The following is a 55,186-nucleotide window of genomic DNA, read 5'->3' as shown; positions in this document are numbered from 1 at the left end:
GGGCCAGCCCAACCGCCCCTTACTCCAACTCCAGCCAGGCCGCCGTTGCCCCCTGAGCGTACTCCCTTAGCAGCGCCAACCCCCAGAACTCACCCCAGCCCCTCTAGCAAAGTCACCCCCCTGCGCAGCCGCCGGGTCAGCCGCCTGCCAACGGCTGATTTTAGAGAGAGCGAGCGCCACCCCAACCGCCCCCGGCGCAAGCCGCGCAAGCCTCCTCTACCCATGCTGTACGCCATTCGGCTACTGATCTTGGGGATTGGGGTGGCTGCGATCGCAGGCACTCTGTTGTCTACCCTCAGCCCCACTCAGCTCAGTGCCTCTAATCAGGCCCCGTCTGCCCAGGAAACCGTTGCTGGCAGCGCAGGATTAGGTCTGCGCGGTCGGCCCGCCACGGCCTCAGTGCAAAATATTCGGTTGACTGACGAAATCACCCGCTTAAAAACTGAGCTAGAGCAGCTGACCACGCTCACGCCTGGCCTGACCCAAGGATCTTTTCTGCTAGACCTTGACTCTGGTCGCTATGCAGACGTGTCAGGATCTAAGGCGGTTGCTGCTGCTAGCACCATTAAAGTGCCGATTCTGGTGGCATTTCTACAGGCCGTTGATGCTGGCACCGTCACGCTAGATCAGGCGCTGACTCTGGAGAGCCAATACATTGTGGGGGGGTCGGGGGAGCTGCAAACCCAGCAGGTCGGCACTCAATACACCGCGCTAGATATTGCGACTTGGATGATTGTCACCAGTGACAACACGGCAACAAATATGATGATTGCCCTGCTGGGCGGCGCAGAAGCCCTCAACCAGCAGTTTCAAACCTGGGGCCTAGCCTCGACCGTAATTCGCAATGCGCTACCCGATCTGCAGGGTACCAACACGACCAGCCCTCGCGATTTGGCGCTGCTGATGGCCCTAGTCGATAGAGGCGATATGCTGAGCATGCGATCGCGCGATCGCATGCTCAGCATCATGCAGCGCACCCAAAACCGCTCCCTAATTCCCTCAGGCATTAGCGATGGTGGGGCGATTGTAGTCAACAAAACAGGAGATATTGCCACTGTTTTAGCTGATGTTGCCCTGATAGACACAGCCAACGGCAAACGATACGTATTAGCAACCCTGATTGAGCGGCCAGACAACGACGGTCGAGCCGGGGAGCTCATCCGTCGCATTGCTGACCGGGTAGATAAGGAACTCAACCAGCCGACAACGCCCGTAGGAGCTGCCGCACCTGCGCCAACAGTTCCTGGAGCCGATGGGTCGGCACCTCAGGAGGGCTTCACCACCTCCCCCAGTCGCCCAGCCCGGTATGACCCTAGAAATGTGTCCCCAGCTAGCCCCAATAGCTCTGAAGACAGCAGCGATATAGCTCCTATAGAGGACATATCGCCTGCTGAGCCCGAGTCTGTGCCCGGCGATCGCATGCCCCAGGGGTAGTTGAGGATTTCGCTACATCTTTATGTCTTTTTAAGAATTTTTCAGGGTAGAGCTTTCCTTCGGTAGCCTAGAGATAGTCTCCTAGGAAGCAACTGCCATGACTGGCACTGATGTGTTTCAGCGTGCCAATGACTTGTGTCGCCGACAGGCTTACCAGCAATGGCACCGTTTGAGGAGCAAGCAGCAGATTTTGCGATCGCAAGTTGGCTTTGCCGACACTCAGCCGTCTCGCCCTAGAGCCTGTGAAGGCTGCCTCAACTATCACGGCTTGAGCTACGGCACCGCCAAAAACTGTCGTACCTCCCTAGTCTGTGCCATTCATCCCTATGGCTGGCAGGAAGCGACCAGCTGCCCCGACTGGTGCAAGCAGCCGCAGACCTAAACACCTGCCTGCACAATTCTAAAACCAGGTTTGTTGTAGTAGAGATCCCTTTAATTGCAGCGGACCCAGCTCCTGATAACGCTAAGCCTGAGTGTTGATGTAGAGCCCTGATGACAATCTGCTGTGCAGATCGCTGATGTAGAACTTTAATGTGAATTTGCCGGGCAGATCGCTGATGTAGAGCCCCGATGGCAATCTGCTATCTAGAGTTTACGCAGCAACCGGTATCGCAGCTCGACCTTCGCAGCGACCGCTCAAGATGTAATGCTGGAAGCCGCTAGAAAATGCGCCTGCACTCACAGCCCCCGCCACATCTGAATTAGCTGCCAAGTAGGCGGCCTCATCAAAAATGCCGCTAGGATTACGCTGCTCGCCTTGTCCAAACAGAATATAGTGCTGAAAGCCACTGGTGATAACATCACTCGCCAGAGCACTGGCCACGTCACTGTACTGAGTGAGGTAGTAGTTCTCGTTAAACAAGATCAGGCTAGGCCCTCTGCCTTCCGATGCACCAAATTCAATGTAATGATCGAAGCCGCTTGTGAACAGCCCTTCACCCACAGCAGCTTGAACATCGCCATTAGCCGCTAGGTAAGCCCGCTCATTAAATAGAGCACTGGGATCGCGGCCCTCTACCTGACCAAACTGAATGTAGTGCTGGAAGCCGCTAACGACAACACCATCAACTTTGGCTTGGGCAACATCCGGATTCTGGTTCAAGTAGTAGGTTTCGCGGAACAAGATACTGGGACTACGCCCCTCAAGCAACCCGAAAGTAAGAAAGTGTTCATAGCCTGAGGTGAAAAAACCATTGGCGACGGCTACTGCAATATCCGGGTTTCGGCAGAGGTAATAGGTTTCATCGTAGAACAGGCTGGTGAAGAGCCCGTTCACCTCCAAATCCTGATAGGGAATATCGACTCCAAGCTCAAGCGCTGCCGCCTCAGTGAACTGCCTGAAGTTAAGATAGCCTGTGCCTACTGCTCCCTGTCGGGCAAAGCCCCAGCTTAAGATATCGTGACTGTTAAAGGCGTTACCTGAACCAGCAGTGAACCCTAGAAAAGCTTGAGACCCTAAAACAGATGACAGGTCTATTTCTTGAGAAACTAGGGGCTGAGCAGGTTTTGAAGCGCCCAAAGCAGTAGAAATCTGCAGCACGCCTGGCCCAGTCTCAGAGGCGGTGTAGTCAATCCAAGCTGTATAAACGTCGCCAGTATTGAAGACTACGTCAGGTTTTATCTGCTCAAGAATTTGCCCTGCGCCGCCAGCACTATAGCTAATGAGTTCAACCGCATTGTATTCAGAAAGATTTGCTGAAGTGGTCAGCAGGTTCGGGTTGTCGTTATTCTCAGGGTTAAAAAAGGTATCGAACTCTACCACGACAGCCGGGGTAATCAGCGGAACGGAGTCAGCTAAGTAGCCTAGGTTACCCCCATCATCTCCCAGCGCACTGGGGCCTAAGGGGCTACTCTGCAGCAAAAATGTGAGGCCATCAGCTCCTGTTGTGGCTGAAGTGCCATCAATTTGAAACCGAAAGGCGCTTTGAAACGACTGGGTAACGCTGACAGGTATGTTGTAGAACGCGCTGCCAGCCTGCAGGGGGGCATCTGGGGTCAGCTGTAGAACACCATTAACTGCCTCAGCTGTACCATTTCGGGTAGAGTTAGGGCCTAACAGGGCTTCAAGGGTCAGTGTTGACATAGGTTTTCCGTATCTAAGGGGGTTTAGAGACAGGTAGATCTATTGCAGATAAAGCGAATAAACGTGTTAGAGAAAAACAGATCTACTGAGCCGTACTACCTTCTCATGTAGCATTTGTATCTTCAACTGCTACATAGCGGAAATGTTAGAACAATCCTACGAGATTGTCATTCAGCAGAAATGTCGGAACATTCCCGCGAGATTGCCAGTCAAGAGACGCGCAGGCCCTAAAATAGTTCCGAGTTTTTACTGATTTGCTCTGTGCTTTAGATCGATTCAACCTTTACGTAAGCTGTTGCTAACGAGCTAAAGCCGTTTTCAGCTCGTGGCAAAATTGGCCAATGTCTTGAAGACCTTCAGCGGCAGGCCGCTCGCCTAACCGCTTTACAAATGCACTGCCGACAATGACAGCATCGGCTCCCCAATCTTTTAGCTGGCAGGCTTGATCTGCGCCTGACACTCCAAACCCGACCCCAATAGGCTTATCGGTAATCTGCTTGAGCCCGTCGATTAAGTCATGGACCCGAGTTTGTAGGTTTGTGCGCACGCCAGTGACTCCCGTAACGCTGACTAGATAAATGAAGCCTTGAGCCTGGGCTGCGATCGCACGAATTCGCTCCTCTGGAGAAGTTGGAGCCACCAGCAAGACTAGATCAATCCCTGCTGCCTGAGCCTCGCCTGAGAGGGTATTAACCTCTTCTAGCGGCAGGTCAGGTACTACCAGCCCTTTTGCCCCTGCCGCTGCAATATCTGCCAGAAACGTTTTAATGCCCCGGTTGAGGATCGGGTTGTAGTAGGTGAAGAGAATAATAGGTGCCTGCAGCTTGGGGGTAACTGCTTTGACCACCGCCAGCACATCGTCTAGCTTCACTCCCTTTTGCAAAGCCCGGGTAGCGGCTGCCTGAATTACCGGACCATCCGCCAGCGGATCAGAGTAGGGAATGCCCAACTCGATCAGGTCTGCTCCATTGCGATCCAGCACCTGCAGGGCTGCAGCTGTAACCTCAAGATCAGGATCGCCAGCGGTAATAAAGGGAATTAGCGCACACTCGTTGCGATCGCGCAGTCGCTTGAAGCATTCAGAAACAGTGGTCATGCGGCCTAAACAGGTAAACAGAGCTCCAATAGAGCACTCTAGACCAAGACCCGTTCCAAGTCTACGGTAAAGCTATTTCAGCCCACCAGAATTTTCTGAATCTACTTCGGCCTGCAGGGCTGCTAGTTCCTCTGGCGTCATCTCCTCTAGCCGTTTCTGCAAAACAGCATCCTCATAATCCCGCAGTTGCTGGTTGTAGGTCATATTTTGAGTCAAGGCCCGAGCTAGGTAGGTCGCTAGCCAGCCCACCAGCCCCCCGACCAGCACTACCTGACTCCAAATACCGGCAGAAAGGGCATCTAAGCCGAGGAAATTGAGAGCCAGGTAGACCAGTCCACCTGCCAGAAACACCCCAAATCCTACGCCAATGACATCAACTCGACGCATGCTGCTCCGTCATATACCCCATTCACCCTATGTATCTTTACCGCCCAAGCGCAGCTATCCCTTGATATCACGTGGTTGGGGCCGAAAATTGAGGAACGGGCTAAACACCAGCATCCCGGGGAAAAAAGCAAAGACCAGCGCATACAAAATCGTACGCTCTACAGAACCAGACGTATACCAGCGGTTCTTCAGGTAAAACAGCAAAAATAGGGGAATTACTACGAGGTAGGCCCCTGCCAGCCCCACGTAGAGAGCCCCGGCGAGAATCACATCATTGGAGAAAGGCATATTGATAAAAATCTATAGCACTGCTACAAAGCCTTCAACCTATCCAGGCTAATCGGCCCCGACACCATTTTAGAGCCACTAATCGACAATTTAGACCTGTCGCGGCAGACCCGCTCACTTTTTGAGCACCTGTCCTCAACCCATCATGTTCGAATCCGGCATCCTCAAACCACAGGGTCTATAACAATGCGCTACAAAATAGTTGCACAGATGCCCAGTTGGTGGTGGAATAGTACTCTGTGCTTTGGGGTTTCTTTACCCCAAGGGATAGAACAAATTGGGGGCGTGGCGGAATGGTAGACGCTACGGACTTAGAAAACTGAGCCTTGGCAGAGAAATGTGCCAAGTGGAAGCTCTCAAACTCAGGGAAACCTAACTTTGGTCAGACTACCTGCTTAGTCAGCTAGCTGCTCAGACACGGCAATCCTGAGCCAAGCCGTTCTTCTCCTTTGGAGTAGACGGAAGGTGCAGAGGCCCGACGGGAGCTACCCTAACGTCAAGTCGAGGGTAAAGGGAGGGTCCAATTCTCAAAGCCGCTCGGCTTAAAGCCGGTTTAGCTTGGCAGCAGCGAAAGCTGCGGGAGAATGAAAATCCGTTGACCTGAAACGGTCGTGAGGGTTCGAGCCCCTCCGCCCCCATCGCCACAACCTATCACTGCAACAATATTCCTTAACAGTCAAATTTTCGATTTGACAGGTTAATTGCGGAATTGGGGAACTTGGAACGGATTCCATACTCTGTAGGGTTAAGCCTGACAGCATTGCCTGAAGCAGGCGCTGTTAGCAGACAGTTGTAGGGTCTCACCATAGGAGAAAAGCAGACATGGATCACGGGCAGGTTTTTCCGCCACCCTTTTTTTCATCAGCGAGATGTCTGTCCTTAAGGAGCCATCAGCCGGCGCTTCGTTGTTGCCGTCGCCCCAAAGAACTGATCTTCGACCACCGCTCAGCTCCCTTGCTGACCCAAGCCAAGATTAAAGCCATTCCCTTAAAGGTCTAAAGACGAAGCCCCGCTGGAAAGTTGGGGTCACTTTTGGCTGCCTGCTCGGGCTTCGCGCCAGAAAAGTAAGCCAGGTGCTTGAAGTTTGACCGATAATAGAGGTATAAATCTATACCCATGTCGTCTCTTTCGTCCCGTAGTCACCTCTGCAGAGCCTGCGATGCAGGTTGGCTGTTTTCGACTAACCTTTGAGAATTCCTGAAAATTTCACTGGCATGATCAAGCAAACCGTGTCCAGCAACAGCCCTTCCAGCTTTGATAGCTCTGAACCCAAATCGGATCTAAGCGTTGCTCAAGCCCAGCAGATAATCTTTAGCTTTCTTCTAAGCATCGTTAACCGCTGGTCTCCGGAGGACGTCTTAGAAGCTTTTACCCAGCTTTTTATCAGTCATTCTGACTCAACTGACTCTGAGGTTGTTCCAGCCCTCTATGCCATCCTGTTTTCCAATAACCAGCAAGAGTTCAAAAACACGCTCAAGCGCTCCTGCTACATCTTGGTCAACAACTGGGAAATGGCACGACAGTTTGAGGCCATCCAGTCTCTGATTAACATTTTCCAAGACCCGACCTTGAAGCGGCGAACCCTATCGCCCACTCTAAAACGACTGCGCCAGTGGGTAAATAACTTTGCTGAGAGCTCTGACTTTAGAGAGCTGTCTCTTTTTACAGCCCGGTTTTTCGAAGAGAAAACCATAAATCGGCCAGGAGAATGGGTCAATCAATATAGCTCTTATCTGCTCGTTTCTCAATATATTAATGTCGAGAATCCGATAGAACAGCGAGAAGCAGCTCGAATTTTGTCGAAGCGGCTGAAGGACAAGTTTAAATTTGAGCTGGCCATGTATACGGCCCACTCCCAATCATCTCCATCAAAGCAGGCTTTAACCCGCAATCCAACTGCCTTGGGTGACGGAGCTCTGAGGCTGATCAAGGCCATCGTAGCCAAACGGGGGAAGTACAGCTACAAAAATCTGGCCCGGATTTTTCTCGACCAAACTCAAGACCTCAACTACGAAAACTTTAAGAGAAATCTGCCAGAGTATCTTTTCTTCACGGTCAAAAACTACCCCATTACCCACGATCTAAAAAAGCAGCTCCAGAGCCGGTTGATCCTCCTGTACTCTGAGCATAACTTTGAGCGGGTTGACTCCTCTCTGGTGCTTAGAAGCTGCAACCGAGTCATTGACTACTTTATGACTGAGGATCGCAACCAGCCCTCGGCTTTGTTTGTAATGATGTTGTCCCAAGGCAACTCGTTGACTCTGGCAATTATTCTGCTCAAGCTAATTCTAATTTCTCGGGGTTCGCTGCTGTATCTAGAGGCCCGAATTGCGGATTTGCTAGCGTACTATGAACAGTTCCCTAGAGATCAGTGTGGTTGGGTGATCAACTTTCTAGAGATTTTCCGGGTCACATTCGCTATTTACGCAGATAACGTTGAGTACAACCTGATCAAAGTTAAAAACAGCCCGCGCCCTGACAACCGTTTTCCAGAGCAGGTTGACTGGGAAGCTTTCCGCGTTTACTCACAGATGCTAGATTCCTCAGATGTGAACCTGGAAGATATTTGAGGCACTGTCTTGGTTCTCAACCTTCTGAAGTAGGAGTTTGTGCTCTCTATAATCAAAGCCCTACGGGGCGGTGCGTTACAGCTTCGCTTAACATACCTTGCAGCAGTTCATCTGCGGCTACCGACTTAACTTTGTCAAAGGATTTTTATAGTGCCGTCATCCCAGTTGCTCCCTCTGTCAGAAGTTTCGCCTGCTAGCGGCAGCGGGCGGCTAATCGGCATTGGCGTGGGGCCAGGCGATCCTGAACTGCTGACTGTTAAGGCGCTGCGGATTTTGCAGGCAGCTCCGGTGGTGGCTTTTCCGGCTGGGCGCAAAGGCCAGTCGGGGATGGCCGAGCAAATCATTGCCCCCTGGCTGCAGGCAGAACAGCTACGGCTGCCTCTGGAATTCTCTTTTGCTAGAGAACCAGAGCAGCTGTTGGCAGCCTGGGAAGCAGCAGCAGCAAAAGTTTGGCCCTATCTCGCTCAGGGGCACGATGTGGTCTTTGCCTCAGAGGGCGACATCAGCTTCTATAGCACCTTTGCCTATCTGGCCCAGACCCTACGGCAGCACCATCCTCAGATCTCAATTCAAGCGATTCCAGGAGTCTGTTCCCCCCTGGCAGCGGCGGCGGTGATGAACCATCCGCTGACGGTTCAGGGCGAAAAGCTCGCGATTCTACCGGCGCTGTATTCTCCCCAAGAACTAGAGGCAGTACTGGGGTGGGCCGAGGTTGTGGTGCTGATGAAGGTTAGCTCGGTCTACCGAGAGGTGTGGGAAATTTTGCGCCAGCGGAATCTGCTGCAGCAAAGCTATGTGATTACCCATATCAGCCAGCCCTACCAAGAGTGCTATCGAGATCTCAGCCATTACGCCGATCTGAAGCTGCCCTATTTTTCCCTTCTAGTCGTTCAGTCCACATCGAATCGGCTAGCCTAGAGGCAGGAACGTTTTGACCAGCTGCCGGTCTACAGTTCAAGGCAACAGCAAAGAAATTCAGACACTTGTCGAGGCAAATGGGGTTCAAAATTTCACCATCACGGTTCAAGTCTGGGCTAGCAGTTCTACGCCAGCCTGCCGCTCTGGCAGCTGTGCTCTCTGTAGGGGTTCATGGCGTGCTGTTTGGAGCAGCTCCTCGCTTTTCTTCCTTGGGTATGGCTGCTTTGGGCGGCACAGAGGAACTTAGTGAGCAGAGAAACGTTCCCCTGATTGAGCTAACCCCAGACGAGCAGAATCGACTGCCTGATTTCTCCAGTTCTGCTTACTCGCTGTTTCCCGGTTCGGGCAGTCCAGACTCCTTTGAGCTGTTGCCGGTACCGAGATCTACCACGCCGATCTCACCGATATCGCCCCCGCCAACGGGAGACAATTCTTTTTCAGCCCTGCCGCCTAATCCCTTTGCCATTGGTATGAGCCCCTACATACCACCGAGCCGTCCGTCCATTACTTCTTTGCCACCTGTGGTTCGGCAGCCCTCCCCCAGCAGACCTACCCCAGCGCCAGGAGTTGCCCAGCCTAAGCCTAGCGGGGCAACTCCTGATACGGCTCCCTCCACGCCTACAGATTCGACCCCGACAGCCCAGAGCCCGGGCCGCAATACTCCCACTGAACCGGGTGCTGAGGCGCTGCTGCCCCCACCTGAGTCAAACGGCAGTGCTAACAGCCCGACAGAGCCCTTAATTGCTGCTGGCCCCGAGGGTAGTGGGCAGGGTACGCCTGATCGCAGGGATCTGTCAGATCAGCTGCAGGCACTGGCCTACAACGCAACTGGTACAACCTCTGAAGAAGCGGCTGCGGCTCGGCAGGCATGGATCGCTAGTGCTCAAACCCAATCGGCGGTTCCCGATCTAGATATGACTGGATCAAGTGAGGTGGAGATCACATATGAGGGCCGAGTTTGCCTGTCACCGGAACCTGTCGACGGCCTAATTGGAGTTTTGGTGCAGCCCGATGGCACGCTAGGAGATGATCCAGCCCTACTCAAAAGTACTGGCTATCGTTTTTTGAATGAGCAGGCAGCAAGTGCGATCGCAGCCTCAGATTTTCCCGAGAGCGCGGCTCCGGTTGCCTATGAGATCACTGTCAAGGTTAACTACGACAGCGAGTCCTGCATCGACCGGGAACAAATTTTAAAGTCTAGAGGGGCTGCAGAATAAGCTGCTGGTAGACAGTGAGCCAACTGTCTACTAGTCAGACTGGCAGCTACGACATGAAACCCAGCGGACCAGCGAGTCAGATACCAGTGATAGGGACATCCTGCCAAAGTGTCTAGGGCTGAGGCTGCAACCTTGCTTTGGCAACCTATAGTCAGGCTAGCTCTTTAGATGAGAACCCTGACGATGGCTAATTTAAACCCTGGCCGGAGCCACAGTAATGCCTGGATTTTTCAGTCTTGGGCTACGTTTGTCCTGTCGATTGCGGGCCTGACGGTTGGCATTATTAACCTGCCGGTCGATAGCTGGATCAAAGGCTACATGGGCATTGGCACTGTGTTTGCGGTTGGCTCTACCCTAAGCTTGGCTAAGACCACCCGCGATCTGCATGAAGAGAAACATCTGACTGCACGCATTGACGAGGCCAAGGTTGAGCGGCTCTTGGCGGATCACCATCCCTTAAAGTGAGGCTCCTAAAGTGAGGGAGTCAATGCTCTGCAGCGAAATCTTCTAATCGATCGGAAACAGGAGTAGGGGGGTGACAGCGAGTAGACCCCTACAATCATTTACAATCCAGTAAGCCCTTTCGTTGCACTTTTTCATGCAGGGTACTGTTTCATCTTCTCGACGCCCCTCTTCCTGGCAAAGCCTGCTAGCTGATGTGGTCTTGCTAGGGCTAGTCAGTGGCCCACTAGCGGCTCCCTTTCTGGCAGCATCGGGGCTGCTGGGGCTGCCTCTCATTGCAGATATTATCTACGCGATGGGGCAACGGGTGTGCCCTCAGCCGGAGTTAGGGCTGGCTTTGGCTGAGCCCTATCAGATGGCGGTGTGTATGCGCTGCTATGGTACGGTGTTGGGCCTGGTGATAATGCGTTGGCTTTACCACAAAGACCAGGGCAAAAGCGCTTACTGGCTAGAGCAGTACGGTCTGAAAGGCTTTGTAGCGACTTTTGTGTTGTGCCTATTTTACCCTTTGGAACTGGCGCTGCAAGGCTTCTCTGGTTGGGGTATGCACCACTCGCTCATGATGTTGTTTGGACTGGTTGCAGGTCTGGGTTTGGGCGCGTACCTAATGCCGTCTTTACACAACCGATTAAAAGTCCTTTAAACGATCAAAAATTAGAGAAGCCTCCTAATTTAGAATGGGATGTTGGCCAGTTAGTCCAGATGTTGTTCTAGTAATGTACTCCTGCCCGTGAAGCTATCTGTTTTTCACACGCCCGAAGAAGTGCCCAGTGAAGGATCGCCGGATTGCGCGATCGCAATTGATGTTTTGAGGGCAACATCTACTATTGCGGCCGCCCTCTATGCTGGGGCCGAAGCGATTCAGGTCTTTAGCAACGTCGATGAGCTGATCCGGGTGAGCGAACACTGGCCAGCCGAAAAGCGCCTGCGGGCAGGTGAACGGGGTGGCGGCAAAGTCGAGGGCTGCGACCTGGGCAACTCTCCGCTAGACCACACGGCTGAACGCTCTCAAGGCCGACGGCTCTTTATGAGCACGACCAACGGCACTCGCTGCCTAGAGCGCATACGGGATGTGCCCACCGTGATTACAGGAGCCCTAACCACTCGCCAAGCCGTAGTGGATTTTCTGCTCAAGCAGCAGCCGGAGACAGTTTGGATTGTGGGCTCTGGTTGGGAAGGCAGCTATTCCCTCGAAGATACCGTCTGTGCGGGAGCCATCATTCATGGGGTGATTGTCGCTACCGGACAAACCTTTAAGGACCTGGCGGGTAACGATGCTGCGATCGCATCTGTCAGCCTTTACCTGCAGTGGCAGGACCAGCTGCTGGATCTGCTGCACTACGCCAGCCACGGCCAACGCCTGCTGCGGCTCGACAACTTCGAAGACCTGAAGTACTGCTCCCAGCTCGACACCCTCGACATTGTGCCAATTCAGCAGGAGCAGGGCGTACTGCGGCTAGCGTAGCCCCCTAAGCGTTTTCTCAATGGCCCTTCAGCCTGTTTTCCCCAACTCACGCCATGATGGAAGGGACGAATTGGGGATAAGCGCGTGGCCGTTGACTACGACTTAATTGTCATTGGCGGAGGTTCGGCGGGTCTGGTGGCCGCCAGTGCCGGAGCCCAGCTCAAGGCCAAAGTCGCCCTGATCGAGCGGGAAGGCAAGCTCGGTGGCGACTGCCTGCACTACGGCTGCGTGCCCAGCAAATCCCTTATCCACGCGGCGCGGGTGGCCCACACTGTGCGGCAGGGCTACCGTTTCGGCGTTCACACAGATCCACCCCAAATCAACCTGCGCGAAGCCTTGGGTCACGTCCATCGAGTAATCGACACCATCCAAGAACACGACTCCGTGGAGCGGTTTGAGTCCCTCGGGGTTGAGGTCATCTTTGGTGAGGGTCAATTTGTCGATGGTCGCACCTTTGCCGTCAATGGTCGCACCCTCAAAGCCCGCGCCTTTCTGATCGCCACTGGTTCGCGGCCTGCCACCCTGCCCATTCCCGGTCTGCAGGAAGCTGGTTATCTAACCAATCTCAACATATTTCAGCTGCAGACACAGCCCGCCTCCCTGGCTGTGATTGGGGCCGGTCCTATTGGGGTTGAACTGGGCCAGTCCTTTGCCCGATTGGGCACCGAGGTCACTCTGATCTGCAGCAGCGACATCATTTTGTCCAAAGAAGACCCAGAAGCCGCCCAAGTTGTTCAACGCCAGATGGAAGCTGATGGCGTTCGCATACTCACCGGCCACCGAGCCGAGAAGGTAGCTGTGATCGACGGCAAAAAGCACCTCTGGGCAGGTGATCAGGAACTCGTGGTCGATGAAATCTTGCTCTCTGCCGGACAGGTGCCCAACGTCGAAGCGCTCAACCTGCAGGCAGCTGGAGTTGAGGTCGGCAAAAAAGGCATTTGCGTCAACGCCAAGCTTCAGACCACCAACCCCCGCATCTACGCCGCTGGCGACGTGATCGGCGGCTACCAGTTTACCCACGTTGCCGGATCAGAAGCCGCTGTCGCCCTGCAAAATGCCCTGGTGTTTCCCTTCAAAAAGATGAACTACCGGGTCATTCCCTGGGCCACGTTTACCGATCCAGAACTGGCTCGCGTCGGCCTAAGCGAGGCTGAGGCTCGCCAGCAGTACAGCGATGTTCAGGTACTCAAGCAAGAATTTGCCGAGGTCGATCGAGCCTTAGCCGAAGCCGCTGGCTATGGCTTTGCTAAGATCATCACCCGCAGCAACGGAGAGATTTTAGGCGCTCACATTGTCGGCCCTACTGCCGGAGAAATCATTCACGAAGTCGTGCTAGCCATGACTCAAAAGCTCAAGGTCGATGCCCTAAAAAGCATGATCCACATCTACCCCACCTTGGCTGAGATCAACAGCAAGGCCGCCCTGCAGCTCACTAAGCAAAAATACGCCAAGAACACAAAGCTTCGGGGTTTGTTGCGGAAGATTTTTTCGTTGTTGCGATCGCTGGCATCGTGAAGGGCAGAAGGTAGAGGTAAGTCTCATAACTGCCCTAGACAGGTCTGGTGGACTTAGGAAATGAACGGAACTTCACTAGACCTTCCCAACTCCCCTAGATCCCTATCTGCTCAATCTCCCGCGTCCCCGCGTCTCCCCCTTCCCGAGCTTCCGTGATCCCCAATTTCTACCCTCCTACCCACACCTCCTACCCCCCCAGAGCGAGGAGGGAGCCGGACCTAGTTCGGTAAAACAATAAGGTGATTCGATCAACCAGCACTGCTGCCTTGAGCTGTTGTGCCGGGAGCAAGAGGGGAAACACATGGTCACAGACTACCGACAGGCGACAGATGTTGTCTCAGAGCAGAAAGCATTTGGCGTCTTCGAGAATCAGGTCAGTCTGGAAACAGCTCTAGACGAGCTAAGGCAGACTGGTTTTCCCCTACATCAAATTTCCATCCTGGTTAAAGAAAGCGATCCGCAAGGGCAGTCAAGCCCACTTGCTAATGGCGATAGCCGCAACTACGGCACCTTGACCAGTGGAGGTCATCCCCTAGAGGGAGCTATGTCAGCTCTAACCGGCTTGAATCGAGTCACTTTGCCTGAGCTTGGCCTTGCCTTAATCATAGGGCCAGAGGCTGAGACCCTAATCCAGGCTGTTCAAAGTCAGGCTGTTCTAAATGCTGTTGAAGTCTTGCAGCAAATGGGACTACCGGAAGCAGCTGCTCAGCAGTTGAGACAGCCTCTAATGGAGGGTGCCTATCTCATAGTCTTGCAGGGCAGTTCTGAGGAGATGAAGCAGGCCTCTGCAGCCCTGAAGCGGTACGGGCTGCTGCCGTAAGGCCTTTGCAAAGCTTCCGTAGAGGGCGATTTAGAGGGGCAATTTAACAGACTGGTTTTACACCTATTTGTACCTATTTGAAAATTTTGGGAGGTTTACGTGAAGATAACTCGATACCTACGGTCGGCCTTAGTGGCCCTCTTTCTGGTTCTGACGCTGGTAACAACCTCAGCCTGTAGTGCGGCTCCTAAAGCTGACCAGTCAGTGCTGTCACCTAGCAGTGCTTACAGTCAGCTAGAGCGGGGCGACACCGCAGCCGGACAGAACTTTGGAAATTGGGTGGTGCAAACCGCTAATGGCCTGATCCAAGACGCCTATGTGCGGGACAACGATAAGTTAGGCGTAGTGATTTCTCCAAAAGTGCGCCCTACTGAGGTTCGTCCTTTGGCCCGCTCTTTGGTGCAGGGTTTCCACCACAACTTCCCCAACCGAGACGTGTCTGTACTGGTCTATGCCCCAGACAAACAGCTGATTCTTACCGCTAATTACGACAAATCCACCCAACAGGTTGAGTATCAGTAACTCGATATTCACCCGCTGGTTTTTGCAAAAGCAGATAGTTTAGGAGTTTTCTCATGCCGAGTAGCGACGAATATAAACGGCAAATTATGCGAGACCTGGCTGGCGGCAACGTCGAGTCGATCGACCAAGGTGCCACCGATCCGTCTAAGGAATATGCCAATTTCGATGATTTTGCCAAGCGGTCCTCTCGCGATGAGCGCAAGCAGGCATTTGGCCGCGCCTTTCATCCCAACCAGATTCCGTCTAACCAGATGGAGCCAGATCTGCGGCAGGCTATCTCCCAGATCAAGCCCAATGAGCGCGATGATGTAGCCAAAGAGTTCCTCAAGCAGCTTGGTAAGCGGGGACTGAGCGAGCGCGATCTACAGTCTCAGCTGAGCCTTTCTAGCCATCATCACAATAAGATGAACGCCGACGACGTGTCGAAGCTAGCGGCTTTCACTTACCACAACCATCCTGACATCTTTCAAGATGTGCTAGCTGATCAGCCTGCTGTGCTCAAGTTTTTGAGTAACCCGCTGGTAGGTGCGGCATTAGGTGCGATCGCAGCCCGCTGGATGGGTCGTCGATAACTTCAAGACTCTCGCTGAGATGATGATTAAGACGTTGCTCCAGCAGCGTCTTTTTTGTTGACTGCGCCTGTCAGGTATGCAGTTCTCTGTAGAAACCACGGGATGCTGGGCCGGGACTTACCCCTGCGCCCCTACCAAATCTAGGTAAGGAATTGATTATGAACCGCTAAAGACCTTGCACCAGCGGCCAGGTGCTAAAGACAAAAATAGCTACGGCCAGAATCGCTAACAGCACTTCAATTAGGCTACCTACGAGCGATCCTACGACTGTTCCTAGGCTAGCTTTGAGGGCAATCTTGACGCGGGACTGACCTTCAACCGGGCTACGAGTCAAGTACTCACCGATAAAAGCACCAATGAAGGGACCAACCAGCGCGCCCACAATGGGCCCCCCTACAGCCACCGCTGGCAACAGCCCAAAAATTCCGGCCACCAACCCCAAGATTGCCCCTAACTGGCCCCACTTGCTAGCACCAAACTGCTTTGCCCCCCAGTAAGTCGCCAAAAAATCTACAGCGATACTCAAAATCAAAATAGCCACGACCACCAGCACCGGCCAGCCCACACCAGTAAATTGAGTCAAGACGGCCCATGCCAAAATAGCCGCCAAAATTAGGCCAGACCCAGGCAGACCCGGAACTAGCTCGCCAATTACGCCCAACCCCATCACAGCAACGACAACCCAGTAGAGCACTGTGTAGTCTATGGTTGTGGTCATTTTTCTGTCCTTGGCTTTGGCTACGTTCCTATTCTAGGAGGCGCAAGGTGGATGGATGGGTAGACGAGTGGATGGGTGGATGGGTGTACGATCTTCTCCCCATCCTCCCTGCATTCCCATCTCCGCGTCCTGGCGTCTTTCCTTTAAGCGGGCACCACAATTTTCTGCGAGCCAGCCAAGTCAAAGGCCGCGTGAACCGCCTGCAAAGCTCGCACGCCATCGGCTTCGCCAACAACGCAGCTGATCTTGATCTCAGAGGTGGCAATCATCTGGAGGTTAATGCCTTGGGCAGCCAGGGCTTTGAACATGCGGGCAGCCACACCAGGGGCTTGGATCATGCCGATGCCGACGACACTGACTTTTGCGATCGCATCATCCACCACAATTTCCCCACAGCCTAGCTGAGGCGCAACGGCATCTAGTGTTTCCTTGGCCAGTACGGCATCGGCCTGGGCTACGGTGAAGGCGATATCGCGGGTAGCGAGGCCATCGACCAGGCGGCAGCGCTGGGATTGAATAATCATGTCTACGCTGATGCCCCGGTCGGCCAATAGCTGAAAAACGTGGGCCGCCATTCCCGGACGGTCGGGCACGTGGCGAATTGCCAGTCGGGCCTGCTTGAGATCGAGAGCGGCTCCTCTAACGACTGGGACTGCGTCTTCGGCAGCGGCAGCCTTGGCGGCTGAAATGACAGGCGAGCTACTGACTTCAAAGGCTTCGCAGAGCACTGCAATGGCGCGATCGCAATCGGCTACATCCACAGTGCAGCTCACTTTAACTTCTGAGGTCGAGATCATCTGGATATTGATCCCGGCGGCGGCCAGGGTGGAAAACATGCGAGCAGCGACCCCCGGCCGACCGATCATGCCAGCCCCGGCAATGCTGACTTTAGCCATGCGGTTGTCTATCATGACTTCGGCCTGGCTGGTGTCGAGGGGGTTGTCGCGTAGGGCAGGTGCGATCGCAGCCGCCACCGCTTCAGCCTTGGTCAAGTTTTTCTGCACCACCGTAAAAGCAATGTCGTTGGTGTTGCCTTCATGAATTGATTGAATAATCAAATCGACATTGAGCGATTGATCTGCAATCTCGCCAAACAGCCGCCCCGCAATGCCCGGCCGATCGGGGATTCGCAGCAGCGCCACTTTGGCCTGATCAGTATCAAACTCAACCGCATCGACCGGTTGGGCAATCTCCAATCCAGTTAGAGGGCGAGGCTGGGGATTGGGGGCCACTACGCGAGTGCCCGGCTCGTCTGTCCAGCTAGATCGCACTACCAGCAGTACGCCGTAGTTCCGGGCAATTTCGACCGCGCGCGGGTGCAGCACCTTAGCTCCCAGGCTAGCCAGCTCCAGCATTTCATCGCAGGTAATCTCTGCCATCAGCTGGGCCTCGGGCACCAGCCGAGGATCGGTCGTAAGAATGCCGGGAACATCGGTGTAGATCTCGCAGCAGTCGGCCTGAAGCGCTGCCGCCAGAGCCACTGCCGAGGTGTCCGAGCCGCCCCGACCAAGGGTTGTAATCTCTAAATCTGAGGTCTGGCTGATCCCCTGAAATCCGGCCACGACCACGACTTTGCCCTCCTCTAGGTGGCGCTTCACCCGGTCGGGGGCAATTTCTAAAATTCGAGCACGGGTATGTTCAGCCTCGGTGACAATGCCGACCTGCGCTCCGGTTAGAGAAATGGCGTCTTGCCCCAGTTGATGCAGCGCCATGCTAAGCAGGGCAATCGAGATCTGCTCTCCGGTAGACAGCAGCATGTCCATCTCGCGGCGGCTAGGGCGATCGGTTAGCTCATTGGCCAGCTTCACTAGGCCATCGGTCGTTTTTCCCATCGCTGAAACGACCACCACCACCGAGTTACCTGCTTCGACTGTGGTTTTTACCCGCTGGGCAACGGCCTGAATCCGCTCTACCGTACCGACAGACGTGCCACCATATTTCTGGACAATCAGTGCCATGGCTTGTGCCTACCTGTGTTTCCTCACGTAGCGATCGATCCAGGCAGTCTAAACCAAATCTTTAAGATCGATCAGCAGAATTGCTTAATCACTTTAACAGAGCCCGGAACCCCAAAACCCCTGGGGAAGACGTTAACAGAAGACAGTAACCGTATAAGGGCGATTAAACCACTCCTTGCGAGGCCTTTGGTCTACCAGAATAGAGGTTTTGCCTGCTATTTTGTGCCGCAAGATATGGATGTAAGTCAGGGATTTGATTAAGGTTAGTTACAGAAATTCACTTGAGAAGGGGTTATGCACCAAGTTGTGATTGTCGGTGGCGGGTTTGGCGGTCTTTATGCGGCGCAGCAGCTGAGGCATGCGCCTGTCAAAGTCACCTTAATTGATCGGCGCAACTTCCACCTATTCCAGCCCCTGCTCTACCAGGTTGCGACGGGAGGCCTGTCACCAGGGGACATTGCTTCGCCCCTGCGGGCCATTTTGAGCCGTCAAAAAAATACCTCGGTGCTGCTGGGCGATGTCATCGACATTGAACCCGAAGCTAATCAGGTGCGGCTGAAGGATGGCTCAACGGTGCCCTACGACAGCCTGATTGTCGCTACTGGCGTTAGCCACCACTATTTTGGCAACGAAGCTTGGGCTCAGCAGGCTCCGGGAATTAAAACGGTAGAAGATGCTCTAGAGGTGCGCCGCCGCATCTTTTTGGCCTTTGAAGCGGCTGAAAAGGAAACCGATCCAGCCAAACGGGCTGCCCTGCTGACCTTTGTGGTTGTCGGCGGCGGCCCTACCGGCGTAGAGCTAGCCGGATCAATCGCGGACCTGGCCTACCTAACGTTGAAAGAAGAATTCCGCAATATCGATACTGGGGAAACCCGAATTTTGCTGCTAGAAGGCATGGACCGGGTGCTGCCGCCTTTTCCGCCAGAGCTCTCAGCAGCGGCAGAAGCTTCCCTCAAGAAAGCCGGGGTAATTGTGCAAACCCAAACCCTAGTCACCAAAATTGAGGGCAGCGAGGTGACCATGCGCCGGGGCGACTCGGTCGAAACCATCGAGGCTGGCACGATTCTCTGGGCTGCTGGGGTACGGGCCTCTAAGATGGGCTCTGTCTTGGCAGAAAAGGCTGGAGCCCCGCTCGATCGGGTCGGGCGAGTATTGGTAGAGTCTGACCTGAGTCTGCCCGACCATCCCAATATTTTTGTGGTGGGTGATTTGGCAAACTTTGCTCACCAGGGCGACAAGCCCCTGCCCGGAGTAGCCCCAGTCGCCATGCAGGAAGGTAAGTACGTGGCCAAGCTGATCAAGCAGCGGCTGGCCGACAAGCCAACTCAGTCCTTTCAGTATAAAGATGGCGGCAGTCTGGCTATTATTGGCCGCAACTCTGCTGTGGTCAATCTAGGCAAAATCAAGATGTCAGGCTTTCCCGCCTGGCTGCTTTGGGTCTTTGTCCATATCTATTACCTGATTGAGTTTGACAACAAGCTGGTGGTCATGACCCAATGGGGCTGGAACTACTTCACCCGCAATCAGGGATCACGGCTGATTACCGGACGCGATGTTGAGAAGACTCAGACGCCTGCGGCCTCGATTTCCTCTGTGCTGTAGCGATCTTGTTTAGAGCTGGTAGTAGCGTGTCTAGCTTTTTTGTAGGTTAGTGTCGAGCTTGTGAGGCCCAGCAACCGCCTAAAGCTGTTGAGTTTTCGCTTTGCTTGACCCAACCTACAAGACCCAATTTTTATAAGCTAGACACGCTACTACACAATTCTTCGGTGCCGAACCTAACGCAATCAAGATAGGCTGAGAAGCGGTAAGTCCTCCAGCCTCAACCATGTCAGATGCCGTAACCGTCATTGTCAAACTATTTGCTGCTTATCAGGAAGCTTATGGCCAGTCGGAGATTGAGCTGGCCTTTCCTGCCGGGACAACGGTGGTGGCGGTGTGCGATCGCATCCTCACCGACCACCCCGAGCTAGAGCAGTGGCGAGCGCTAACCCGCTTCGGCATCAACCTGCAGTTTGTCGAGCCCGACACCCCGCTACAAGATGGAGACGAAGTGGTGCTCATCCCGCCGGTCAGCGGCGGTTAAGCGTTCAGACTGCCTGCAGCCCATCAGATCTAGCTAAGGGCAAAGATCTCCTCCGCCGAGGTGGGATGGATGGCAATCGTCTCGGTCAACTCCGACAGGGTCAATCCCCGTCGCAAAGCCGGAATTAGGCCCTGGATGATTTCGGCTGAGGCATCATTCACCATGTGCAGGCCCAAAATTTCCTGGGACGCTTTGGCTATCACCACTTTGATCAGCGCTTCTGGCTTTTGGCTGGTCAGCTTGTAGTTCAGCGGCACAAACGTTTCACAGTGAACTTCGATAGTCTCATGCTCTTGCGCTTCGGCCTCGCTCCAGCCAACGCTGGCGATTTCTGGAAAACAAAAGACAGCCGAAGGCACCCAGCGATAAGACACCTCGGTAGGCTCTGGGCCAAATAGGGTTTTGGCAGCGGCAACGCCCTCAGCTTTGGCAACTGGGGTCAGGGGCTTGCGGTTGGTGCAGTCGCCCACCGCAAAAATTGAGGGCTGAGAAGTACGGCTGTGGGCATCAACTGCGATCGCACCCTTTTCCACCTCTACACCCGCCTTGTCCAAATCTAGCTGGCTCAGATCCGGCTTGCGGCCCAGCGCCAGCAAAACCGCATCAGCCGTAATCGCCTCCGAAGAAGCTCCAGATAGGCGCACCTTCTTCTCCTGCCCCTGCGGCTCAATGGCGCTGAGAGCTGTTTCGGGCAGCAAGTTCAGGCCCTGGTCGATTAAGCTTTGATGGACCCGCTGCCGCAAGGTATCATCAAATCCTTCTAGCACCAGAGGATGCTTGTCGGCCAGACTCACCTGACAGCCTAGCAGGTTAAACAGGCAGCCGAACTCGACACCAATGTAGCCGCCCCCAATCACCATAAGGTGCTGAGGCAGTTCCGGTAGCTGAAAGATATCCCTTGAAGTTAGGCCATTTTCAATTCCCGGCAGATCGGGCAAAACAGGCTTGGCCCCTACTGCCACAATGACCTTATCTGCGGTTACTGTTTGATCTCCAACAGACAGGCAATGCTCGTCTACAAACCGCGCATGATGGGGCAAAACAGTAACTCCGGCTTTCTCCAGTCCCTTTGCGTGAGACTGCTGTAGCTGTTCTAGTTCTCCGTGAATAGCGGTTCTCAAAGTGGGCCAGTCAAACTCGCCCGCCAGATTTTTCCAGCCGTAGTGCTTGGCCTGCTGCTGCTGTCTCACAAAGTCGGCAGCATACACCAGAAACTTTTTGGGAATACAGCCCCGGTTGACGCAAGTGCCGCCCAAGGGACCGGGATCTGCGATCGCAACCCTGGCCCCCAACCGAGCCGCCGTTTTTGCCGCCGACAGCCCTGCCGAACCAGCCCCAATTACCAGTAAATCGTAGTCAAACGCCATAAGTGCCCAATCTGTTTGAACCGTGACCCGTTGCCGCTCAATGCGTCTGGTCTCTGTTCAGTCTAGAAAGGCCGTGTTGGCATCTGCTCTGTCTATTGGCTGAATTGAGACGCGGGGGAGAGGGGAAGACGCGTCTCATCCCTACCCGCGTCTTCTATCCCAGCTCCCGCACATAACGCTGCACCAGCAGGTCAACTCCAGTAATGGCAGTGCCCACGACCACGGCAAAGGCTCCTAGGCTCAACGCCTGACGAGCCTCTGTGGGAGAAGCGATGCCGCCTTCGCAGATCACCGGCAGATCCAGCTTCTCCACCATCTGAGCCAGCAGGTCAAAGCCGGGCGGGGTATGGCCGCGGGTTGCAGGAGTGTAGCCAAAGAGGGTGGTACCCACGTAATCGGCTCCGGCTTGGGCAGCTGCGATCGCATTTTCCAGCGTGTCCACATCGGCCATCACGGGCTTGCCCAGTTCCTCGTGGATGCGCTTAATCAGCCCTGATAGAGTCTCTTCGCCGGGCCTAGGTCGCTCTGTGGCATCGACTGCAATAATGTCGGCTCCAGCAGCGGCTACGGCTTGGGCGTGGTGAAATTGAGGAGTAATGTAGACCTCGTAGTTGGGGATGACCCGCTTCCACAGGCCGATAATGGGCGCATTCACCTGTAACCGCACCGCTTCGAGGTGGGCCGGGGTGTCAATACGAACACCTACGGCTCCCTGGTTGACTGCTGCCTCTGCGATCGCGGCAATGATCATGGGATTGTGCAGCGGTGAGTTGACGGGTGCCTGACACGATACAATCAGTCCCCCTTTGAGCGCATCCATACTTAAATCAGCCTCTTCACTTCCTACGCACTCAGATCCTATCGGCAAAGCGCACCCTAGATAGATCCCCGGCTTTTTCTGGGGGGAAGCTGAAAATTATAGCTACGCACCAAAAGCCGGGGCTCTGAAAAAGTTCAAGTCTACGACTACGCACCAAAAGCCGGGATTTAGCCGCTGACATCCTCCTGCACCCCAGATCCCCGGCTTTTTCTGTGGGGAGGCTGAAGACTACGGCTACGCACCAAAAGCCGGGGATCTAGACCTTATCTGCTTATGGTTTGGGGAACCAGGCTTTCCAGGCAGACCATTGCGAGATCAGGTCAGCCAGCATTTGGTAGCCTGGCGTCGCTGGATGGGATCCGTCGCCTCGGTTCACTTCCAGGTGCCACACAGGCGACTGCACTAGCTTTGAGTAGATCTCTAAGTAGGGCACGTCAATCTCTCGGCAGACTTCTGCAAAGAGCTGAGAAAGCGTCTCAATTCGAGCATTATGGGCTTTGTTCCCTACGGGCGGCGGGCCAACCATGAGAACCGGATAGGCTGCTTTGGCGGCAAGCAAAAGCCTACGGGCGCAGGCCACAGAGTCATCAGGGTTAACCCGCGATTTGCCGTTTTCCTCGGCGGCATCGTTTACACCAAAGGCAAATACCAGCCGTCCCTGGCAGGTTTCTGGGAGCCGACAGCTGGCCTCTGCCTGCCAGCGCTGCTCGATTTGTAGGCTCGTCTCGCGTCGCACCCCCAGGTTATAGCTAGTCAGCTCGTGCCCTGCCTTGGCCGCCTTTTGACAGACCCGGCCCACCCAGCCCAGGTATTCCGAATCGCCTGTGCCATTGACAAAAGAATCGCCGATAAAGCAAATGCGAATGTCCAAATGGGGTTCCTCTAGAAATCGTGAGCAGAGTCAGAATGGCTGACTAGGTGAAGTTCTTTTGGCAAGCGTCGGTGGTGCAAAGGGGATATTTGGGGAAGTAGATGCGATCGCGTTTGCCAAATAGCGTATAGCGGTTGTCGCGCACGTATTCGTAGACCTGATCGCCTGTAGGTTTGAGCCCAGGCAGTGCCCGATACGCATTGACAAAAATTGAGCCTAAAGGCATCAGCTGCCCAATCTCTTCTGCCGCAGCACTGCCCTGCCAGCGCCGAGTCGGGTTCTCCGCATCCAGCAAAATCATGCCCATTTCGCAGTCTTCGCTGGTAATACCGTACTGCCCTAGGGTCACCTCATCCTGCATGGGAATATAGCGAAACTGCTGTCCCTGGTCCAAGCTCTCCAGCAGCCGCACCAGGTTGACACAGAGATTGCATTGGCCATCGTAGATAACGTGATACATGGGTTAGGGCGGGGCGAGTTGCGATATTTCCTATTGTAAAGCGGAGCTTAGGGGTGAACATCCAGGCTGAACATTGCTGAAAGTTGCAAAATCAGCAGCGCCTAATTCCCTAAGTCATGATTGAAGTAGGAGAGGAGCGGACAACGTGAAGTTGCCCGTTCTCCGAGAGGTGTCATGGTTCACGCCGACTCTCCAGCCAATCCTCCATTCAATTCTCCCAAGGCTCAATCCAGGCAGACTGTCATCAAGCAGGTTAAGGCGCTGCTGGTAAAGCTCCTGCGCCGCAGTCAAGGATTTATAGCCGCACAGACCTTGCCTCACCTAGCCGATAGAACCTGTAGGGTCTATCTCGGCAAGGCGCATCAGATTCATCAAGCCCGGTGCCGACAGATTTTGCGATCGCAGCTCACGCTCGATCCGATCCAGCTTGGCTATTTTTTGGGCACCTCCATAGGCGACACCGTACTGTCGTGGTTTGAGCGCTTTTTCTACTTACCCGCACCAGCAGATCAGGCAGCTCAAAGACACCTCCTGAAAAATCTGCTCATCCAGATGGCAGAAGACCCAGAGGGTCTGTCCTTACTGAGCTTCATGCGCCATTTTCCCCATACCCTACAGTTCAATCTAGACCAGCTACTCCTCACTGCTGGGGATGTAGAACGGTTGCTCAAAGAAACCGAAACCATTCTTGCCACCCTCCAAAATTTGGCCGCAGCCGAATTGACGATGGGCTTATCCCCAGACTTTTCCCAGGCCCCCGACCTGCGAAAGCCAGGAGCATTCGAAGTTGTGCAGCACACGCTGGTGCTGGAGAGTGAAGAAAGCTCTGCTGGCAGGGAGCTATCCTCCCGGCCAATCCGGGTTCGTTGCTATCAGCCGCAGCCCTGGCCTACCCAGAGCGTGCCCGTAGTCATTCAATCTCACGGGTTAGCCTCTAGCCCAGAAGATCTAGAGGGCTATGCCCGACACTTGGCCTCTCACGGTTATTTTGTCGCCGCGCCCTGGCACGCTGGCAGCGATATGCAGCAGGTGCGAAACCTGCTAGAAGGCAAATCCCAAGACCTTTTTAAGGCTCAAGAGTTTATCGATCGACCGCTAGAGATTAGCCGTCTTTTAGACGGGCTAGAGCAGTGCAACGACACTCAATTTGGCGGCCTGCTCAACCTTCGGGCCGTTGGCGTGATGGGCTACTCTTTTGGCGCTTACACCGCGTTTGCCTTAGCTGGAGCCGCCATTCATTTCGAAACGCTGGAGGCCGCCTGCCGTCTCCCCTGGAATGAACTGAATCTGTCGCTGCTGCTGCAGTGTCAGGCGCTGGGGCTGCCGCGCGGTGCTTATCCCCTGCAGGATGCGCGCATTCAGGCCATTGTCTCTCTCGATGCAGTGGGCAGTGGGGTTTTTGGCGCACAGGGTATGGGGCAAATTCAGGTACCGGCCCTGCTGCTGGCGAGCAGTCGGGATATCGCTGCGCCCTTGGTCTGCGAGCAAATCCGTCTCTTTCAGGGCCTAAAAAACCCTCACTGCTACCTGGGCGTGATACAGGGCAAAACTCACATCAGAAACCTGCAGCGTCTGACCGAGTCTTTAAACCTGCGGGTCAAAATATTGCCCCAAAACGTAGGCACCTGCTGTGAACTCCCCTTTGACCAGTACATCAATGCTCTCAGCCTCGCCTTTTTTAACCAGTACCTGGCTCAAGGCATCGATTGCTTGCCTCAGCTTACTGCTGACTATGCGGCCTATCTCAGTCAGCCTCCTTTTGATCTGTGGCTGGTGAGTTCGGGGTCGTGGCAGGAGATGGGAGAGACACGGGGAGATGGGACGTGAAGGGGGGATAAGGGTGGGGGTTGGTTGTTTGGAGTTTGGAGTTTGAGGGTATGAGGCATCGAGAAGGGCGATTTACGGGTGATGGGAAGCTGGAGCTTTATTACCAGTGCTGGCACCCTGCTGCAGAGGTAAAAGCGGTGGTGGGTATTGTGCCGGGGTTGGGGAGCCACAGTGGGCTGTTTGGCTCCTTGGTTGAGGGCTTAGTGGCTTCTGGTTATGGGGTTTATAGCGTGGATTTGCGGGGGCATGGGCAGTCTCCGGGTCAGCGGGGCCACATTAACCGGTGGGCGGAGCTGTGTTGGGATGTGGGCAAGTTTTGGCAGCTCATGGCGGCGCAAAATCCGGGGGCGCTCTGTTTTCTATTGGGGCATAGCTTGGGGGCTACGGTTGTTTTGGACTATGCTCTGCGGTGCTCTGATGCGTTGCCGGGTGTGGTTGCGATCGCACCTGCTATTGGCCCGGTTGGGGTTTCTCCTATCAAGATGGGCATTGGCAGAGCCTTTTCGCGGGTCTGGCCTCGGTTCTCTTTAGATACAGGGCTTCCAGAAGAGGCCGGTTCTCGCTGCCCAGACTGGGTGGCTGCGTATGCGAGCGATCCGCTACGGCACCGACAGGGTACAGCTCGCCTGGCAACAGAGTTTCTGAATACTGCCAGACGGCTGCGAACGGAGCTGCTCACTCTGCAGGTTCCGCTGCTGCTTCTCCAAGGTAGTGAGGACTCGGTGGTACCACCAGACGGCAGCCGGCTGCTATTTGGGCAGCTCTCTCTTATCGATAAAGAGTACCGGGAATATTCGGGCGGCCTACATGACTTGCACAACGATATTTGTGCTCGGCAAGTGTCTCTAGATGTCGTGAACTGGATCAACCGGCATGTAGAGAACAAGGGCTTGCTCTGCGAGTTGAGTTATCACCAGTAGATAGAGGCTTGCTGTTTGATATCAGCAAGCCTGTGTTCAAAATCCAATAAATCAAAAGCTAATAAAAAGAAGAGAGTTTAAGGCAACTTAGGCAAACTGAAATTGCCTTTGTACAACCCGGTCAAAAGCTGAGAATAACCTGCACCGTATTGCATTCTCTTTACTTTTCGGCGATCCCCTGCTATAAACTCAGCTTTTTTGACCTGACATCTAGCTTTGTAGTGATTTTCGAAATGCCCCATTGCAGCCTGTTACAAAAGTTGTTTGAGATAGTTATCAATTATGGGTGACTAGAAATCAAACCGCTATGATCAATAGTACAAGGCAATAACTCATCATCAAATTGTCGTTGTTTCCTTACTTTTTATAGCTCCTAGAAAGCTCTTTCAGAACCTCTGCGTACTGCTATTCCAGGGATTTTAGAGGCAGCAAATTTATGAAATTATCAGTTTCAGCAGGCAATACTTCTGCTGTAGCTGCTGTGTTTTGAAATAGATACTCACCCCCCAGATATCTATTTAGCTGATTTACCTCATCAGTCCAAAACGGATTTCCTATTACAATCCGCTCTTCTCCACTGTGCTTTTGGTGGCGCTAAGCGCTGCCTAAAAATTTCGTTGTGGACTGTTTTGAGGTTCCCTGAATTGCCCCCGCCTTAATCGAAGCGTACAGGCACTTCTCAACCATGAATGCAATATCAGTCAGTCACTGTGCTGCCTTAGAAGCCGAAAGTCCAATTTTAGGACGCACTCTACCCGCTTTGTTGGATCAGGCTTGCGAGGGCCAGCCTTCCCTGCAGGAAGACCCCGCGGCTCCCCAGCAAACCCTCAATCAGTGGCGTCGGGGCCGATGGCAATCCCTCCCAATCCCCGAATTTCGTCGGGCCGCCGAAGAATTTGCCCTGGGCCTAGAAACCTTGGGGCTGGTTCGAGGAGACCGGGTCGCGCTAGTTATGCACAGCGACACAGGATTTGCGATCGCAGACATGGGCTGCCTGTTAGCCGGACTTGTCGATGTCCCCATCGACCTCACCCAAACCATCGAAAACATCCTATTCATTCTGCAGCAAACCGCCGCTAAGGCCCTAGTCATTTCCAATCAAGACCTGCTCAATCAGCTCATGCCCTATTTGTGGGAGACGCCGGAGTTAGGGAGTGTGGTGTTGGTGGAGATAGAAGAGACTCGGGAATATGGGGATGCGCCTCCGCGTCTCCATATCCCTGCGTCCTCTTCCCCTCACCCCGAATCCTGCCTCCAAATCCCCCGCCTCCTCTGCCAGCAACCGTCGGGATCGCCCTGTCCGTCGCCTTGTCCTCAGTGTGTTCAGCTAGCGACTTTGGCTGAGGTCAGCGCGTGGGGGTGGGAGCGGTGGTCGGAGGCGGGGGTGCGTGGGTTGCGAGATGCGATCGCACCCCACGACTTAGCGACGATTCTCTATATCCCGAGTGAGACTAAACAGCCTAGGGGCGTGATGCTGAGCCATGAGAACATCACGGCGAATGTGCTGGCGGCGTTTTCTAGCTATCCTGACCTGCCGACTGGGCCAGAGGAAGTAGCGCTGCTGTTTTTGCCGCTGACCCATATTTTTGCCAGGGTGTTTCTCTACGGGCACTTGGCCTTTGGGCACAGCATTTACTTCTCGGATGCCAATCACCTAATCAAACATCTGAGGCGGGTGAAGCCGACATTTTTAATTACGGTGCCGCGTCTGCTGGAGAAAGTGCATGAGCGGATTTTGGATCGGGCGCAGCATTTGAGTCGGTTTGATCGGGCGGTGCTGCTGTGGGCCATTAAGCTGGCTCAGCGATTTAACCTAAACCGAACGCCGCACCGTCTGTATGCGCTGCAGCTACAGTTGGCAGATCGGCTGGTGTTTGGCCAGTGGCGAGATGTGTTTGGCGGACGGCTGCGGGCCTGCATTAGCGGCGGGGCGGCGCTGTCGGAGGAACTGGTGCGGTTTTTCTCAGCGGCGGGGGTGCCCGTTCTCCAAGGCTACGGCCTGACAGAGAGCAGCGGCGTGGTCTGCTACAACCGGGGCACAGACAACCGGGCAGGTACGGTCGGAATGCCAATTCCGGGGGTGGAGGTTGCGATCGCACCCGATCACGAGATCCTCATCCGCGCGCCCTTTGTAATGCAGGGCTACTACCAAGATCCGGAGGCGACTCGACAGGCGATTGACGAAGCGGGCTGGCTCCATACGGGGGACTTGGGCACGCTCTCGGCTGACCGATTTCTCACTATTACCGGGGTCAAGAAACCGCTGTTTAAGCTCTCTACGGGCAAATATGTGTCGGCTCTGCCATTGGAGCAGGGGCTGATGAGATCTCCCTTAGTAGCCCACGCCATTACGGTCGGCCTTAACCGAAAGTTCTGCGGCCTGCTGATTTTTCCTAACCTAGAAGCCCTGCGAGTTGGGGCCGAAACCTGGGGCATTGATGCAGGTTGCCCTGGATGGCTCCAGCAGCCGCGCATTGTGGCCCTCTACCAGCCTTTGATTGATACAGCCAATTGCCACCTGCCTTACTGGTCTACCGTTCGCAAGTTTGTCCTAGTCGATGCTGAGTTGACTCAGGAAAACGGTCTGCTGTTGGCAGATGGGCGGGTGAACCGAACAGCAGTGCTGGAGCGGTTTGCCGGGGAAATTGAGGGGCTGTATGGGGGCGGGGAAGACGTGGGGAGGGGAGAACGCGGGGACGCGGAGAGAGAAGGTAGAGGAGTTTGGGGAGACGGGGAAGGGGGAGAAGCTTGTCCAGTGTATGCGAAGTCTTTGATGCGCCATTAGTCCAGTAAGCACTGCATTTTTGAGGGAAACGACCATGTTCAAGCCATTTCGGACGGCGGCTGTCTTAGGAGCAGGGGTAATGGGGGCTCAGATTGCAGCCCACTTGGCCAATGCGGGTCTGACGGTTCATTTGCTGGAATTGCCTGCTCAAAAGGGCAACAAAAATGACTTAGTGGAAGGCGCGTTTAAGAAGGCCCAAAAGCTGTCGCCGCCAATTTTCTACACCCAAAAGGCGGCTCAGCGAGTGATTCTTGGCAACTACGATGAGCACTTTGATCGGCTCGCTGAGGTGGACTGGGTGATTGAGGCAGTGGTTGAGAACCTAACCGTCAAGCAGCAGCTGATGGAGCGGGTTGAGAAGGTGGTCGGCAAGCATACCGTCATTTCTACCAACACCAGCGGCCTGTCTTTACAGGGCATTGCTCAGGGGCGTTCGAAGTCTTTTCGGCAGCGCTTTTTGGGGACTCACTTCTTCAATCCGCCCCGCTATCTGAAGCTGCTGGAGCTGATTCCCACCGCTGATACCGATCCGCAGGTGCTGGAGCGAATGGCGTGGTTTGGCCGCATGTACCTGGGCAAAGGTGTGGTGCTAGCCAAAGATACGCCGAACTTTATCGCCAACCGCATTGGCGTCTTTGTCTCCATGCTGGGCGTGAAAGCGTTTACAAATCAGGGCTACACCATTGAAGAAATCGACACCTTAACGGGGACTCTGATCGGTCGGCCCAAGTCAGCTACATTTCGCACTGCCGATCTGGTGGGGCTAGATACGCTGCTGTATGTAGCCGAAAACCTCTATCCGGCCATTCCCCACGATGAGCAGCGGCACCAGTTCCAGGTACCCGATCTGTTCCGCAAGCTGGTGGAGACGGGCACGCTGGGAGCCAAATCGGGCCAGGGCTTTTACAAGAAGGTGAAGGGAGAAATCTTGTCGCTGAATCCCAAGACCTTTGCCTACGAAGCGGCTCAGCCCATGCACTTGGGCAATCTGGACGGTATTCAGAAGATGTCTAGCCTGCCCGATCGGCTGCGGGCGCTGTACCGCCAAAAAGGCCGAGGCGGCGACTTCTTCCGCCAGTCCACGCTGTCCACGCTGGCCTATAGCGCCAACCGCATTCCCGAAATTGCCGACAGCCCTGCCGATGTCGACCGGGCGATGCGCTGGGGCTTTGGCTGGGAGATGGGGCCCTTTGAGATTTGGGATGCCTTAGGATTCGAAACTGTGGTGAAAGACCTGCAGGCGGCAGGTTTAGCACTACCTCCTTGGCTAGAGCAGATGCGGCAAAGTGGCGCAACCCGCTTTTACCGGGAAGATGGCACCGTTTATATCCCAGGCCAACAATACGTGGCGCTGGATCGTCCCGCTGACGAACTGCATTTGGCAGACATAAAAGCCGATGCAAAGCGCACCCTTTGGCACAACAGCGAAGCCGCCCTGCTAGACCTAGGAGATGGGGTGATGCTGTACGAGTTTCGCTCTAAAGCCAATACCCTCAGCGTCAAGGTGATTGACGGGCTGATCGAGGCACTGGACTGGCTAGAAACCCACGACTACCGGGGCATGGTCATCGGCAACGAGGGGCAGAACTTCTGTGTCGGCATCAACCTGGCCGAGGTCGGCAAGATCGCCCAGTGGGAAAACCTGAATCCGTTTAGTCGCAATCATGGTGCGATCGCAAACCTCCTAACCAAATTCCAAGCCCTGGTGCAGCGCATCTACTATTTCCACAAACCCGTTGTGGCCGCCATTCAAGGGCGGGTGCTAGGCGGCGGCTGTGAGCTAGCAATGGCCTGCCCCCAAGTCGTCGCCGACGCTGAAACCTACATCGGCCTAGTAGAACTCGGCGTCGGCCTCATCCCCGCCGGAGGCGGCCTGATGCGGCTGGCCCGCTGGGCCGCCAACCGAGCCATGACCGATAGCCCCAGCGACATCCTGCCCTGGGTGCAGCAGGTCTTCCAAACCGTGGGCATGGCCAAAGTTGCCAACAGCGCCTACGAAGCCAAAGAACTCGGCTTTTTGCTGCCCACTGCCAAAGTCGTGATCAACAGCGATCGCCGCCTCTACGCCGCCAAGCAGGAAGTCCTCTGCCTCGATCACCTCGGCTACACCCCGCCCTCCCGCGACCCCATCCCCGTCCTCGGCCAACCCGCCCGAGCCAGCCTAGAGCACATGGCCTACATCCTGCAGCAAGGCGGCTACGCCAGCGACTACGACCGCTCCCTTGCCAACCGCCTAGCCTACGTCCTCACTGGCGGCGACCTCACTGTACCCGCCTCCGTAGACGACGACTACCTGCTGCGCCTAGAGAAAGACAACTTCCTACCGCTAATCGACGAACCCAAAACGAAAGAGCGGATCTTGCACATGCTGAAGACGAAGAAGCCGTTGAGGAATTAAGGCAGGGAAAAAGGGGTCTAGGGTTTAGGGTCTAAGGTGCAAGGTTAAGGCAACAGCTTTGTCCGCTTCCCCATCTCTCTCACCTTCCCTCTCTCCTCTCCCCTTCACCCCCTAAACCCTAAACCCTAAACCTTAAACCCTTCACCCTATACCCCTCACCCCCTCCCCTACAGGAGCAAACCCATGACAACCAACGCCTATATAGTCAGCTCCGTCAGAACCGCTATCGGCAAAGCCCCGCGCGGTACGCTGCGCCACATGCGCTCAGATGACCTGGGTGCGACGGTGGTGCAGGGAGCTTTGGAAAAAGTGCCGGGGCTGGTCTCAAACCAGATTGATGATGTGATTATGGGCTGCGCTATGCCCGAGGCGCAGCAGGGCTACAACCTGGGCCGGGTAGTGGCGCTGCGGGCGGGGCTGCCCGATACGGTGGCGGGGGCTACCGTGAACCGGCTGTGTGCTTCGGGGTTGCAGAGCATTGCGATCGCAAACCAAGCCATTCTCACAGGGCAGGCCGAGGCGATAGTGGCTGGGGGCGCAGAGTCGATGAGTCTGATTCCGATGGGTGGGCACCAGTTTTTGCCTAACCCGGAATTGCTGGCTGATATGCCTGCGGCCTACGTCACGATGGGCATCACTGCTGAAAATGTGGCAGATCGGTTTCAGGTTTCTCGCGAGGAGCAGGATGCGTTTGCATTGCGATCGCATCAGCGTGCCCTAGCCGCCCTCAACACCGGCAAGTTCAAAGACGAAATCATCCCCATTACGGTACACGAAACCCAGTACCTTGATGGTCATGCTGTCACTCAAGAAACCCAGTTCGACGCCGACGAAGGCCCCCGCGCCGACACCAGCTCGGAAGCGCTGGCCCAACTCAAACCTGTTTTCCGCGCCAACGGCACCGTCAGCGCTGGCAATTCCTCCCAAATGTCTGATGGCGCTGCTGCAACCGTTCTCATGAGCGAAGCTCTAGTCAATGAGTTGGGCGTGCAACCGCTCGGCAAACTCCTAGGCTTTACCGTCGCCGGAGTGCCCCCCGAAATCATGGGCATTGGCCCCGTCGCCGCCATTCCTAAAGTGCTCAAGCAAGTTGGGCTGACCTTAGAAGACATCGGCCTGATCGAGCTAAACGAAGCCTTTGCCGCCCAATCCATCGCCGTCATCCGTGAGCTGGGCCTCAATGAGGACATCGTTAACGTCAATGGCGGTGCGATCGCACTGGGCCACCCTCTCGGCTGTAGTGGTGCCAAGCTCACTGCGACTCTGCTCCATGAAATGCAGCGTCGTGGTATTCGCTATGGCCTAGTCTCCATGTGCGTCGGCGGCGGTATGGGCGCAGCGGGGGTATTTGAGAATCTCATGCTCTGAGGATGTGGAGATAGGGAGATGAGGGAGATGAGGGGGGTAGGGGAGGTGGGGTAGTTAGAGGAGCCAGGTTTTGGGGTTTTTGATTAGCTGAACTAGGCCGCTGAGGATTTGGTTGTAGGTGCTGTATAAAGCTTTCGCTTGTTCTGGTTCTAAGTATCGGCACTTAACTGCGAACTTTAGCCATACCTGCGTTTCAGCCGACTCAGCTTCACAGTCATTGAGCTTGGCAATAAAAGCTGCTTGGTATCTTCGCTTTCTCCAAGCCTCGGCCATGTTTGCACAGACCGATCGAGAAGACCGCCGCATCTGATCCGTCAGAGAATATCGCTCTTCAACAGGAAAAGATTTTGTCAGTTGAAAAACCTGCATCGCTGCCTCAAAAGCCATCTGGTAAATCACCAAATCCTCATGACTCTTAATCAACCTCCGCTGCCCCACCTCCCCCATCTCCCCTAACTTCCCCATCTTCCTAACCTCCTTAAACTTCCTCTTCTCCCAACCAATTCTTCCCATCCCAACACTCAAACCAAGGAATCCAGCCATGCTTCACCCCACCCTCCCCATCTCCCTCACCCTCCCTATCTCCCTCACCCTCCCCACCCTCATCATCTCCCTCATTGCCCTTGCTTACATCGGCCCACCGCTTTGGCTTTGGACTCTCTACGCTGCGGCGGCCCTGGTTCTCTTCTACGCTCCGGTTCCTCTGTGGATTGCCTTTGCAGTGGTGGCGCTAATATTCAATATTCCAGTCTTGCGGCGGCAGCTAGTCACGGGCTGGATTGCGCTACTGGCAGCGAAGCAGCTGCCGAAGATTTCGGAGACAGAGCGGGCGGCAATTGAAGCGGGAAATGTCTGGGTCGAGGGCGAGTTCTTCACCGGCAAGCCCAACATGCAGCGGCTGATCAACGAGCCTTACCCGGAGCTGTCGCCGGAGGTGCAGGCGTTTCTGGATGGGCCGGTGGAAGCGGTCTGCCAAATGGCGACGGACTGGGAGATTTACCAGCGCAAGGATTTGCCGCCAGAGGTGTGGAAATACCTCAAGCGGGAAAAGTTTTTTGGCATGATGATTCCGCCGGAGTTTGGGGGCTTGGGCTTTTCTAACCTGGCCTATAGTGCGGTGATGGTAAAGCTGGCGTCGCGCTCGTTTACCCATGTGGCGACCGTGGGAGTGACCAACTCCCTTGGCCCGGCCAAGCTGCTGCTGCGCTACGGCACGCCGGAGCAAAAGGCTCGCTATCTACCGCGTTTGGCAATTGGCGAAGAAATTCCCTGCTTTGCGCTGACGGAGCCGACGGCTGGCTCTGATGCGGCTAGTCTAACCTCGCACGGAGAAGTGTTTCGAGGTAAGGATGGAGAGCTGTATCTGCGGCTGAACTGGAAGAAGCGCTACATCACGCTGGGCGCGATCGCAACTCTGCTCGGTCTAGCCTTTCGCCTATACGACCCCGAAAATTTGCTGGGTAAAGGCCACGACTTGGGCATTACCTGCGCCCTGGTGCCTACCGATACGCCGGGAGTGCAGCTAGATCGCCGCCATGACCCAATGGGGGTGCCTTTCTTCAACTCTCCGACTGAGGGGCATGACGTGATTCTGCCAATTGACCACATTATTGGCGGGGTTGAGCAGGCGGGGCAGGGTTGGAAGATGCTGATGCAAACGCTGGCGGCGGGGCGGGGCATTAGCTTCCCTGCCACCTGTACGGGCGTGGCTAAAATGGTTTCGCGGGTTGCCAGTGCCCATAGTGTGGTGCGGCAGCAGTTTGGCCTCTCCATTGGCCGCTTTGAAGGCATTGAGGAACCGCTGGCCCGGATTGGCGCGCTGACTTACGTTATTGATGCGGCTCGGCTCTATACCTGTGGCGCGGTGGATCGGGGTGAACGACCTGCGGTGGTGAGTGCGATCGCAAAATACAGCACCACCGAATTAGCTCGCCAAATCATCAACGATGGCATGGACATTCTTGGCGGTTCTGGCATTTGTCGGGGGCCTCGCAACTTGCTGGCCAATATCTATACCGCTATCCCGATCTCCATCACCGTTGAAGGAGCCAACATTCTCACCCGCACCCTGATGATTTTTGGTCAGGGCGTGATTCGCTGTCACCCTTACATATATGGAGAAATTCAGGCGCTCCAGTCTGCTGATTTGGTGGCGTTTGATCGGCTGTTTTGGGGTCATTTGGGGTCGATTGTCAGCAATAGCTGTCGCAGTGTGGTGCTGAGCTTGACCCGAGGCAGTTTGGTGCGATCGCCAGTGCCGGGGCCAACGGCTGTCTACTACCGCAAGCTGGCCTGGGCTTCTACGACCTTTGCGCTGCTGAGCGATGTTGCCCTGCTAACCTACGGCGGCAGCCTCAAGCGCAAGGAAAAGCTGACGGGTCGCTTTGCCGATATTTTGACCTGGCAGTATCTGGCGACAGCAACCCTGCGACGATATGAGGCCGAATGTAGCCAAGCCGCTGATCTGCCTTTGGTGCAGTGGAGCCTGGAATATGCCTTTGCTCAAATGCAGCAGGGTTTTGAAGGGATCTTCAGCAATCTGGATATTCCCGTTGTGGGGGCTCTGCTGCGTGGTCCTCTGCTGGCCTGGTTGCGGCTGAACCCCATCGGCACGCTGCCTTCTGATCGGCTGGGCAGCCAGATCGCTCAGGCTTTGCAAACGCCTGGAGAAACCCGCGATCGCCTAACCGCAGGCATCTACATTCCTACCAGCGAACAGGAAGCTTTGGGCCGTTTGGAGCAGGCGTTTGGGTTGACTCACCAGACTCAGGCGGTGCTGAGAAAGATCAAATTTGCAAGCCAGGCTGGGCAGATTCCGGCTGGTAAGCCTGAGCATTTAGTCGATCTGGCCTACGAGGCTCATCTGATTACTGACGAGGAGATGGATCTCATCAGCAGAACGAACCTGATTCGTAATGACGCCATTCAGGTGGATGACTTTAGCTTTGAGGAGTATCAGCAGGGCGCATTGACTTCCCCTTTATCCATTGAGGAGGAGGAAGTGGGAGTGTAGTTTGGTTTGGAAAAAGGTGATTGAAAGGGGCGCAGATCCCTGCGTCCCTCTAAGCTCATTAGACGCCAGTAACTGTGGCAACTCAGCCAACCATCTTGCGGTATTGGTTCAGGGAAACGTTATGCTGCGCCATCGGTTACCGTAGTTTCTTCAACTACCGCTGTTGATAGTATCAAGGTCTTCGGGCAACACTACGGGCATCTCTGTACTAACGAATCCAGAAGCATCACGAGTGACGATAGCGTCAACGCTATGCGCCAAGGCACAGGCATACTGCACTGCGTCTTCAAAATCTTCAAAGTTTAACGCGAGAGCCTGTTCTAGTATTTCTAAATCAACTGCACAAATATTTACCTCTGACATAACTTGAGTAATTGCATCTTGAGCAGCTATTTCCCCTGCTACTCGACGAATGATGTAGTAGATATTCGTGATTGTTGATGCTGCGATAAAACCTTCAATTTCTCCAGCAATACGCTCAAATAGTCTTGCTGCATTTTCCACAAAAGGTTCTCGCTCTTGCAGAAAATCAAGAACTACGTTGGTATCAATAAGAATTCGCATTACTGATACTTCTCGGTCAAATAGGTTACATAGTCCTCCTTGGCATTACTCTGACCTGTGGCTGCTGAAGTTTTGGCAATACCTCGTAGCCGGGATAGGTTGCCTCGCTTCGGCTTAGGATTGGCTTCCTGCTTCAGGGATTCTAAAAGAGCTTGTACCAACTGCCAGCGAGCGTCAGTCGAAAGCTGCAGTGCTTGTCTTTGCAATTCTTGTGGTGTCATTTGTCCGGAATATGCGGGCCTGCTGTCTACAATTGTAAATCTTCAAGATTTTGAAGACTCAGGAACAGAAGGTAAGCTAACTCCTACTAGAGGGCTTACTCTTCGGCCACGCTTCTACCAAAAGCTAGGTAAGCGATCGCAACCCTGCCTACACCTGCACATCCTTGTAAATTCACTCGATTGAGCACTCAAAGCCTAGGCCCACAGGGGTAATCGTGTCCCCTGCCTGACGCGGAGAGTATAGCCACGTTCGTCCTTCGCCTTAGCGGCAGGCCTCTACCCACATTGCCTCAGAGTCGATAGCTTGGCTTAAGGGAAAAAGTTTAGGGAAATGAGGGGAGGGTGCGATCGCAACTTGCTTAACTGCGATCGCACCCTCTCCATCCTGCTGAGCAATTACCAATCTTCGGATACAGGAGCCAGCATCATTAGTTCTGAAACTTCGTCATCGGCAATAGCGGGCCGCACTGTTTCCAGAAGTTCAGGATACTGGTCGGCAAGCTGTTCTTCGGTGAGGCTGGCACTCAAGACTGCGCCTGCTTCGTCGGCAATGGTGTAGCGGTAGCCAGCCGGGGCAGAGGTAATGGTGACGGTGCGATCGCGCAGTGCCAGTTGAGCCACAACTGGGTAAGTATCAGCTACGGGCGCTTCGCTGTCTGCCTGCCCCAAGCCTGCCAAACTAACTATTGATGCTACTGCCAGTAAGCTTGCTACGATAAACCGCTTCATCAGACTGACCTCACAGGACTGAAGTACGCCTACAGTTTAACTGATCTGCCAAGTGCTACTGGGTTCAGCTTTTGCCACGAACACCTACCGACAACCGCTATTTTGTCCGCATCAACGCAATGTTAGCTAGCTCAGACAGAAGGACGATTCAACCAGCTTGCTATCGGCCCTTCCAGTTGCACCTGCTATGAGAATCATGGGAATTGCTGTTAAACCTTGTACTCATACCTTGCTACAAAATAGGGCCCAACTTGGCGATCGCTATGATGCCGGAACCCAAAGTTTTCATAAAATCTTCGCAAACGTAGACGATCTGCGGCACAGTCTAGACGTAGGAAGCTTTTATCTAAATCTTGGCTCTGCTTGACGGCCCACTTCATTAGTTCTGTTGAAACGTTGCTACCCGCAAAGCACCGTCGCACTGCCAGCCGATGAATGAATGCTGAATCTTCTTGAGGAATATCTGGCCAAAACATTAAGTCTTCAAGCTGAAACTTAACAGCTCCAGCGGGCTCGTCTTCAACAAAAGCCATGTAGAATAAGCCCGCTTCAACGTCTTGGCGAATTGCCTCTGGAGAAACCTCCTCCTTCTCCCACAGCGTCATGTTTTGCTGTTTGAGCCATGAAGCAGCTTCGTCCAAAATATCTGAAACCGCTAACAGGTCATTTGGAGCCGCTTGACGCACTGAAATAGATAGCATCTGCATAAGATCGACTTAAAGCACCAACAAGCGAATTTTCAATGGCGTCTCCACTCTTAACTTAAAGTAGTCTAACTAGAGTTAGATTGGATTAAGGTTTTGAGAAACTCAACAACTCCTTAAGATGTTGGGTTTACACTTTGTTTAATCCAATCTACACAATGCTGAACTAATTCATGCTCTGTTTTAGTTTGAGGATTGGTTAGGTTTCAGTTTGTGATTGAGGTGATTGTTGTTTCTTCCAGTCGTCGGTCAGTAGACCTGCAAAACCCCAATCTTCGTCTGCGATTTCTTGAATAACGATATGCGTATGCTCTGGCTTCTTTCCCAAGATACGCACAAGGGAAGCGGTCACCTCTTGGACTAGTTGAGCCTTTTGTTCCCTCGTAGCACCTTTTGTGATCTGGATATTCACGTATGGCATGGGAATTCCTCCGTAGGCGTTTAACTCGCAAAAGGTTTGATGGTGTCGGCGAAGACTGAACTCAAGCCACCTAATTGAATCGTTGCTTAAATTGAATGATTTTTTTGGCAGCTCGTTCAATGTCCAAGCGGGCTTCTAGGTGTCTATTTTGGAGCATAAGCACCTCTAGTGTAAATGACTTGAGCCGTGGATAATATTTCGTGGCGGCGAATGGGATTTTGGCTTCGTTCGATTGCCCGTTTACTCACCAAATCCACTTTGCGCTGCAAGATTGCTTCTAGTTCTTGTTGCATGCGGATATGGTCGAAGAGGCTCCAATCAGCATCGGGGCTAAAGGCGATTAGAAGATCAATGTCGCTGTGATTATGAAAGTCGTCTCGCAGAACGGAACCAAAGAGAGACAGTTCGGCAACCGACCAGCGATCGCAAAAAGCTGAGATTTTATCTTGGGGCCAAAGAATTGGTAGAGAAATCATATGAGCTTGGAAGTACTTCTCCGAGTCATGTCGTCCGACGCTCACGGATTAGACCCTCGGAGATCTTCTTGTCATTAATTCTATTGTTCTCATAGTTGCGCTGCCTATGCTCTAGTTATAATCTCGTAGGATGTGTTAAGCAAAGCCGTCACGCATCTTGAAACCGAAGCTTAATGCGTTACGCTAGCGCTAACGTATCCTACTGGACTACTGCGACGGGCACGCTTTGCTCTGCCCATCCTACGAGATCTACTTTCCTATGCCCGTCACCCACAGCCCCGCCGGATAGGATCAGCTCCAGCAAAAATTGAAGAAGCCTAACGCCTAGAGGCCAGAGTTTTCCCGATGGATTTCTAGATAGTAGCCAAACGTTATGTTGACAGCGCTAGATGTTAATTACGGATTATTCAGCTCAACCCAAGCTGTGACTTGGCTTTCAATAGTGTGCATCTGCATTGCATAATCATCTGGCCATTTATCAAAAGCTTTACTCTTTATTTTTTCTAGTATGTCAGGTGGCACATTAGGGTTTTCATATTCTGATACTTGAGTGATGGCCTCAAACTGCTGATTTATGGTATAAAGTTGCATCTCAAAGTCATCTGGCCATTTCTTAACCGATTTATTAAATACAATTTGAAAAAGCTTATTGGAGCCAACTTGAGATTCCAATTTTTCAATGTTTAGGTAGGCTTCGGTTTGATTATCCAGCACATACTTCTGCATTGCAAAGTCATCCGGCCATTTACTTGTGGCTCTAGCTCTTATTATTAAGTTGATTTCATTTGGGATTTTAGTCATTTTGGCAACTTCCTCAGTTATCTAACTAGTATTTCAGCGGCAAATATGACGTCTAATACCGGCATATAAAGTGTTGTCTGGCCAAGCCGAAGTTTAATAACCCGATATGAAGTATTAGATGCCATTTCTGGTATTTAATACCCGTCTCATCGGAATCAACTGTCAAATTTGACGTTCAATACCTCTTTGGCTCGAAGTTATCTGTTAGATTTGCTGCCTGACACCCCTAATTAGGGGTATTATCTGTCAAGCTTCTGGCCCACGGCTCCAAATTTTAGAATTGGTATAGCTTCTGAAATCCCTGGCTGAAGGGGAGAACAACCAGGGATTCAACTACAACAACGGGGGCTAGCGTAACTGCCGGTAACGGAGCAGGTAGCTAAACACCTCTCCCTGCTCTGGCGTAATCACAATCCCCGACTCTGGAATGGTGAACAGCTTGCTCCACTGGAGTTGCTCGGCATAGTTCAGCAGGTGCAGGTGATTAATCGCGCCGCGCACACCTTCGGGTGAGCCGATGATGATATGGCGCAATTGCTCTCGCCCTAGCTGTGCAGGCGGCTTTGCAAGGATGAGGGGACTGGTCGCCTCGCCTTGGCGGGCAGACGATAACAAGTAAGGTAAACAGAGCATTTTGGGATTCTCCCGAAACGGTAGGGTAGGAAATCCCAAAAACTTGGCCGCCCCAGACACACGCAGTTCAGGGCGGCCACGGGTAAAATTACCCTAGCCTCCGAGACAGCTACATCCTGTCGAAGGGGTCAGCTGCTGGTTGGAGGGCCTAATCTCCTTCCAGTAGCGTTCGACCAAATTTTTGGGTGGACAAGCTGCACGCACACAGCTATAAATCAGGAATCTACCCTATCTAGCCCTGCGAAGCAAGTCTAATTTGCTACAGAGCCTCCACACCATTTTGAACCTCAACCATTGACTGCTCACTAGGCAACGCTTAGCGGCTATCCGTCTTGGCAAAAATTAACATCCTTGTCAGCACCCTTAAGAGCCGACTTCTAAACAGAATCTTCCGCTAGCCGACGTAGCATGAAATGAATCAGCACCCCGTAGATCATAGCTAGATATAGCTCAAAAGTTAGAGGAAAAGACAAGGTTAGGCTTCTAGACTGATGGCACGAATGTAACATTTCCTTCTTCAGAGGGTCTTCGCAAGTCTGCTAATGTTACAGGGTGAAGAAATTTGCCCAATTCATCATTCGATCCAGTAGCTATTTAATCAAGTTGAGGAATTTACTATGGCAACGAGCATCTTGAGTAAAACAATTAAAGCTATTGGGCTCAGTCTGCTTTTAGGATCATTTGTTTTTGGTTCAGTTGGATGTGAAGCAGGCACCGAACAGGAAGGCGTCGGTGAAGAAGAAGGCATTGGTGAAGAAGAAGAGGAAGAAGGAGAAGAGGAAGAAGGAGAAGAAGATTAGCTGCTCATAGTTAAGAAGCTTAAAAGGTCTTCATTAATGCAGTTCAAAGAGGTTGCTCTATCACTGGGGTAGAGCGACCTCTTTGAATTAGTCACTACAGAAAGATGGCTCATGGCACGGAAGTGTAAGTTTTCTGCTGGTTACTTGGGCTGATTTAACGAAGAATCAGGGGTTTCAGCCGTAGCTTACACAAAAACCTGGACATTCCCCATGGCACTCCAGACATCCGACAACTCTACTGAAGAAATCTACGCTCCTGTGCTTTACCAGCTTTAGCTCCTCTTGAGAAATCAGCTCTGAGAACCTTGAGTGGACAGTTAAATAAGGTCTATTACATCGGCAATACGATGTTGCGATCGCACATCACACCCTTGCGACAACCAGATACCTTATGTCGCAACCTCTACTCATTCTGTAGACACCCCAATAGGCTCTGTCGTCAATACACAAGACTCTCAGCATAGAGCAATACTTTATTTGCACAGCTCTTTATGCCATCTGCTCAATGCACAACAGCATAAACGTTGATGCATATCAATAAACAACGCATTGACAGAGCCTATTCACCCGCTTCAAGCCCCTAGTGCATCAACGTTTCAGCATTTGCCTGAGCTGATTGGTAAAGGCATCCCCGCAACATCTTCTCCGCTACTGTTAAATTGCTTTAGCAGCAGGGCAACTTAAATCAAGCCGGAGCGGCTAGTTTGCATCCTGGCAACCCCCTTTGCTCAGCCCAAAGATCTTTCTGCATTTCCAATGCTCAAGTTAGCTTGGGGCAATTTTGGGTTTCCCCACAGGGCCGCCTTCCCCCTGAAACTCAATTTCAGCAGATGCAGCAGACCATTGAACACTCCAAAACACCATCAAAAGAGGTGCTTTTTTTATGGCAATCGTCAACATCACCCGTCGCCTACCTGGCAAAGTCATTGAAGCCGATATCAACGCACTCAATGGCCTCGGAACCGTCACCAAATACATCCCTGTTCGCAGCGAAGCCACACCCGAAGCGCTAAAAGACGTTTATGAAACCATGTTGGCTAAGCAGCAGAAAGAAACCGAGCTAACCGTTACGCTCAAAGCCGCCGCCGATGCCGTTCGTCAGGCCGAGTGGGATTTTCACAATGCTGTTTTAGCCATGAAAGAATCCATCAAAGGCCAGTTCGGCCCAGACAGCGACGCGGCTCAAGCCGTTGGCTACAAGAAAAAGTCAGAATACAAGCGTCGCCGTCGCCGCAGTGCCTAGCAATCGCTGGTTCAAAGCCTAATAGTTTCCCCAAGGCTCGTGAGGTGACTCATGAGCCTTTTTAAGGGAGGCGTCATCAGTCAACATCGGAGGAAAACGGCACTACCAATAAGGTGGAGCTGTACTGGTTGCGAACATCAATGGAGACAACAAGCACTGGACGTTTTTTAGTATCGCCGCCTTGGCGCAGTGCTTCGGAAAGATAGATCGTGCCCTGGTGTGGGAAGGAAACCGTTGTCATCCTGGCTCAGTACCTGCCTAGGGGCTTTCATCATCCCAATGTTGGAGGGCTGCATCTTGGGTCTCTTGTGCCCAAGTTTCCTCTTCCTGGATATCGCTTTGGGGACGGTCTTGATAAAACTGGCGCAGTTGGGCCTGAATCTGTTGGGCACGCCATAGCCGTAGGGCTGCTTCAATCACGGCAGAGCGATTGTCTGAGAATTGGTCAATGGCGTCGAGCAAGTCGGCGTCAATAGTAACGGAGACGCGACGTTTGTTGGGTGCGTTTGCCATGAATACAGAAGCTACAGGGAAGCTACCCACAGTTTGTATTACTTTTCATATTACGCGATATGCCAGCTTCCCCTTCAAACGCTCATCACTGATAGACAAACAGGCGCTTGGCGGCGCGGGTAAAGGCGACGTAGCAGAGCTGATTTCGTTCAATTACATTGCGGTTAGTAGCCATCGACGGCACATCGACAAACACATCTTGAAACGTCGAACCCTGGCTTTTGTGAATGGTTAGGCTGTAGGCGTAGTCCACTTCATGGAAGAGCTGCTTGAGTTCCCAAAACTCAGTCCAGCGCTTTTCCTGGGCAAAGGCATCGAGCTTAAGCCGGTACTCAGGTAGCCCAGTTTCGTGGAGCACTCGCAGCAGTCGCTGTTCTCGCTCCTCGGTTTTGACCTCCAAAAACCATACAGGCCAAGAGCCAGAATAGCCTGCGGCGGCTTCTATCACTTCGCATTCGGCGGAGGTGGGCAGCACAACGGCTTCGTCTTCCAAGCAGGGGTTGATGGCAATCAGCCGCTCTCCTGACACAAACCGCTCGATGGTGGCTCCGTAGATGGCAGAGCGAATTTTTTGATTGAGCTGGTTGACCCGTCGGTTGGTGTAGGCCAGCGCTCGCACTTGGTCAGAGTTTTTCTGGTAGGCCTTGCTGGTGAAGGCTTTGAGCATGAGCGCTTCCCACTGGGGACGACGACGAATGACAAAGCAGCCTTCGGTGCGATCGCAATTCACATCCGTCCCAAAGTGAGGAAAGCCATCGCGCTCCAGGTTGCGCCGGATATCTTCAGCCAGCACCCCAATCGCGCCGCCGTAGCGCACCACTTCAGTTAGGTCTGAGCGCTGGTAGATCTGGCGAAAACAGGGAGACTCGGGTTCGCCTACCGGGGGGAGCTGAGCCGCATCGCCCACAAACAGGATCTGAGTGCGACCGTGCAGCGTTGAAACCGCACTGACCAGCAGTTCCCACATTTCCTGATTGATCATGGAGCACTCATCCACAATCACCAGGCGAAAGCGGTCGATCTGGCTGGCCTGCTTGCGGTCAGACTGAAAAAACTGTTTGCCTGTCTGCTCATCGATCACAGGCTTGAGGGCCAAAAGCTGGCAGCAGGTCATGCAGTCGATATCCAGCCCCCAAAAGCTGGCCATTCGATACAGAACCTTAGTGGCTTTGTTGCTAAAGGCAGTGAGCACGACTTTGCGGCGGTCACGCTGCTGCCGCAGGCGGTTGAGCAACACCTGGAGGAGCGTGGTTTTGCCAGTGCCCGCATAGCCGGTGAGCAGATAAAGCTTTTCGTCGCTATTCACAAACTGCTCTAATGCTTGCAGGGCAACCCACTGTTCTTGAGTGAGCGGCACGCCAGGCAACACCTCTGGAATGTCTGAGGTGACAGGCGGCAATGCTGGCGTCAGGGAAGGGGCTGGCTCCATGCCTTAAGCATAGTGCCTCCCAAGATGGTTCGCGTGTACCTACCCAGGAGAGTTGTGATGGTTGTTCGATTTTCTAAAGTTGCGCTGGTGGCGGCGATTGGCCTGCTGGCGCTAGTGATTACCGTGAACAATCTTCAAGACCCGTCATCAAACTTTCTCTACATCCAGCACGTCATGAGCATGGACACGACGTTTCCCGATAATCGGCTGCTGTGGCGGGCGATTACGGCTCCTACAGCCCACTGGGCAGCTTACGGGGTTTTGGTCGGGACAGAAGGTGCGATCGCAACCCTGTGTTTGCTGGGAGCTTTTCAGCTATTAAAGGCAGTGAAAGAGCCCGCTCAGGCGTTTGATCGGGCTAAGGGAGTTGCGATCGCAGGGCTTACTCTGGCCTTTTTGTTTTGGTTTGTCGGCTTTATGGTGGTGGGCGGCGAGTGGTTTGCCATGTGGCAATCAGAGATTTGGAACGGTCAGCAGCCCGCCTTTCGCTTCATCGGCTGCGTGGGCCTTGTGCTGCTGTTTTTAAACGCTGCCGAGCAAGATTTGCAGCGCTAGTCGGGGCAACCGTTTCCAGCCTTGAAAAGGAAAAAAGCCTTGGAGGATGACTCCCAAGGCTTTCATTCTGGCTTAAATCTAATGGGTGCAAACCCGCTTGGACAAGGGTTCGCTGAAAAGCGTTAGGCAATCTGCTTCTTGCGAGTTGCCCCAAAGCCCACGGCCCCAACTGCAAGCAGGCCCAAGACCGCAGCAGGTTCGGGAACAGCAGCAGCGTCGTCAAACTCAATCTGGCCGCGAATTTCGCCCGGTGCTGCAAACTCTGGCGTATTCGAGTGCAGGTTGAAGTAGTACTGCCCCGCCAAGAATCGCTCATAGACCACCGTGGGATCGACTCCGGCGGCAACGACTTCATCAGAAGTCCAGTTGCCCACGATAGAGCCGCTGGTTGCCCCCAACGGCGGGCTGTCTAAATCGTGAACCACCGGGCCAGTCTGCTGAGTGGGAGGCAGCCCCATCGGCATGGCTGCCACGTGGATGTGGGCCAAAATCAGTTCAGCCGACAAGTCTGCAAAATCGAGGCTGTAGGTAAACTCCCAGTTGTCGGGGTCGCCTAGCAGAGAGCCAGTCGCCATACCAGTCGCCGGACTCGCGTTCGGAGGCACCTCGTTACTACCGCGCAGTTGCGTAGTGTAGGCAAAAGAAGCAGCCTCCGCTGTCATGGGCAGTAGCACAGCCGTAGCTCCTGCCACCAAAGCCGCTGCCAATCCTGTTTTGATCATCGTCAATCCTCAGGCTTCGTTTGCTGCAAAATTTCGTACCAGGGAGCCAGTCTCCTAAAGTAGATACGTGCGATCGCAGCAATCGGATTGGCAAATCTGCATATTTTTTCCGGAGGGAGACGCGCTCCCCACCATCAGGGCGTTTCAAGCGACTCTTGCCCTGCCCCAAGCCGCCCTAGTTCAAACAGCTCTAGCAGCCCCACTGTGCCCACCAAAAAGGTATAAAAGCCCCAGCGCACAGGGTCTTCCTGCTTTTTCGCGGCATATACCGCTGCAACTACCCCTTCAACCGAATGAGCAACAAGGGCAAAGCCGCCCAACCACAGCACCGGAATCAAAAAGCCTGGTAAGGTACGACCCGCCAGCGTAGTATAGAGCGCCCAACCTTCTAGCCCTACAGCAGTAGGAATCAGAACTGTCGAGAGCCTTTTGATCAAGGTAGAAATAGATTTTTTCATTCTCGCTTAGCAGGGTAATAGCTGAGTTAAACCGCTATTATCTCGCAAATTTCAATTTATCCCTGAGCGACTACTGTCTGGCTCAGAACATCCTCTAAATAACTCTGCCAAAGGAATGATGGAGCATCTCTTTACACTTCGCAACATGTAATGAGAACGATACAGGTTAGCTCACAACGACCTGAACTAATCTGAATTATTTTTGTTAAAACCGCAGCGAGAAATCATGGTAGGACAAGCACAACAGCAATCATTTCTGGACAAAGTCATAGCGCGGAGTAGTTTAGAAACGGTTAACGAAGCCGAACGCGCAACGAATATCGTGTTCCGAATTTTGCGGGACATGATGTTGAACAAAACAAGCAACCAAATTGAAGCAGACCTCAAAGAAAGAGCGCCTGAATCTGAGCAAGATGTCGTAGATCTTTGGCAAGATCCCAACGTGATGGTTGCTTTCTTCAGCCGGATTAGTCCTGCGCAAGACCTGCATATTAAGCCAGGAACTTTTATGCTGCGCCTAAAGCAAGAGGGAGCATTACCGGAAGGGGTGGCTCCTGAAGAAGTTGCCGGGGCAGTGTTCTCAGCTACAAAAGAAATCTTACCTAAAGAACGAAATCAGGAAATCGCTACGCGGCTTCCCGGTGAGATTCGGCAAATTTGGGAGCAGGCTTAGACACTCTCAATCACTTAAATACTCTCACTTAGAGATCAGTGCAGTGCATTGATCTCTTTGGCCTTGCCGCTAAAGTTACCGGGGTCATAGAAATAGCGTTCATGAATAATGCGACCCTCTTTCCAAGTCTGTAGCCCCAACTCCTCAATGCGGATACGGTAGCCATCTAACGTTGTAATTTCAATGTGCATTTCAATGACGGAGCGACCGTCTAGGGGATGGGCTTCACTAAAGCCATCTACCAGCACAGCGCCGATCTTGAATTCATGGATTTCCTGCACATTTGCATTCATCTGTCGCTGGCGCTCAATACTAAGAGCACGCCCTACTCGAGGCGGTTGCGAGTTCTCTTGTACGACTACATTTTCGTCATAAAAGTGCTCGTAGCTTTCTTCTACTGTTGGGTTTGTCTTCTGAAAATCGAGCATTTCTTGCACCCGTTCACGCAGATTCATTTTTCTCTAATTGTCCTTCTATAGTTTGACCTGTTAAACCAGTCGTATCACCCGCTCAAGACATAAGCGCTTATGTCAGATCAAAAATGGTGTGTTCTTCAGTCAAGAAGGCACGCGACTTTGAGAAGTCAGCAAAATTAGCTTCATCAGCAACGTATTGTTGAGCAGCTGCAATGCCTTCGGGAGAGTTTACCCCTGCTAAAAATTCTTCCATGCTGTCCCACCAGATTTCTGTCACCCCATCGTAGGGCAGTGGCTCTAGCCCTCGTGATTTAACCAGTTCAGCATTAATGGGCGTATCTAGTCTGTGACTCTGAATATACTTTTTGGCCCGAATGGTCTGAGCTAGGCTACGGATGAGGGCTCCATGCGTCTCCCGCCAGTAGGTGCGAAACTCTGCGTCTGATAAATCAGACCGTTTGCAAATGCAGTAAACGAACTTAATCATAGCAATGGTTGCAGGTGAAGTGATTTCAGACCTAAGCGGCGCGATCACCTTGGCATAAGCTGCTTTTAGCCCAGCGTAGATTTTGACGCTCTGCCAAGCTCGCCAATTCTATAAATAGCTAAAAACCTTTTCTTGCGGATTCTTGCTCTATTTTGTGAGGCTCCTGCCTCTTCAAAGAACTCGGTGTTGCAGCCTACCTGCGATCGCACATTCAATAGCCTGGCGGCAGCTGAAAATCCCCCACCAGCTGATCGAGTTCTTGTGCGATCGCAAGTAGCTCCATCTCTCGCCAGCGCTTGCCTACAATCTGCATCCCAATCGGCAAACCCTGCTGTGTCTGCCCAATAGGAATCACTACTGCAGGATGACCGCTCAGGTTGAAGGGCATAGTGTAGGCACCGTTCGCAACGGCATGGGGATATTCTTTGTTGTTAATCTCAACCGCAGTCCAGGCAGGGCGGTGGGTAAAGGCAGGCGTTGCAGCCACGGGAATGAGCCAGGCATCCCACGGTTCCAATGCGGCATCGATCTGGGCTGTCAAGTGATCTTGCTCAGTCAGAGCTTCAAAATAACCTTTCAAGCTAGGGTTTAATAGCTCAGGCAGCAGGCGGCTGAAGTCTCCCAGCTTTCGCAGTTCCTTATCGCCTTGAGTTGCAGTGCGATAGATTTGCTTTGCACTGCGCTGGAGATTGTAACGGTCAACGGGCTGGGCGTGGATATTGATGTAGGCGGCCACTTTCCCATACAGACCGAGAATGTGATGCAGATCAAAGTCTGGGGGCCGCCAGCGTTCAACTTGAGCCCCCGCTTGGGTCAGCATTTGAGCAACACTCTGCATTGCAGATCGAATATCGGTAGCCACTGGAACCTCGGCCCATTCGTCAGCCCAGGCCAATTTAAGATGCGCCAGTGTCTTGCCAGAAGGCGAATCAAGCGGCACGGGTGGAACATCAGGGCGACGCGGATCTGCCCCTGCAAGCAGCGAAAAGCAGAGGCGAATGTCTTCGAGCGATCGCGCAAAACATCCCACGGTCATCATTTGCCTCAGACAGTAGGGCATTCCCGGCACCTCAGGAATCATGCCTGCCGTGGAGATGCGCCGATCGGTTGGCTTGAGGCTATAGATTCCGCAGAAGTGAGCAGGTTGACGCACAGATCCGGCAATATCATTCCCGATGTCTAATGGAGAAAGTCCGGCTGCGATCGCAGCTGCGCTTCCCCCCGAACTACCGCCCGCTGTATAGCCGAGATTCCAGGGATTGTTCACCCTCGGAAATAGGGAATTGGTGCTCTGAAAATCGCCCGCCAGCTCTGCCAGGTTCGTTTTTCCAAGGATGATGGCCCCTGCAGCTCGCAGCCGAGCCACAGCCGTCGCATCAGCCTGAGGAATGTAGTCTTTTAAGGGGATGTAGCCCGACGTGGTGCGGAGCCCTGCCGTTTCAAAGATATCTTTGATCGTGATTGGGACACCGTGCAACGGCCCCCAAACGTCTCCTCTAGCCAGAGCTTCATCAGCCTCTTGTGCCCTGCTACGAGCGCGGTCTTCATCCAGGGTGCAAATCGCATTCAGCTTTGAGTTGTGCTTGGCAATCTGGGTCAGCAGAGCCTCTAGAACTTCGACCGCAGAAACGGTGCGATCGCAAATCATCTGAGCTAGCTGATGGGCCGAGGCAAAAGCGAGGTTAGTCATAAGCATCAGCCAATGTCTTTGATAAGGTTAATTGTATTCACTTTTAGTTAACTGAGTTAACTAATTTACCTATGGGGCGTCCAATCAAAGAGAAATCTCTGACGCAGCAGGATGTAGTAAACGCTGCGATCGCATGTCTCGACCAGGAGGGAGAAGCTGCTCTAGGCGTAAATCGAGTTGCCCGAGCCCTGGGCATTAAGCCGCCTGCTATCTACAAACACCTCGATGGCAATACCGGGCTGCGCAGAGCCGTTGCCCTAGCAATTTGGCGCAGTTACCTATCAGACTGCAAGCAACAAACCGCTGGCATCACAGAGCCCGACGCCTTGCTTCGAGCAGGAGCCCAGCTAACCCGTAATTTTGCCCAGCATCATCCGGCCCAGTATGCGGTGATGATGCACTACCAGATGCGGCCTGCCGACCCCGAAGAAGCGGAGATTATTAAGGAGTCATTACAGTTTCTGCAAAGGTCGCTGCAGCTATATGAATTAAATGACGATGCCCTCATCGATATCATGCGCCTGGTCAACGCTGCAGTTTATGGGTTCATCATGAGGGAGCAGGCAGAATTAATGACGCTCAGCCGATCTTCAGATGCCAGCTATAAGGTCATGCTAGATGCGCTGCTAGTTGCGATCGCTCATATTCGGCAGCAGGCTACTTAACGGCTTAAGCCAACGCAGCAATAGACAAACATTTATAAAGTTAAGGCTCATATAAAGTTGAGGCTCAAATTTCCCGATACTGCTGTCTTTGATCACTAGCTGGGCGAAACTGAAGCTATTAATACCCGTCAGTGCATCGCCAGTTCGCCTGTAGAGTCGCAACTTACTCCACCTGAAAGTCGATTTCAAGGTTTTTACTATGGCTCAGCACTTCAAGCAACTTTCAAAAATTGCAGCGCTCACTTTGATGGCTGTTGTGAGTTTAGCTGGCGAGGCAAGCGCCATCGAGCCTCAGGATATAAAAGCAGGATTACTGGCCGATATTGCCTTTGAGTACGCCGAACTAGGAAAATCTGAGCGGTTAAACGAAGTTCTAGATCAGGCGCTTCGCTCAACTAAGGCGATGGATTTTCAGTGTTATCAGGGCAACGCTTTAGCCAGAATTGCAGGCAGCTACCTTCTGGTCGGGCAAGACGATCAAGGAAAGGCGCTGTTAGCAGACGCGATTGAAACTGCCGTACGCCAAGAAGCAACCGGCTGTAGCAGCAGCGCCACGTCTCCTACAGAATCTCTAGCCAACCGGGCCAGAGAGTATGCCGAGGACGGACACCTTGACCTGGCAATTGAGCTGAGCAGTGGATTGGGAACTCCCCTGCCCCTGACAGAGCTAGCGGGTTATTGGGTCAAAGCGGGTCAGTCTGAACGTGCCACTGAGCCGCTAAACCAGGCAATTACCCTGGCCCAGAGCATAGACAATCAGTACCACAGAAGTCAAACGTTGACTTACATGGCCCATCGGCTCAAGACAGAGGGCCATACGGAGTTGGTGCCGCTGGTACTAGAGCAGGCGCTAGAGAGCAGCACCGCCTCTGATCTAGCCCCGTCAAGCGAAGCAGCCTCGCTGCAGGTTTCTTCGATGCTTCAGATTGCTCGGGAATTTGCCGCCACTGGAGCAGAGCCACAGGCACTCGCAGTGCTCGATCAGGCTGTGCCCAAAATCCAAACGCTCTCAAGCCAACCTTTTCCGCTTGATCGGATTCAGCATCAGGTTGACGCAGCCATTCTATATGGTGAGCTAGCCCAGGAAGCTAAGGCTAAAACCCTTTTGGCTGAAACCTGGACCGAGGCCAAGACCCTTGTGAGCGACCCAGCCCTTTACCATGGGAATGCCGTGAGCAGAGTTGCGGAGGGATATGCCAAGCTGGGCGACTTTGAGCAGGCGCTGCAAATTGCGGAAACCATTGAGTCTGGGGTGGAGCGGGAGGTTGCCTTCCAGCAAATTGCGCTCGCACAGGCCAAGGCAGGCAACTCAGAAGCCGCCGTAGAACTGGCGCAGAGAAGTGGCAGCCGCCGCAACACAGCGCTAGTTGAGATTACCCGGTACTATCTCATGGAAAAACAGCCCGAGCAAGCCTGGGACTTTGTTCAGACTTATCAGGTAAAAGGCATTTTATCTGAGGTCGCTATTGGTTATGTAGAGGCAGGCCAACCTGAGCAGGCGCTGCAGATTGTTCAAAGCGGCTCGCTAGAAGGCTTTATGCCAGATATCGCCCTTGCCTATGTGAAAGCGGGTCAGGCCGACCAGGCCCTGCAAATTGCCGAGACTCAGCAAATGGACTGGCTACTGCCTGCGATCGCACGTGGATTTGCCCAACAAGGACAGCTCGAAACGGCGCTACAGGTAGCCCAATCTATTAACGACGGGATTTACAAAGCCCAGGCGTTAGTTGCGATCGCTCAAGGCTACACTGCAAAAGATTCAGCAGAACAAGGCAGGCTGCAAAGCATCTTTGCAAACCTAACCGACTTCACTATAGGGTTATTTGGAGACTCCAAGCGGGAAAAAGTCACTGCGGTGCTAGAGCAGGCGATTGAAGTCACAGAATCGCTCTAATCTGTTTCTCAAGCCTGTCTGAGAAGCTGTTTGAGCAATAGCAGGCCTACATATAGAATCTCCCTGCCCCCCCTCTCAAGGCGGTCAGGGAGATTCTTTACCAATCAGACGGGCTGAAAGAATTGTTCAAATAGCTCTGAGTTTATTGTGCGACTACAGATGCAGCGCATAGTGATAGAATTCCTCGTCTCTGCAGTATCCCAAAGATTGGTAGAGAGACTGAGCGGTAGCATTAGATATTTGAGTAGATAAAACGATTCGGGCTGCCTCACTTTCTCTTGCGTACTTCTCGGCCGCAAGCATCAATAGCTTAGCAACTCCTTGTTTCCTAAAAGGAGGTGCCACAAACAGATCGTTGAGAATCCAGATGCGCTTCATCGCAACCGAAGAGAAACTGGGGTAAAGCTGGGTAAACCCAGCCAAAGACCCGTTTTCAATCGCGGCAAGCAGAGTAGAGTCCTCGTTTTTAAAGCGGTCTTGAAGGAACTTCGTCGCGGCTGCAAGATCTGTGGGCTGCTGGTAAAAAACGCGGTACTGATCAAACAGGTCTGACAATTCTGCGAGATGTTCAAAACTAGCTAAGACAACTTCCATTTCTTGTTACCCTCTTCCGCTAACCTCAATACGTCTCAAACGAAGTTAGCAGCTTACGCAGCAACTGAGTCAGCGCGTCACGTTCCGCATCCTCTAAAACAGCAAGAAGGCGATGCTCATTGGCAACATGGGCCTCAACAGCTTTTTCAATAAGGTTGAAACCCTTGTCAGTTAACTCAATTAGTGTCCCTCGACGATCGCTTGGATCAGGTGTGCGCTTCACCAGGTCAGCTTGCTCTAAGCGATCAATCCGATGCGTCATCGTGCCGGATGAAACCATCAAAGTATTGAATAGCTCGGTTGGTGAAAGCTGGTACGGCTGACCAGAGCGACGCAGGGTCGCCAACACGTCAAATTCCCCAGCATTCAAGCCAAAGTCCGAAAACGTCTCTTGAATGGCTCGATCTAAATATTTAGACAGCCGCCCTACCCTTCCGACGATGCCCATAGGTGACACATCCAGGTCAGGGCGCTCTTTCTGCCATTGAGCCAAAATCGCATCGACTGGATCGGAATTCATTGAGAGGCTACTCACCAAGAGTCTTGAAGGAAACTATCTTACCATCAAGACAAGTGCTAGAATCTTGACATCAAGATACTCGTCATCAAGATATTTTTTATGAAGACAGCCCCTGCTCGCTTGTCCGACATTTTGCTGACCGCGTTGGCCCCGATAACCTGGGGAACGACCTATTTTGTGGCGACTGAACTCCTACCGCCCAACCATCCCCTGCTGGTGGCTGCTTTGCGATCGCTACCCATAGGTCTTCTGCTCACCGCCTGGTTTAGGCAGTTGCCTAAAGGGATTTGGTGGTGGCGCATTTTGCTCTTGGGCAGCCTCAATATCGGCATCTTTCAAGCGCTACTGTTCATAGCTGCTTATCGCCTTCCGGGTGGTGTTGCGGCAACAGCAGGCGCGATCCAGCCCTTATTAGTCGTATTGTTTTCCTGGACACTACTGAATGAAAAGCCATCTAAGCTGTCGATTGTGGCAGCGATCGTTGGCTTCATCGGCGTCGGCCTGCTGGTTCTCGGCCCGGCCGCCCGCCTGGATAGTATTGGCATTATTGCCGCGATTGCCGGAGCCGTAACAATGGGTCTAGGAACGGTGCTGGTAAAACGGTGGAAGCGCCCAGTCTCCCTACTTGTGTTTACAGCGTGGCAGTTAACAGTGGGCGGACTCGTTCTACTGCCAATTGCCCTAATCGTCGAAGGGCCAATAACCCAGATCTCAACAACCAACCTGCTAGGCTTTGTTTATCTGGGCTTAGTCGGTACTGGGCTCGCCTATGCGCTTTGGTTTCGGGGAATTGATAAGCTCAAAGCTTCGGCGGTCTCATATCTGGGGTTAATGAGTCCTCTAGTCGCAACGCTCATCGGATTTATTTTCCTAGGCCAAACGTTCACGCCAATTCAGCTGGTTGGCATTGCGATCGTGCTAGTGAGCGTTGTGATCGGACAACAGACCAATCAATTCAGCCGACGCGCGCGTAAGCGGCTCAAGTCAAAGCTTCGAAAATAGCTTGCGGGTTTGTGAAGTTGCTTAGCCCTCAACTTCAACCTGTCATATCGTCGATTCGTCTATTTCACGCTGCAACGCTTCAACCATATCCAAAATTGCAATGAAGCGTTGCCCAAAGTCGGTCAGCTTGTATTCAACTCGGGGTGGAATCTCTGGGTAGGAAATCTTTTTCAAAATGCCGAACCGAACCAGTTTGCTTAGACAGTCGTTCTGCACCTTTGTTGTCAGCCCATCAATGGAGCGTGTAATTGCTCCAGGGCGATCAATACCCCGATAAATCAAGGTGAGAATTTGAATTGACCACTTGCAACCAACAACGTACTCCACCATTGCGGCAACTGAAGTCGTTTTTTTACCTTGCTTTCCGTTCATTCACCACAGCCTAAGATTTTTTCCTATACTCTGCCTTAATCTCTACCCCAAAGTGCCTACCTTACCAAAAGGTACATACTTTCGCGCTCAGATTAAGTTGATTAATATGCTTGCTGTAAGCGCATTGCTCTAGAACTTCAGCAAGAAAATACTTATGTACCAAGCATTTAAGCAGCAACAAACATTAATCATTGGGGGCAGCAGCGGTATCGGGCAGGCAGTTGCAGAAATTCTTTTGACTGAAGGTGCAACTGTAACCGTCGTTGGGCGAAATTCTGGGTAGTAATGAATAGTAATGGCGAGTTGATATGCTAGGAGCATCAAGCATTGCAGCCAAATTGATGAACTGTCCTAAGTGCCAATCTCCTCAAATCATCAAATACGGACATACCCATTACGGCAAACCCCGATTCCGGTGCCAGGATTGTGGACGGCAATTCGTTGAGGGGGCAACCCGGCAACCGATCGATGAGACGACTCGCCAATTGATTGATAAGTTGTTGCTCGAACGCCTAGCACTGGCAGCGATTGCACGGGTGACGGGTGTTTCTCAACGGTGGTTGCAAATGTATGTCAATCAGAAGTTCTACCAAACGCCGAGAACCATCGAAGTCACCCAAAAAAACCGGGACGGCTGACGATTCAGCTCGATGAGATGTGGTCTTTT

59 protein-coding genes and 1 pseudogene (1 of these 60 cut by a window edge) are annotated in these 55,186 nt (G+C 53.2%); 29 read left to right on the top strand and 31 right to left on the bottom strand.

Translation table 11 applies throughout. From position 1 onward, the window contains the following. On the top strand, positions 1 to 1,434 hold the 3' portion of the coding sequence (locus H6G13_RS12965; RefSeq protein WP_190483640.1) for a serine hydrolase. It extends 453 nt beyond the left edge of the window; 1,434 of the gene's 1,887 nt are visible here — the last part of the coding sequence; its start codon lies beyond the left edge, outside the window; its stop codon occupies positions 1,432 to 1,434. Positions 1,435 to 1,531: 97 nt separating this feature from the next. Next, the gene (locus tag H6G13_RS12960; RefSeq protein WP_190483639.1) at positions 1,532 to 1,816 is read left to right on the top strand and encodes a hypothetical protein; all 285 of its coding nucleotides are present in this window, start codon (positions 1,532 to 1,534) and stop codon (positions 1,814 to 1,816) included. A 210-nt stretch (positions 1,817 to 2,026) separates the two neighbouring features. Here the strand turns inward: H6G13_RS12960 and H6G13_RS12955 are convergent, their stop codons facing one another. From H6G13_RS12955 to H6G13_RS12940, 4 genes are all read right to left on the bottom strand, one after another. After that, a complete protein-coding gene (locus tag H6G13_RS12955) occupies positions 2,027 to 3,517 on the bottom strand; it encodes an L-type lectin-domain containing protein (RefSeq protein WP_190483638.1) in 1,491 nt (496 codons plus the stop codon). 298 nt (positions 3,518 to 3,815) lie between these two features. After that, entirely contained in the window at positions 3,816 to 4,613 is a 798-nt protein-coding gene (gene trpA / locus H6G13_RS12950) for a tryptophan synthase subunit alpha (RefSeq protein WP_190483637.1), read from the bottom strand. A 72-nt stretch (positions 4,614 to 4,685) separates the two neighbouring features. Further along, positions 4,686 to 5,000 (bottom strand): DUF3007 family protein, encoded by a 315-nt coding sequence (locus H6G13_RS12945; protein ID WP_190483636.1) that lies wholly within the window; start codon positions 4,998 to 5,000, stop codon positions 4,686 to 4,688. A 54-nt stretch (positions 5,001 to 5,054) separates the two neighbouring features. Then, complete coding sequence (locus tag H6G13_RS12940) at positions 5,055 to 5,288, bottom strand: NAD(P)H-quinone oxidoreductase subunit L (protein ID WP_199305884.1); 234 nt, start codon at positions 5,286 to 5,288, stop codon at positions 5,055 to 5,057. A 1,187-nt stretch (positions 5,289 to 6,475) separates the two neighbouring features. Between H6G13_RS12940 and H6G13_RS12935 the strand changes: the two genes are divergently transcribed. The 10 genes from H6G13_RS12935 to H6G13_RS12890 all read left to right on the top strand — a co-directional run bounded on the left by H6G13_RS12935 (position 6,476) and on the right by H6G13_RS12890 (position 15,349). Beyond that, a complete protein-coding gene (locus H6G13_RS12935) occupies positions 6,476 to 7,858 on the top strand; it encodes a hypothetical protein (RefSeq protein WP_206756523.1) in 1,383 nt (460 codons plus the stop codon). A 150-nt stretch (positions 7,859 to 8,008) separates the two neighbouring features. After that, a complete protein-coding gene (locus H6G13_RS12930; RefSeq protein ID WP_347277473.1) occupies positions 8,009 to 8,776 on the top strand; it encodes a precorrin-2 C(20)-methyltransferase in 768 nt (255 codons plus the stop codon). Positions 8,777 to 8,853: 77 nt separating this feature from the next. Next, on the top strand, positions 8,854 to 9,993 hold the full coding sequence (locus tag H6G13_RS12925; protein ID WP_190483634.1) for a hypothetical protein: 1,140 nt from the start codon (positions 8,854 to 8,856) through the stop codon (positions 9,991 to 9,993). Positions 9,994 to 10,176: 183 nt separating this feature from the next. Then, positions 10,177 to 10,458, top strand: a complete 282-nt coding sequence (locus tag H6G13_RS12920; protein WP_190483633.1) for a YiaA/YiaB family inner membrane protein — start codon at positions 10,177 to 10,179, stop codon at positions 10,456 to 10,458. 133 nt (positions 10,459 to 10,591) lie between these two features. Then, the gene (locus H6G13_RS12915) at positions 10,592 to 11,098 is read left to right on the top strand and encodes a DUF2085 domain-containing protein (protein ID WP_190483632.1); all 507 of its coding nucleotides are present in this window, start codon (positions 10,592 to 10,594) and stop codon (positions 11,096 to 11,098) included. An 87-nt stretch (positions 11,099 to 11,185) separates the two neighbouring features. Further along, positions 11,186 to 11,920: a 2-phosphosulfolactate phosphatase family protein gene (locus H6G13_RS12910; RefSeq protein ID WP_190483631.1), complete on the top strand. Its 735-nt coding sequence runs from the start codon at positions 11,186 to 11,188 to the stop codon at positions 11,918 to 11,920. Between the two features lie 84 nt (positions 11,921 to 12,004). Beyond that, entirely contained in the window at positions 12,005 to 13,435 is a 1,431-nt protein-coding gene (locus H6G13_RS29460) for an FAD-dependent oxidoreductase (protein ID WP_190483630.1), read from the top strand. 301 nt (positions 13,436 to 13,736) lie between these two features. Further along, positions 13,737 to 14,255: a general stress protein gene (locus H6G13_RS12900; RefSeq protein WP_190483629.1), complete on the top strand. Its 519-nt coding sequence runs from the start codon at positions 13,737 to 13,739 to the stop codon at positions 14,253 to 14,255. A 99-nt stretch (positions 14,256 to 14,354) separates the two neighbouring features. Further along, positions 14,355 to 14,777 (top strand): hypothetical protein, encoded by a 423-nt coding sequence (locus H6G13_RS12895; RefSeq protein ID WP_190483628.1) that lies wholly within the window; start codon positions 14,355 to 14,357, stop codon positions 14,775 to 14,777. A gap of 53 nt (positions 14,778 to 14,830) precedes the next feature. Beyond that, positions 14,831 to 15,349 (top strand): hypothetical protein, encoded by a 519-nt coding sequence (locus H6G13_RS12890; RefSeq protein WP_190483627.1) that lies wholly within the window; start codon positions 14,831 to 14,833, stop codon positions 15,347 to 15,349. A 166-nt stretch (positions 15,350 to 15,515) separates the two neighbouring features. Here the strand turns inward: H6G13_RS12890 and H6G13_RS12885 are convergent, their stop codons facing one another. Next, the gene (locus tag H6G13_RS12885) at positions 15,516 to 16,067 is read right to left on the bottom strand and encodes a DUF456 family protein (protein WP_190483626.1); all 552 of its coding nucleotides are present in this window, start codon (positions 16,065 to 16,067) and stop codon (positions 15,516 to 15,518) included. Positions 16,068 to 16,210: 143 nt separating this feature from the next. Continuing rightward, on the bottom strand, positions 16,211 to 18,025 hold the full coding sequence (locus H6G13_RS12880; protein ID WP_190483625.1) for an aspartate kinase: 1,815 nt from the start codon (positions 18,023 to 18,025) through the stop codon (positions 16,211 to 16,213). A 294-nt stretch (positions 18,026 to 18,319) separates the two neighbouring features. Here H6G13_RS12880 and H6G13_RS12875 point away from each other — a divergent pair, with 294 nt between their 5' ends. Next, on the top strand, positions 18,320 to 19,627 hold the full coding sequence (locus tag H6G13_RS12875) for an NAD(P)/FAD-dependent oxidoreductase (protein WP_190483624.1): 1,308 nt from the start codon (positions 18,320 to 18,322) through the stop codon (positions 19,625 to 19,627). A gap of 223 nt (positions 19,628 to 19,850) precedes the next feature. Next, entirely contained in the window at positions 19,851 to 20,108 is a 258-nt protein-coding gene (locus H6G13_RS12870) for a MoaD/ThiS family protein (RefSeq protein ID WP_190483623.1), read from the top strand. A gap of 29 nt (positions 20,109 to 20,137) precedes the next feature. Here H6G13_RS12870 and H6G13_RS12865 read toward each other — a convergent pair whose 3' ends face one another. The 4 genes from H6G13_RS12865 to H6G13_RS12850 form a co-directional block, all read right to left on the bottom strand. Then, the gene (locus tag H6G13_RS12865) at positions 20,138 to 21,475 is read right to left on the bottom strand and encodes an FAD-dependent oxidoreductase (protein WP_190483622.1); all 1,338 of its coding nucleotides are present in this window, start codon (positions 21,473 to 21,475) and stop codon (positions 20,138 to 20,140) included. A 154-nt stretch (positions 21,476 to 21,629) separates the two neighbouring features. Continuing rightward, a complete protein-coding gene (locus tag H6G13_RS12860) occupies positions 21,630 to 22,295 on the bottom strand; it encodes an N-acetylmannosamine-6-phosphate 2-epimerase (RefSeq protein WP_190483621.1) in 666 nt (221 codons plus the stop codon). 271 nt (positions 22,296 to 22,566) lie between these two features. Beyond that, positions 22,567 to 23,166, bottom strand: a complete 600-nt coding sequence (locus tag H6G13_RS12855; RefSeq protein WP_199305883.1) for a GDSL-type esterase/lipase family protein — start codon at positions 23,164 to 23,166, stop codon at positions 22,567 to 22,569. A 43-nt stretch (positions 23,167 to 23,209) separates the two neighbouring features. After that, positions 23,210 to 23,626, bottom strand: coding sequence for a DCC1-like thiol-disulfide oxidoreductase family protein (locus H6G13_RS12850; RefSeq protein WP_190483620.1), 417 nt, complete (start codon positions 23,624 to 23,626; stop codon positions 23,210 to 23,212). Positions 23,627 to 23,800: 174 nt separating this feature from the next. Between H6G13_RS12850 and H6G13_RS12845 the strand changes: the two genes are divergently transcribed. From H6G13_RS12845 to H6G13_RS12825, 5 genes are all read left to right on the top strand, one after another. Next, positions 23,801 to 25,453, top strand: a complete 1,653-nt coding sequence (locus tag H6G13_RS12845) for an alpha/beta hydrolase (RefSeq protein WP_190483619.1) — start codon at positions 23,801 to 23,803, stop codon at positions 25,451 to 25,453. A 50-nt stretch (positions 25,454 to 25,503) separates the two neighbouring features. After that, complete coding sequence (locus H6G13_RS12840) at positions 25,504 to 26,373, top strand: alpha/beta hydrolase (RefSeq protein WP_190483618.1); 870 nt, start codon at positions 25,504 to 25,506, stop codon at positions 26,371 to 26,373. A gap of 685 nt (positions 26,374 to 27,058) precedes the next feature. Then, positions 27,059 to 29,158 carry an AMP-binding protein gene (locus tag H6G13_RS12835; protein ID WP_190483617.1) on the top strand — a complete coding sequence of 700 codons (2,100 nt, stop codon included), beginning with the start codon at positions 27,059 to 27,061 and terminating at the stop codon, positions 29,156 to 29,158. A gap of 34 nt (positions 29,159 to 29,192) precedes the next feature. Continuing rightward, positions 29,193 to 31,556, top strand: coding sequence for a 3-hydroxyacyl-CoA dehydrogenase/enoyl-CoA hydratase family protein (locus H6G13_RS12830; protein WP_190483616.1), 2,364 nt, complete (start codon positions 29,193 to 29,195; stop codon positions 31,554 to 31,556). Between the two features lie 183 nt (positions 31,557 to 31,739). Beyond that, entirely contained in the window at positions 31,740 to 32,924 is a 1,185-nt protein-coding gene (locus H6G13_RS12825; RefSeq protein WP_190483615.1) for an acetyl-CoA C-acyltransferase, read from the top strand. A 54-nt stretch (positions 32,925 to 32,978) separates the two neighbouring features. Here H6G13_RS12825 and H6G13_RS12820 read toward each other — a convergent pair whose 3' ends face one another. Further along, entirely contained in the window at positions 32,979 to 33,389 is a 411-nt protein-coding gene (locus H6G13_RS12820) for a four helix bundle protein (protein WP_242028298.1), read from the bottom strand. Between the two features lie 76 nt (positions 33,390 to 33,465). Between H6G13_RS12820 and H6G13_RS12815 the strand changes: the two genes are divergently transcribed. Continuing rightward, positions 33,466 to 35,937 carry an acyl-CoA dehydrogenase gene (locus tag H6G13_RS12815; protein ID WP_190483614.1) on the top strand — a complete coding sequence of 824 codons (2,472 nt, stop codon included), beginning with the start codon at positions 33,466 to 33,468 and terminating at the stop codon, positions 35,935 to 35,937. Positions 35,938 to 36,087: 150 nt separating this feature from the next. Here the strand turns inward: H6G13_RS12815 and H6G13_RS12810 are convergent, their stop codons facing one another. The 9 genes from H6G13_RS12810 to H6G13_RS12770 all read right to left on the bottom strand — a co-directional run bounded on the left by H6G13_RS12810 (position 36,088) and on the right by H6G13_RS12770 (position 40,486). After that, positions 36,088 to 36,501 carry a PIN domain-containing protein gene (locus H6G13_RS12810; RefSeq protein WP_190483613.1) on the bottom strand — a complete coding sequence of 138 codons (414 nt, stop codon included), beginning with the start codon at positions 36,499 to 36,501 and terminating at the stop codon, positions 36,088 to 36,090. Further along, complete coding sequence (locus H6G13_RS12805; RefSeq protein WP_190483612.1) at positions 36,501 to 36,722, bottom strand: hypothetical protein; 222 nt, start codon at positions 36,720 to 36,722, stop codon at positions 36,501 to 36,503. Before H6G13_RS12805 ends, H6G13_RS12810 begins: the two co-directional genes overlap by 1 nt. Before the next feature lie 262 nt (positions 36,723 to 36,984). Beyond that, the gene (locus H6G13_RS12800) at positions 36,985 to 37,125 is read right to left on the bottom strand and encodes a hypothetical protein (protein ID WP_190483611.1); all 141 of its coding nucleotides are present in this window, start codon (positions 37,123 to 37,125) and stop codon (positions 36,985 to 36,987) included. Then, complete coding sequence (locus H6G13_RS12795; protein ID WP_190483610.1) at positions 37,119 to 37,451, bottom strand: hypothetical protein; 333 nt, start codon at positions 37,449 to 37,451, stop codon at positions 37,119 to 37,121. The genes H6G13_RS12800 and H6G13_RS12795 overlap by 7 nt, the downstream gene beginning before the upstream one ends. Positions 37,452 to 37,660: 209 nt before the next feature. Further along, positions 37,661 to 38,158, bottom strand: a complete 498-nt coding sequence (locus H6G13_RS12790) for a GNAT family N-acetyltransferase (protein WP_242028297.1) — start codon at positions 38,156 to 38,158, stop codon at positions 37,661 to 37,663. 196 nt (positions 38,159 to 38,354) lie between these two features. Beyond that, positions 38,355 to 38,576 (bottom strand): 4-oxalocrotonate tautomerase family protein, encoded by a 222-nt coding sequence (locus tag H6G13_RS12785; protein ID WP_190483609.1) that lies wholly within the window; start codon positions 38,574 to 38,576, stop codon positions 38,355 to 38,357. A gap of 143 nt (positions 38,577 to 38,719) precedes the next feature. Then, on the bottom strand, positions 38,720 to 39,052 hold the full coding sequence (locus tag H6G13_RS12780; RefSeq protein ID WP_190483608.1) for a nucleotidyltransferase family protein: 333 nt from the start codon (positions 39,050 to 39,052) through the stop codon (positions 38,720 to 38,722). A gap of 396 nt (positions 39,053 to 39,448) precedes the next feature. Continuing rightward, positions 39,449 to 39,853: a hypothetical protein gene (locus tag H6G13_RS12775; protein WP_190483607.1), complete on the bottom strand. Its 405-nt coding sequence runs from the start codon at positions 39,851 to 39,853 to the stop codon at positions 39,449 to 39,451. 348 nt (positions 39,854 to 40,201) lie between these two features. Continuing rightward, on the bottom strand, positions 40,202 to 40,486 hold the full coding sequence (locus tag H6G13_RS12770) for a hypothetical protein (RefSeq protein WP_190483606.1): 285 nt from the start codon (positions 40,484 to 40,486) through the stop codon (positions 40,202 to 40,204). Positions 40,487 to 41,103: 617 nt separating this feature from the next. On the opposite strand from H6G13_RS12770, the gene H6G13_RS12765 reads away from it, so the two are divergent. Further along, positions 41,104 to 41,286, top strand: a complete 183-nt coding sequence (locus tag H6G13_RS12765; protein ID WP_190483605.1) for a hypothetical protein — start codon at positions 41,104 to 41,106, stop codon at positions 41,284 to 41,286. Between the two features lie 883 nt (positions 41,287 to 42,169). Further along, complete coding sequence (locus H6G13_RS12760; protein WP_190483604.1) at positions 42,170 to 42,529, top strand: hypothetical protein; 360 nt, start codon at positions 42,170 to 42,172, stop codon at positions 42,527 to 42,529. A gap of 82 nt (positions 42,530 to 42,611) precedes the next feature. On the opposite strand, the pseudogene H6G13_RS12755 reads toward H6G13_RS12760, so the two are convergent. From H6G13_RS12755 to H6G13_RS12745, 3 genes and pseudogenes are all read right to left on the bottom strand, one after another. Further along, positions 42,612 to 42,770, bottom strand: a pseudogene (locus H6G13_RS12755) (type II toxin-antitoxin system PemK/MazF family toxin); the annotation flags it as partial. A 17-nt stretch (positions 42,771 to 42,787) separates the two neighbouring features. Continuing rightward, positions 42,788 to 43,042, bottom strand: coding sequence for a ribbon-helix-helix domain-containing protein (locus tag H6G13_RS12750; protein ID WP_190483602.1), 255 nt, complete (start codon positions 43,040 to 43,042; stop codon positions 42,788 to 42,790). An 85-nt stretch (positions 43,043 to 43,127) separates the two neighbouring features. Continuing rightward, the gene (locus tag H6G13_RS12745; protein ID WP_190483601.1) at positions 43,128 to 44,471 is read right to left on the bottom strand and encodes an AAA family ATPase; all 1,344 of its coding nucleotides are present in this window, start codon (positions 44,469 to 44,471) and stop codon (positions 43,128 to 43,130) included. 57 nt (positions 44,472 to 44,528) lie between these two features. Between H6G13_RS12745 and H6G13_RS12740 the strand changes: the two genes are divergently transcribed. Continuing rightward, complete coding sequence (locus H6G13_RS12740; RefSeq protein WP_190483600.1) at positions 44,529 to 45,026, top strand: DUF2165 domain-containing protein; 498 nt, start codon at positions 44,529 to 44,531, stop codon at positions 45,024 to 45,026. Positions 45,027 to 45,148: 122 nt separating this feature from the next. On the opposite strand, the gene H6G13_RS12735 is transcribed toward H6G13_RS12740, so the two are convergent. Continuing rightward, the gene (locus H6G13_RS12735) at positions 45,149 to 45,748 is read right to left on the bottom strand and encodes a CHRD domain-containing protein (protein WP_190483833.1); all 600 of its coding nucleotides are present in this window, start codon (positions 45,746 to 45,748) and stop codon (positions 45,149 to 45,151) included. A 134-nt stretch (positions 45,749 to 45,882) separates the two neighbouring features. Then, complete coding sequence (locus H6G13_RS12730; RefSeq protein WP_190483599.1) at positions 45,883 to 46,206, bottom strand: hypothetical protein; 324 nt, start codon at positions 46,204 to 46,206, stop codon at positions 45,883 to 45,885. Between the two features lie 226 nt (positions 46,207 to 46,432). On the opposite strand from H6G13_RS12730, the gene H6G13_RS12725 reads away from it, so the two are divergent. Further along, positions 46,433 to 46,879, top strand: coding sequence for a DUF2267 domain-containing protein (locus tag H6G13_RS12725; protein ID WP_190483598.1), 447 nt, complete (start codon positions 46,433 to 46,435; stop codon positions 46,877 to 46,879). Between the two features lie 35 nt (positions 46,880 to 46,914). Here the strand turns inward: H6G13_RS12725 and H6G13_RS12720 are convergent, their stop codons facing one another. The 3 genes from H6G13_RS12720 to H6G13_RS12710 all read right to left on the bottom strand — a co-directional run bounded on the left by H6G13_RS12720 (position 46,915) and on the right by H6G13_RS12710 (position 49,472). Then, positions 46,915 to 47,334 (bottom strand): nuclear transport factor 2 family protein, encoded by a 420-nt coding sequence (locus tag H6G13_RS12720; RefSeq protein WP_190483597.1) that lies wholly within the window; start codon positions 47,332 to 47,334, stop codon positions 46,915 to 46,917. Between the two features lie 70 nt (positions 47,335 to 47,404). Further along, complete coding sequence (locus tag H6G13_RS12715; RefSeq protein WP_190483596.1) at positions 47,405 to 47,782, bottom strand: EthD domain-containing protein; 378 nt, start codon at positions 47,780 to 47,782, stop codon at positions 47,405 to 47,407. Between the two features lie 211 nt (positions 47,783 to 47,993). After that, positions 47,994 to 49,472 carry an amidase gene (locus H6G13_RS12710; protein ID WP_190483595.1) on the bottom strand — a complete coding sequence of 493 codons (1,479 nt, stop codon included), beginning with the start codon at positions 49,470 to 49,472 and terminating at the stop codon, positions 47,994 to 47,996. A 71-nt stretch (positions 49,473 to 49,543) separates the two neighbouring features. Between H6G13_RS12710 and H6G13_RS12705 the strand changes: the two genes are divergently transcribed. Together H6G13_RS12705 and H6G13_RS12700 are read left to right on the top strand one after the other, a co-directional pair. Further along, entirely contained in the window at positions 49,544 to 50,137 is a 594-nt protein-coding gene (locus tag H6G13_RS12705) for a TetR-like C-terminal domain-containing protein (protein ID WP_190483594.1), read from the top strand. Positions 50,138 to 50,336: 199 nt separating this feature from the next. Continuing rightward, on the top strand, positions 50,337 to 52,031 hold the full coding sequence (locus tag H6G13_RS12700; RefSeq protein ID WP_190483593.1) for a hypothetical protein: 1,695 nt from the start codon (positions 50,337 to 50,339) through the stop codon (positions 52,029 to 52,031). A 153-nt stretch (positions 52,032 to 52,184) separates the two neighbouring features. Here the strand turns inward: H6G13_RS12700 and H6G13_RS12695 are convergent, their stop codons facing one another. Then, positions 52,185 to 52,625: a GNAT family N-acetyltransferase gene (locus H6G13_RS12695; RefSeq protein WP_190483592.1), complete on the bottom strand. Its 441-nt coding sequence runs from the start codon at positions 52,623 to 52,625 to the stop codon at positions 52,185 to 52,187. 25 nt (positions 52,626 to 52,650) lie between these two features. Beyond that, entirely contained in the window at positions 52,651 to 53,145 is a 495-nt protein-coding gene (locus H6G13_RS12690; protein ID WP_190483591.1) for a MarR family transcriptional regulator, read from the bottom strand. Positions 53,146 to 53,244: 99 nt separating this feature from the next. Between H6G13_RS12690 and H6G13_RS12685 the strand changes: the two genes are divergently transcribed. After that, on the top strand, positions 53,245 to 54,147 hold the full coding sequence (locus tag H6G13_RS12685) for an EamA family transporter (RefSeq protein ID WP_190483590.1): 903 nt from the start codon (positions 53,245 to 53,247) through the stop codon (positions 54,145 to 54,147). A 42-nt stretch (positions 54,148 to 54,189) separates the two neighbouring features. Here H6G13_RS12685 and H6G13_RS12680 read toward each other — a convergent pair whose 3' ends face one another. Beyond that, a complete protein-coding gene (locus tag H6G13_RS12680; protein WP_190483589.1) occupies positions 54,190 to 54,519 on the bottom strand; it encodes a helix-turn-helix domain-containing protein in 330 nt (109 codons plus the stop codon). A 154-nt stretch (positions 54,520 to 54,673) separates the two neighbouring features. On the opposite strand from H6G13_RS12680, the gene H6G13_RS12675 reads away from it, so the two are divergent. Both H6G13_RS12675 and H6G13_RS29455 read left to right on the top strand, forming a co-directional pair. Beyond that, positions 54,674 to 54,802, top strand: coding sequence for an SDR family NAD(P)-dependent oxidoreductase (locus tag H6G13_RS12675; protein ID WP_190483588.1), 129 nt, complete (start codon positions 54,674 to 54,676; stop codon positions 54,800 to 54,802). 58 nt (positions 54,803 to 54,860) lie between these two features. Then, complete coding sequence (locus H6G13_RS29455; RefSeq protein ID WP_190483587.1) at positions 54,861 to 55,157, top strand: IS1 family transposase; 297 nt, start codon at positions 54,861 to 54,863, stop codon at positions 55,155 to 55,157. Positions 55,158 to 55,186: the final 29 nt, after the last annotated feature.

This window comes from Pseudanabaena sp. FACHB-2040, assembly GCF_014696715.1.
Taxonomy (GTDB): Bacteria; Cyanobacteriota; Cyanobacteriia; order Phormidesmidales; family Phormidesmidaceae; genus JACVSF01.
Note: the sequence above shows the minus strand (reverse complement) of the source record. Positions and strands in the feature narration are given on the sequence as shown.

Excerpts from the sequence above, each read along its gene's own strand:
- H6G13_RS12840 (WP_190483618.1), top strand. The coding sequence starts at position 25,504 with ATGAGGCATCGAGAAGGGCGATTTACGGGTGATGGGAAGCTGGAGCTT.
- H6G13_RS12780 (WP_190483608.1), bottom strand. The coding sequence starts at position 39,052 with ATGATTTCTCTACCAATTCTTTGGCCCCAAGATAAAATCTCAGCTTTT.
- H6G13_RS12715 (WP_190483596.1), bottom strand. The coding sequence starts at position 47,782 with ATGATTAAGTTCGTTTACTGCATTTGCAAACGGTCTGATTTATCAGAC.
- H6G13_RS12835 (WP_190483617.1), top strand. The coding sequence starts at position 27,059 with ATGAATGCAATATCAGTCAGTCACTGTGCTGCCTTAGAAGCCGAAAGT.
- H6G13_RS12920 (WP_190483633.1), top strand. The coding sequence starts at position 10,177 with ATGGCTAATTTAAACCCTGGCCGGAGCCACAGTAATGCCTGGATTTTT.
- H6G13_RS12850 (WP_190483620.1), bottom strand. The coding sequence starts at position 23,626 with ATGTATCACGTTATCTACGATGGCCAATGCAATCTCTGTGTCAACCTG.
- H6G13_RS12785 (WP_190483609.1), bottom strand. The coding sequence starts at position 38,576 with ATGCCATACGTGAATATCCAGATCACAAAAGGTGCTACGAGGGAACAA.
- H6G13_RS29455 (WP_190483587.1), top strand. The coding sequence starts at position 54,861 with ATGAACTGTCCTAAGTGCCAATCTCCTCAAATCATCAAATACGGACAT.
- H6G13_RS12825 (WP_190483615.1), top strand. The coding sequence starts at position 31,740 with ATGACAACCAACGCCTATATAGTCAGCTCCGTCAGAACCGCTATCGGC.
- H6G13_RS12745 (WP_190483601.1), bottom strand. The coding sequence starts at position 44,471 with ATGGAGCCAGCCCCTTCCCTGACGCCAGCATTGCCGCCTGTCACCTCA.
- H6G13_RS12775 (WP_190483607.1), bottom strand. The coding sequence starts at position 39,853 with ATGACTAAAATCCCAAATGAAATCAACTTAATAATAAGAGCTAGAGCC.
- H6G13_RS12915 (WP_190483632.1), top strand. The coding sequence starts at position 10,592 with ATGCAGGGTACTGTTTCATCTTCTCGACGCCCCTCTTCCTGGCAAAGC.
- H6G13_RS12810 (WP_190483613.1), bottom strand. The coding sequence starts at position 36,501 with ATGCGAATTCTTATTGATACCAACGTAGTTCTTGATTTTCTGCAAGAG.
- H6G13_RS12885 (WP_190483626.1), bottom strand. The coding sequence starts at position 16,067 with ATGACCACAACCATAGACTACACAGTGCTCTACTGGGTTGTCGTTGCT.
- H6G13_RS12870 (WP_190483623.1), top strand. The coding sequence starts at position 19,851 with ATGTCAGATGCCGTAACCGTCATTGTCAAACTATTTGCTGCTTATCAG.
- H6G13_RS12790 (WP_242028297.1), bottom strand. The coding sequence starts at position 38,158 with ATGCAGATGCTATCTATTTCAGTGCGTCAAGCGGCTCCAAATGACCTG.
- H6G13_RS12765 (WP_190483605.1), top strand. The coding sequence starts at position 41,104 with ATGGCAACGAGCATCTTGAGTAAAACAATTAAAGCTATTGGGCTCAGT.
- H6G13_RS12720 (WP_190483597.1), bottom strand. The coding sequence starts at position 47,334 with ATGAATCTGCGTGAACGGGTGCAAGAAATGCTCGATTTTCAGAAGACA.
- H6G13_RS12875 (WP_190483624.1), top strand. The coding sequence starts at position 18,320 with ATGCACCAAGTTGTGATTGTCGGTGGCGGGTTTGGCGGTCTTTATGCG.
- H6G13_RS12725 (WP_190483598.1), top strand. The coding sequence starts at position 46,433 with ATGGTAGGACAAGCACAACAGCAATCATTTCTGGACAAAGTCATAGCG.
- H6G13_RS12705 (WP_190483594.1), top strand. The coding sequence starts at position 49,544 with ATGGGGCGTCCAATCAAAGAGAAATCTCTGACGCAGCAGGATGTAGTA.
- H6G13_RS12845 (WP_190483619.1), top strand. The coding sequence starts at position 23,801 with ATGGTTCACGCCGACTCTCCAGCCAATCCTCCATTCAATTCTCCCAAG.
- H6G13_RS12865 (WP_190483622.1), bottom strand. The coding sequence starts at position 21,475 with ATGGCGTTTGACTACGATTTACTGGTAATTGGGGCTGGTTCGGCAGGG.
- H6G13_RS12795 (WP_190483610.1), bottom strand. The coding sequence starts at position 37,451 with ATGAAGCGGTTTATCGTAGCAAGCTTACTGGCAGTAGCATCAATAGTT.
- H6G13_RS12960 (WP_190483639.1), top strand. The coding sequence starts at position 1,532 with ATGACTGGCACTGATGTGTTTCAGCGTGCCAATGACTTGTGTCGCCGA.
- H6G13_RS12675 (WP_190483588.1), top strand. The coding sequence starts at position 54,674 with ATGTACCAAGCATTTAAGCAGCAACAAACATTAATCATTGGGGGCAGC.
- H6G13_RS12730 (WP_190483599.1), bottom strand. The coding sequence starts at position 46,206 with ATGAAAAAATCTATTTCTACCTTGATCAAAAGGCTCTCGACAGTTCTG.
- H6G13_RS12820 (WP_242028298.1), bottom strand. The coding sequence starts at position 33,389 with ATGGGGAAGTTAGGGGAGATGGGGGAGGTGGGGCAGCGGAGGTTGATT.
- H6G13_RS12680 (WP_190483589.1), bottom strand. The coding sequence starts at position 54,519 with ATGAACGGAAAGCAAGGTAAAAAAACGACTTCAGTTGCCGCAATGGTG.
- H6G13_RS12760 (WP_190483604.1), top strand. The coding sequence starts at position 42,170 with ATGGCAATCGTCAACATCACCCGTCGCCTACCTGGCAAAGTCATTGAA.
- H6G13_RS12695 (WP_190483592.1), bottom strand. The coding sequence starts at position 52,625 with ATGGAAGTTGTCTTAGCTAGTTTTGAACATCTCGCAGAATTGTCAGAC.
- H6G13_RS12690 (WP_190483591.1), bottom strand. The coding sequence starts at position 53,145 with ATGAATTCCGATCCAGTCGATGCGATTTTGGCTCAATGGCAGAAAGAG.
- H6G13_RS12770 (WP_190483606.1), bottom strand. The coding sequence starts at position 40,486 with ATGCTCTGTTTACCTTACTTGTTATCGTCTGCCCGCCAAGGCGAGGCG.
- H6G13_RS12740 (WP_190483600.1), top strand. The coding sequence starts at position 44,529 with ATGGTTGTTCGATTTTCTAAAGTTGCGCTGGTGGCGGCGATTGGCCTG.
- H6G13_RS12955 (WP_190483638.1), bottom strand. The coding sequence starts at position 3,517 with ATGTCAACACTGACCCTTGAAGCCCTGTTAGGCCCTAACTCTACCCGA.
- H6G13_RS12900 (WP_190483629.1), top strand. The coding sequence starts at position 13,737 with ATGGTCACAGACTACCGACAGGCGACAGATGTTGTCTCAGAGCAGAAA.
- H6G13_RS12750 (WP_190483602.1), bottom strand. The coding sequence starts at position 43,042 with ATGGCAAACGCACCCAACAAACGTCGCGTCTCCGTTACTATTGACGCC.
- H6G13_RS12940 (WP_199305884.1), bottom strand. The coding sequence starts at position 5,288 with ATGCCTTTCTCCAATGATGTGATTCTCGCCGGGGCTCTCTACGTGGGG.
- H6G13_RS12685 (WP_190483590.1), top strand. The coding sequence starts at position 53,245 with ATGAAGACAGCCCCTGCTCGCTTGTCCGACATTTTGCTGACCGCGTTG.
- H6G13_RS12880 (WP_190483625.1), bottom strand. The coding sequence starts at position 18,025 with ATGGCACTGATTGTCCAGAAATATGGTGGCACGTCTGTCGGTACGGTA.
- trpA (WP_190483637.1), bottom strand. The coding sequence starts at position 4,613 with ATGACCACTGTTTCTGAATGCTTCAAGCGACTGCGCGATCGCAACGAG.
- H6G13_RS12735 (WP_190483833.1), bottom strand. The coding sequence starts at position 45,748 with ATGATCAAAACAGGATTGGCAGCGGCTTTGGTGGCAGGAGCTACGGCT.
- H6G13_RS12805 (WP_190483612.1), bottom strand. The coding sequence starts at position 36,722 with ATGACACCACAAGAATTGCAAAGACAAGCACTGCAGCTTTCGACTGAC.
- H6G13_RS12815 (WP_190483614.1), top strand. The coding sequence starts at position 33,466 with ATGCTTCACCCCACCCTCCCCATCTCCCTCACCCTCCCTATCTCCCTC.
- H6G13_RS12945 (WP_190483636.1), bottom strand. The coding sequence starts at position 5,000 with ATGCGTCGAGTTGATGTCATTGGCGTAGGATTTGGGGTGTTTCTGGCA.
- H6G13_RS12830 (WP_190483616.1), top strand. The coding sequence starts at position 29,193 with ATGTTCAAGCCATTTCGGACGGCGGCTGTCTTAGGAGCAGGGGTAATG.
- H6G13_RS12700 (WP_190483593.1), top strand. The coding sequence starts at position 50,337 with ATGGCTCAGCACTTCAAGCAACTTTCAAAAATTGCAGCGCTCACTTTG.
- H6G13_RS12890 (WP_190483627.1), top strand. The coding sequence starts at position 14,831 with ATGCCGAGTAGCGACGAATATAAACGGCAAATTATGCGAGACCTGGCT.
- H6G13_RS12710 (WP_190483595.1), bottom strand. The coding sequence starts at position 49,472 with ATGACTAACCTCGCTTTTGCCTCGGCCCATCAGCTAGCTCAGATGATT.
- H6G13_RS12860 (WP_190483621.1), bottom strand. The coding sequence starts at position 22,295 with ATGGATGCGCTCAAAGGGGGACTGATTGTATCGTGTCAGGCACCCGTC.
- H6G13_RS12925 (WP_190483634.1), top strand. The coding sequence starts at position 8,854 with ATGGGGTTCAAAATTTCACCATCACGGTTCAAGTCTGGGCTAGCAGTT.